45 protein-coding genes (2 of these 45 running past the window's edge) are annotated in these 57,671 nt (G+C 39.5%); 24 read left to right on the top strand and 21 right to left on the bottom strand.

Annotation, left to right across the window (positions count from 1 at the left end):
• From VOI17_RS13200 to pbpC, 8 genes are all read left to right on the top strand, one after another.
• On the top strand, window positions 1-3,362 hold the 3' portion of the coding sequence (locus VOI17_RS13200) for a pyruvate carboxylase (RefSeq protein WP_323757690.1). It extends 85 nt beyond the left edge of the window; 3,362 of the gene's 3,447 nt are visible here — the last part of the coding sequence; its start codon lies off the left edge, out of view; it ends in the stop codon at window positions 3,360-3,362.
• Window positions 3,363-3,548: 186 nt separating this feature from the next.
• Window positions 3,549-5,057 (top strand): GT4 family glycosyltransferase PelF, encoded by a 1,509-nt coding sequence (gene pelF / locus VOI17_RS13195; RefSeq protein WP_323757689.1) that lies wholly within the window; start codon window positions 3,549-3,551, stop codon window positions 5,055-5,057.
• Complete coding sequence (locus tag VOI17_RS13190) at window positions 5,017-6,687, top strand: hypothetical protein (protein WP_323757688.1); 1,671 nt, start codon at window positions 5,017-5,019, stop codon at window positions 6,685-6,687. Before pelF ends, VOI17_RS13190 begins: the two co-directional genes overlap by 41 nt.
• On the top strand, window positions 6,674-7,480 hold the full coding sequence (locus VOI17_RS13185) for an endo alpha-1,4 polygalactosaminidase (RefSeq protein ID WP_323757687.1): 807 nt from the start codon (window positions 6,674-6,676) through the stop codon (window positions 7,478-7,480). The genes VOI17_RS13190 and VOI17_RS13185 overlap by 14 nt, the downstream gene beginning before the upstream one ends.
• Before the next feature lie 86 nt (window positions 7,481-7,566).
• Complete coding sequence (locus VOI17_RS13180; RefSeq protein ID WP_323757686.1) at window positions 7,567-9,465, top strand: hypothetical protein; 1,899 nt, start codon at window positions 7,567-7,569, stop codon at window positions 9,463-9,465.
• Window positions 9,466-9,520: 55 nt separating this feature from the next.
• Window positions 9,521-13,369 (top strand): DUF2194 domain-containing protein, encoded by a 3,849-nt coding sequence (locus tag VOI17_RS13175; RefSeq protein ID WP_323757685.1) that lies wholly within the window; start codon window positions 9,521-9,523, stop codon window positions 13,367-13,369.
• Between the two features lie 346 nt (window positions 13,370-13,715).
• Window positions 13,716-19,271 (top strand): alpha-2-macroglobulin family protein, encoded by a 5,556-nt coding sequence (locus VOI17_RS13170; protein WP_323757684.1) that lies wholly within the window; start codon window positions 13,716-13,718, stop codon window positions 19,269-19,271.
• Window positions 19,272-19,325: 54 nt separating this feature from the next.
• Complete coding sequence (pbpC, locus tag VOI17_RS13165; RefSeq protein ID WP_323757683.1) at window positions 19,326-21,752, top strand: penicillin-binding protein 1C; 2,427 nt, start codon at window positions 19,326-19,328, stop codon at window positions 21,750-21,752.
• A 36-nt stretch (window positions 21,753-21,788) separates the two neighbouring features.
• Here the strand turns inward: pbpC and VOI17_RS13160 are convergent, their stop codons facing one another.
• The 6 genes from VOI17_RS13160 to VOI17_RS13135 form a co-directional block, all read right to left on the bottom strand.
• On the bottom strand, window positions 21,789-22,772 hold the full coding sequence (locus VOI17_RS13160; RefSeq protein ID WP_323757682.1) for a bifunctional methionine sulfoxide reductase B/A protein: 984 nt from the start codon (window positions 22,770-22,772) through the stop codon (window positions 21,789-21,791).
• Window positions 22,773-22,847: 75 nt separating this feature from the next.
• Window positions 22,848-24,002, bottom strand: a complete 1,155-nt coding sequence (locus VOI17_RS13155) for a glycosyltransferase family protein (RefSeq protein WP_323757681.1) — start codon at window positions 24,000-24,002, stop codon at window positions 22,848-22,850.
• On the bottom strand, window positions 24,003-24,848 hold the full coding sequence (locus VOI17_RS13150) for a UDP-2,3-diacylglucosamine diphosphatase (protein ID WP_323757680.1): 846 nt from the start codon (window positions 24,846-24,848) through the stop codon (window positions 24,003-24,005).
• Between the two features lie 126 nt (window positions 24,849-24,974).
• A complete protein-coding gene (locus VOI17_RS13145) occupies window positions 24,975-25,217 on the bottom strand; it encodes an acyl carrier protein (RefSeq protein ID WP_323757679.1) in 243 nt (80 codons plus the stop codon).
• 51 nt (window positions 25,218-25,268) lie between these two features.
• A complete protein-coding gene (locus VOI17_RS13140; RefSeq protein WP_323757678.1) occupies window positions 25,269-26,618 on the bottom strand; it encodes a sensor histidine kinase in 1,350 nt (449 codons plus the stop codon).
• A complete protein-coding gene (locus VOI17_RS13135) occupies window positions 26,608-27,984 on the bottom strand; it encodes a sigma-54-dependent transcriptional regulator (protein WP_068414566.1) in 1,377 nt (458 codons plus the stop codon). Before VOI17_RS13135 ends, VOI17_RS13140 begins: the two co-directional genes overlap by 11 nt.
• Before the next feature lie 589 nt (window positions 27,985-28,573).
• On the opposite strand from VOI17_RS13135, the gene VOI17_RS13130 reads away from it, so the two are divergent.
• From VOI17_RS13130 to VOI17_RS13120, 3 genes are all read left to right on the top strand, one after another.
• Window positions 28,574-29,827: an efflux RND transporter periplasmic adaptor subunit gene (locus tag VOI17_RS13130; protein WP_323757677.1), complete on the top strand. Its 1,254-nt coding sequence runs from the start codon at window positions 28,574-28,576 to the stop codon at window positions 29,825-29,827.
• A 38-nt stretch (window positions 29,828-29,865) separates the two neighbouring features.
• On the top strand, window positions 29,866-30,579 hold the full coding sequence (locus tag VOI17_RS13125; RefSeq protein ID WP_323757676.1) for an ABC transporter ATP-binding protein: 714 nt from the start codon (window positions 29,866-29,868) through the stop codon (window positions 30,577-30,579).
• 114 nt (window positions 30,580-30,693) lie between these two features.
• Window positions 30,694-32,031 carry a TolC family protein gene (locus VOI17_RS13120; protein ID WP_323757675.1) on the top strand — a complete coding sequence of 446 codons (1,338 nt, stop codon included), beginning with the start codon at window positions 30,694-30,696 and terminating at the stop codon, window positions 32,029-32,031.
• Here the strand turns inward: VOI17_RS13120 and VOI17_RS13115 are convergent.
• From VOI17_RS13115 to rsfS, 4 genes are all read right to left on the bottom strand, one after another.
• Window positions 32,028-32,831, bottom strand: a complete 804-nt coding sequence (locus VOI17_RS13115) for a hypothetical protein (RefSeq protein WP_323757674.1) — start codon at window positions 32,829-32,831, stop codon at window positions 32,028-32,030. The genes VOI17_RS13120 and VOI17_RS13115 overlap by 4 nt on opposite strands.
• Window positions 32,821-33,582 (bottom strand): UDP-2,3-diacylglucosamine diphosphatase, encoded by a 762-nt coding sequence (locus tag VOI17_RS13110; protein ID WP_323757673.1) that lies wholly within the window; start codon window positions 33,580-33,582, stop codon window positions 32,821-32,823. The genes VOI17_RS13115 and VOI17_RS13110 overlap by 11 nt, the downstream gene beginning before the upstream one ends.
• Window positions 33,583-33,679: 97 nt before the next feature.
• A complete protein-coding gene (gene ftsH, locus VOI17_RS13105; protein WP_323757672.1) occupies window positions 33,680-35,755 on the bottom strand; it encodes an ATP-dependent zinc metalloprotease FtsH in 2,076 nt (691 codons plus the stop codon).
• 70 nt (window positions 35,756-35,825) lie between these two features.
• Window positions 35,826-36,173 carry a ribosome silencing factor gene (gene rsfS / locus VOI17_RS13100; RefSeq protein WP_323757671.1) on the bottom strand — a complete coding sequence of 116 codons (348 nt, stop codon included), beginning with the start codon at window positions 36,171-36,173 and terminating at the stop codon, window positions 35,826-35,828.
• A gap of 55 nt (window positions 36,174-36,228) precedes the next feature.
• Here rsfS and VOI17_RS13095 point away from each other — a divergent pair, with 55 nt between their 5' ends.
• From VOI17_RS13095 to VOI17_RS13085, 3 genes are all read left to right on the top strand, one after another.
• A complete protein-coding gene (locus VOI17_RS13095; RefSeq protein WP_323757670.1) occupies window positions 36,229-36,990 on the top strand; it encodes a biotin--[acetyl-CoA-carboxylase] ligase in 762 nt (253 codons plus the stop codon).
• Window positions 36,991-37,054: 64 nt separating this feature from the next.
• Window positions 37,055-38,362 carry an adenosylhomocysteinase gene (gene ahcY, locus VOI17_RS13090; RefSeq protein ID WP_323757669.1) on the top strand — a complete coding sequence of 436 codons (1,308 nt, stop codon included), beginning with the start codon at window positions 37,055-37,057 and terminating at the stop codon, window positions 38,360-38,362.
• A gap of 96 nt (window positions 38,363-38,458) precedes the next feature.
• Window positions 38,459-39,238, top strand: coding sequence for an FkbM family methyltransferase (locus VOI17_RS13085; protein WP_323757668.1), 780 nt, complete (start codon window positions 38,459-38,461; stop codon window positions 39,236-39,238).
• A 14-nt stretch (window positions 39,239-39,252) separates the two neighbouring features.
• On the opposite strand, the gene VOI17_RS13080 is transcribed toward VOI17_RS13085, so the two are convergent.
• Window positions 39,253-40,920 carry a glycosyltransferase family 39 protein gene (locus tag VOI17_RS13080; protein ID WP_323757667.1) on the bottom strand — a complete coding sequence of 556 codons (1,668 nt, stop codon included), beginning with the start codon at window positions 40,918-40,920 and terminating at the stop codon, window positions 39,253-39,255.
• Complete coding sequence (locus tag VOI17_RS13075) at window positions 40,913-41,692, bottom strand: glycosyltransferase family 2 protein (protein ID WP_323757666.1); 780 nt, start codon at window positions 41,690-41,692, stop codon at window positions 40,913-40,915. Before VOI17_RS13075 ends, VOI17_RS13080 begins: the two co-directional genes overlap by 8 nt.
• Before the next feature lie 125 nt (window positions 41,693-41,817).
• Between VOI17_RS13075 and VOI17_RS13070 the strand changes: the two genes are divergently transcribed.
• Both VOI17_RS13070 and VOI17_RS13065 read left to right on the top strand, forming a co-directional pair.
• On the top strand, window positions 41,818-42,657 hold the full coding sequence (locus VOI17_RS13070; protein WP_323757665.1) for an FkbM family methyltransferase: 840 nt from the start codon (window positions 41,818-41,820) through the stop codon (window positions 42,655-42,657).
• Between the two features lies 1 nt (window position 42,658).
• The gene (locus VOI17_RS13065; RefSeq protein WP_323757664.1) at window positions 42,659-43,222 is read left to right on the top strand and encodes a DUF3109 family protein; all 564 of its coding nucleotides are present in this window, start codon (window positions 42,659-42,661) and stop codon (window positions 43,220-43,222) included.
• Window positions 43,223-43,287: 65 nt separating this feature from the next.
• Here VOI17_RS13065 and accC read toward each other — a convergent pair whose 3' ends face one another.
• The 7 genes from accC to pdxA form a co-directional block, all read right to left on the bottom strand.
• Complete coding sequence (accC, locus tag VOI17_RS13060) at window positions 43,288-44,631, bottom strand: acetyl-CoA carboxylase biotin carboxylase subunit (protein ID WP_323757663.1); 1,344 nt, start codon at window positions 44,629-44,631, stop codon at window positions 43,288-43,290.
• A 63-nt stretch (window positions 44,632-44,694) separates the two neighbouring features.
• Complete coding sequence (gene accB, locus VOI17_RS13055) at window positions 44,695-45,159, bottom strand: acetyl-CoA carboxylase biotin carboxyl carrier protein (protein WP_323757662.1); 465 nt, start codon at window positions 45,157-45,159, stop codon at window positions 44,695-44,697.
• A 31-nt stretch (window positions 45,160-45,190) separates the two neighbouring features.
• Complete coding sequence (efp, locus tag VOI17_RS13050) at window positions 45,191-45,754, bottom strand: elongation factor P (protein ID WP_323757661.1); 564 nt, start codon at window positions 45,752-45,754, stop codon at window positions 45,191-45,193.
• 52 nt (window positions 45,755-45,806) lie between these two features.
• Complete coding sequence (locus VOI17_RS13045; protein WP_323757660.1) at window positions 45,807-46,805, bottom strand: beta-ketoacyl-ACP synthase III; 999 nt, start codon at window positions 46,803-46,805, stop codon at window positions 45,807-45,809.
• 186 nt (window positions 46,806-46,991) lie between these two features.
• Window positions 46,992-47,183, bottom strand: a complete 192-nt coding sequence (gene rpmF, locus VOI17_RS13040) for a 50S ribosomal protein L32 (RefSeq protein WP_084362819.1) — start codon at window positions 47,181-47,183, stop codon at window positions 46,992-46,994.
• A 31-nt stretch (window positions 47,184-47,214) separates the two neighbouring features.
• Window positions 47,215-47,754, bottom strand: coding sequence for a DUF177 domain-containing protein (locus VOI17_RS13035; RefSeq protein WP_323757659.1), 540 nt, complete (start codon window positions 47,752-47,754; stop codon window positions 47,215-47,217).
• 161 nt (window positions 47,755-47,915) lie between these two features.
• Complete coding sequence (gene pdxA, locus VOI17_RS13030; protein WP_323757658.1) at window positions 47,916-48,938, bottom strand: 4-hydroxythreonine-4-phosphate dehydrogenase PdxA; 1,023 nt, start codon at window positions 48,936-48,938, stop codon at window positions 47,916-47,918.
• A 146-nt stretch (window positions 48,939-49,084) separates the two neighbouring features.
• Between pdxA and rsmA the strand changes: the two genes are divergently transcribed.
• From rsmA to VOI17_RS13005, 5 genes are all read left to right on the top strand, one after another.
• The gene (gene rsmA / locus VOI17_RS13025; protein ID WP_323757657.1) at window positions 49,085-49,864 is read left to right on the top strand and encodes a 16S rRNA (adenine(1518)-N(6)/adenine(1519)-N(6))-dimethyltransferase RsmA; all 780 of its coding nucleotides are present in this window, start codon (window positions 49,085-49,087) and stop codon (window positions 49,862-49,864) included.
• On the top strand, window positions 49,852-51,210 hold the full coding sequence (mgtE, locus tag VOI17_RS13020) for a magnesium transporter (RefSeq protein WP_323757656.1): 1,359 nt from the start codon (window positions 49,852-49,854) through the stop codon (window positions 51,208-51,210). Before rsmA ends, mgtE begins: the two co-directional genes overlap by 13 nt.
• Window positions 51,211-51,214: 4 nt before the next feature.
• On the top strand, window positions 51,215-52,174 hold the full coding sequence (locus tag VOI17_RS13015) for an NAD(P)-dependent oxidoreductase (RefSeq protein WP_323757655.1): 960 nt from the start codon (window positions 51,215-51,217) through the stop codon (window positions 52,172-52,174).
• A gap of 239 nt (window positions 52,175-52,413) precedes the next feature.
• A complete protein-coding gene (gene greA, locus VOI17_RS13010) occupies window positions 52,414-52,890 on the top strand; it encodes a transcription elongation factor GreA (RefSeq protein WP_323757654.1) in 477 nt (158 codons plus the stop codon).
• Window positions 52,891-52,892: 2 nt separating this feature from the next.
• Entirely contained in the window at window positions 52,893-53,291 is a 399-nt protein-coding gene (locus VOI17_RS13005) for an HIT family protein (protein WP_323757653.1), read from the top strand.
• Here the strand turns inward: VOI17_RS13005 and VOI17_RS13000 are convergent.
• Window positions 53,288-54,355, bottom strand: coding sequence for a PAS domain-containing sensor histidine kinase (locus VOI17_RS13000; RefSeq protein ID WP_323757652.1), 1,068 nt, complete (start codon window positions 54,353-54,355; stop codon window positions 53,288-53,290). The two genes, VOI17_RS13005 and VOI17_RS13000, sit on opposite strands and share 4 nt — an antisense overlap.
• A 142-nt stretch (window positions 54,356-54,497) precedes the next feature.
• Window positions 54,498-55,061 (bottom strand): crossover junction endodeoxyribonuclease RuvC, encoded by a 564-nt coding sequence (gene ruvC / locus VOI17_RS12995; protein WP_323757651.1) that lies wholly within the window; start codon window positions 55,059-55,061, stop codon window positions 54,498-54,500.
• A gap of 80 nt (window positions 55,062-55,141) precedes the next feature.
• Here ruvC and VOI17_RS12990 point away from each other — a divergent pair, with 80 nt between their 5' ends.
• The 3 genes in view from VOI17_RS12990 to VOI17_RS12980 are tightly spaced (at most 9 nt apart) and all read left to right on the top strand, a layout consistent with a single transcriptional unit that may run on beyond the window.
• On the top strand, window positions 55,142-56,248 hold the full coding sequence (locus VOI17_RS12990) for a glycosyltransferase (RefSeq protein ID WP_323757650.1): 1,107 nt from the start codon (window positions 55,142-55,144) through the stop codon (window positions 56,246-56,248).
• Window positions 56,249-56,257: 9 nt separating this feature from the next.
• Window positions 56,258-56,512 carry a transporter gene (locus tag VOI17_RS12985; RefSeq protein WP_323757649.1) on the top strand — a complete coding sequence of 85 codons (255 nt, stop codon included), beginning with the start codon at window positions 56,258-56,260 and terminating at the stop codon, window positions 56,510-56,512.
• 4 nt (window positions 56,513-56,516) lie between these two features.
• Window positions 56,517-57,671: the 5' portion of a PP2C family protein-serine/threonine phosphatase gene (locus tag VOI17_RS12980; protein ID WP_323757648.1), read on the top strand. Its footprint extends 66 nt past the window's final position; only the first 1,155 of its 1,221 coding nucleotides appear in the window; it begins with the start codon at window positions 56,517-56,519; its stop codon lies beyond the right edge, outside the window.

Here is a 57,671-nt window from a genome sequence, read left to right as displayed (position 1 = left end):
AGCTGAAGATCAGAACAGTAGCCATGTATACTTATGAGGATCGCTATTCCTTACATAGGTACAAGGCAGATGAAGCATATCAAATTGGTGAGAATGAAGAGCCTCTAAAGCCATACCTTGATATTCAAGAAATTATTACGCTGGCTAAAAATGAAGGGGTAGATGCGATTCATCCGGGTTATGGTTTTCTTTCAGAGAACGTCCATTTTGTAAGGGCTTGTAAAGAAGCTGGAATCATTTTTATTGGACCTGAGCCTGAGGTGATGGAAAGGCTTGGCGATAAGGTTCAGGCTAAAATAGTAGCTAGAAAAGCCCAAGTACCTTTAATTGAAGACAGTCACGAATCGCTCAATTCATTTGATATCGTCCTAAGGGAAGCTCAAAGAATTGGCTTTCCTGTAATGGTGAAAGCCGCAGCAGGTGGCGGAGGTCGTGGAATGCGTGTGGTGCGTGAAGAAGCCCAATTAGAAAAAGCATTTAACGAAGCAAAAAGTGAAGCCTCAAAAGCTTTTGGTGATGACACCATGTTCCTTGAAAAATTCATCGATAATCCTAAGCACATTGAAGTGCAGATTATGGGTGATAATTACGGCCATTTGGTGCATTTGTATGAACGAGATTGCTCGGTACAACGTAGGTATCAGAAAGTAGTAGAAGTAGCACCTTCCATTAATTTGAGCCAAGCCACTCGCGACAAACTTTATGATTATGCCCTAAGAATTACCAAAGAGGTAAATTATAACAACGTGGGTACGGTTGAATTTTTGGTGGATGCTGATGAGAGTATATTCTTTATTGAAGTCAACCCAAGGGTTCAAGTAGAGCATACCATTACAGAAGAAATTACGGGGATCGACATTGTTCGTTCTCAAATAGAAATAGCGCAAGGGTATCCGCTTTCCGACCCACGAATTTTCATCAAAGATCAATCCGATATACAATGTAATGGCTTTGCCATTCAATGTAGAATTACTACGGAAGATCCCGAAAATGGCTTTAAACCAGATTATGGAACCATTATAGCGTACCGAAGTGCAGGTGGTTTCGGAATCAGGCTCGATGCAGGTAACTGCTATGCTGGAGTAACCATATCGCCATTCTTCGATTCTATGTTGGTGAAGATCTCAGCAAAAGGAAGAACATTGAAGGGGGCTTCACAAAGACTACAAAGGGCACTTTCAGAATTTCGAATAAGAGGCGTTAAAACCAATAAGGGTTTTCTAGAAAACGTACTAAAACACCCAACTTTTTATAATGGCGAGGCAACGGTAAAATTCATAGAATCTCATCCAGAGCTTTTCGAAATGCCGCGGTTTATGAACCGCGCAACACGTCTGCTAAATTATTTGGGAGAAGTAGCGGTAAATGGAAATCCCAACATAAAACGGATCGATCCTTATGTTCATTTTAGAGAACCAAAAGCACCTACAAGCGACAGACTTGCTCCCCACCCAAGAGGAACGAAACAGATATTGACAGAAAGCGGTCCAGATGGCTTGGTGAAATGGATCAAGGGACAAAAGCAGATTTTGTTCACTGATACTACTTTTCGAGATGCGCATCAATCACTTTTGGCCACCCGAATGCGGACTTTGGATATTCTAAAAGTGACTGATGGTTTTGCTAAAAATCATCCTGAGATTTTCTCATTAGAAATGTGGGGGGGAGCTACTTTCGATGTTTCCATGCGGTTTTTACATGAAAATCCTTGGGACAGATTGAAGCTTATTCGCGAAGCAGCACCCAATATTCTAACTCAAATGTTGTTGAGGGGTTCCAATGGGGTGGGTTATACTGCGTATCCCGATAATCTGATTGAACGTTTTGTGGAAAAAACTGCTGAAAACGGCATGGATGTTTTCAGGATTTTTGATTCGCTGAACTGGATTGAGAATATGAAGGTTAGCATTAGAACCGTTCGTGAAAGAACTAGTTCTGTTGCCGAGGCTTGTATTTGCTATACCGGAGATGTGCTGGATGCCAACTCAAAATATAACCTTCAATACTATCTAGATATGGCCAAGGCTTTGGAAGATGAAGGGGCACATATACTTTGTATAAAAGACATGGCAGGTTTATTAAAGCCTGGAGCTGCCACTGCATTGATAACGGCTTTGAAAGAAGCTGTAGATATGCCAATTCATTTGCATACCCATGACACTTCTTCAATGCAAGCCACCACCTATTTTCAAGCCATTGAAGCTGGGGTGGATATTGTTGATGTGGCAGTGGCATCTATGTCTGGTCTTACCTCACAGCCTAACTTTAACTCATTGGTGGCGTGTTTGGAAGGACATGAACGAGATCCTAAAATTAATCTTGCTAAGCTCAACGAATACTCTAACTATTGGGAAGATGTTCGTGAGTATTACTATCCATTCGAGAGTGGTTTAAAAGCGGGCACTGCTGAAGTGTATGATCACGAAATTCCAGGGGGGCAGTATTCTAATTTGCGTCCGCAAGCAACAGCCTTAGGTTTGGAGCATAAGTTTGAAGAAGTAAAAAAGAATTATGCTGTGGTTAACGAGCTGTTTGGTGACATCGTAAAAGTAACACCATCATCCAAAGTGGTGGGGGATATGGCCATTTATATGACTTCGAATAACCTCACGGTCGAAGATGTCATGACCCGTGGCGAATCTCTTTCTTTCCCAGAGTCTGTGGTAAGCTTGTTTAAGGGAGATTTAGGGCAAACGCCTGGAGGTTTTCCTCAGGCATTGTCGAAGATTATTCTTAAAGGAAAAACAGCCTATACTGATCGACCGAATGCGCACTTAGAGCCAGTGGATTTTGAAAAGGACTTTAAACAGTTTCAAACCGATTTTGATCAATACTGCGATGAATTGGACTTCCTGTCTTACAAACTTTACCCTAAAGTATTCAGAGACTTCTATGAGCACTGGCTGACTTATGGAGAAGTACGTCATCTTCCAACAAAAGCTTTCTTTTATGGGTTAAAAGAGAATGAAGAAGTCTTTGTCCAAATAGGAAAGGGCAAGCACATTATTGTGAAAATGTTGCATAAGTCTGAAGCTGATGAAGACGCCATAAGGAAAGTGTATTTTGACCTGAACGGGCAGACTAGAGTCATTGAGGTCAAAGACCTAAATGTGAAAGTGACTAAAGTTGCCCACCGTAAGGCGGTAGCAGAGAATGAAATTGGGTCGCCATTACAAGGGCGATTGGCCGAAATCAAAGTAAAGGAAGGACAAGAGGTAAAGGTCAACGCTGGATTGTTCGTGATTGAGGCAATGAAAATGGAAACTACCGTTTCTGTTCCCAAGGCAGGTAAAGTGAAGAGAATTCACCTACAGCTTGGAACAATGCTAGACCAAGAAGACTTGGTGATAGAAATGGAGTAGCTAGGTCAAGATGGCCGATTAAATAGTTTTATACCAAAATATGTACTTTTATAATAGGGTTGGGGAAATAGCTTTAAGTTATTCCGTCAGTTTATTATGTTATTTTTGCAACAAAATATTTATTCAACCTGTTCATCTCTTTTTTGGAAAAGTGGATTTACAGGGAATGAAATCTTTCAAACCTATATGCCCATTAAGAAGAAGGAAAAAATCAATGTACTGTTAATTTCAGAAGGTACCTATCCGTTTTACGGTGGTGGGATTTCTACTTGGAGTCACATGCTCTGTGACAGGGTTTCGAATGTGGATTTCACTCTTTATTCTATCAATGCAGGATTTGAAAAAGAACCCATTTTTGAGTTGAGTGAAAATGTAAAAAAGATAATTCAAGTTCCCCTTTGGGCACCAGACGAACCTCAGGATTATTTGAGTTTTAGTAAGGAATATTATAAGGTAGTGAGTAAAAAGGAGAATACTTCTCCTCAAGCTATTGAAGAGCACTTTGTCACGGTTTTTAGAAAATTTCTTGACCTGCTATACAGCGGTTCTGAGGATATGGAAGCCTTGGATTTCGTATTCAGAAGTATGTGGGAATACTTTAAGGACTACGATTACAAAGAGACCCTAAAAAGTGAAGAGGTTTGGAGTGTTTTTCAGGAAGCGGCTATTCAAGAGGCTGATAATAACGGCATAGATGCTACCCTCTTTGATTTGACTGTTGGTTTACGTTGGTTATATAGATTCTTGATCCCTTTTTCTATTCCAATCGAAAAAGTAGATGTCTCACATATTACGCTTTCAGGCTTTCCATTAATTCCAGCCCTAGTTTCAAAATACAGATATGGTACTCCACTGATTATTACCGAACATGGTGTTTATGTAAGAGAGCGCTTGTTGTACATCAATCGTTCTGACTACTCTTATTTTATAAAAGTTTTTTTAATAAAGCTAACAGAATGTATTACTCGACTTTCCTATTACAAGGCGGATAAAATACTCTCTGTAAATAAGTTCAATATCACTTGGGAATTGATGTATGGGGCTGATAGAGAGAAAATTGAGATCACCTACAATGGTGTGGACCATGAGAGGTTTGTGCCTAGAGAAAAACCAGAGCATTTGAGAGGTATTCCCACAGTAGTAGCTGTTGCCAGGATATTTGAGCTTAAGGATGTACTTACCATGATTCGTTCTTGCGCTGTGGTAATGAAAACGATACCAGATGTTCAATATTTGGTTTATGGGGATAAGAATGCCGTGCCAGAGTATACTGAAGAATGTGAGGCATTGATCGAAGAATTGAGTTTGGAAAACAACTTCTTTTTAAAGGGGTTTCACAGTCAGCCGCATCTGATTTTTAGTGAAGGAGATATTTCAATTCTTACTTCCATTTCTGAAGGCTTTCCATTTACGGTGCTTGAGTCAATGAGTTGTGGTATTCCAGTTGTAGCTACTGACGTTGGAGGAGTTAGCGAAGCAATTGATGAAGCATCGGGTTTTGTATGTAAACCGAGGGACCCTGAGGCCATTGGATCCAAGGTGATTGAATTGTTGACCAATGACGAATTGAGAGATGAAATGGGGAGAAATGCCCGTCAACGTGTGATAGATAATTTTACGCTAGACATTTTCATTGAGTCTTATGAGAATATCTATGAATCAGTTTACACAAAGAACTCAAAAAAGAAAGGTTAGACTTGATGGCAGTGATTTGATGAAGGAGTTTGAAAATAAAATAGAGCAATTAGGCTTGGACGTTTACGATAAGGTGGGAAAGCCTGTGAATGTAAATGTGGTCAGGGCTATGCTCGAATCTATGGGCATAAGAGCCATTGATGTAGAATTAGACTATGGTGTGACTAATTTACAGGAATTGGCAAAAATGGTTTATGCCCAAATTACCAACTCAGATTTTCTGGCCATTCACCCAAGTACACTCAAAGTTAACGAGCAGTTTAAAAGTGAGATTACTTCAGCATCGGATTACCTTCGAATCAAAACAAAATATTTCTTTTACTACTACCCTTTAGGGCTTTTTCATGGTCTTCCTGTTTTTATGCAAATCCTGACCATTATTCTTTTTGGATATTCTTTATGGACTTACGTAGGCTTCAATCAATTACAATCAACCGCTGTGGTGCTTGGGGTTATTTTTGGACTAGTGGGTACTGGGGGATTTGTACAGGTTCTTGGCCGGCAGATATCGCATTACTGGTTCAATAATGATTTTGTAATGGCCAGAAAAAGTACCATCAAGGTCATTAAGGATGGATTATTGTTTATGTCGGTACTTAGTGTGCTGTTGCTAGTGGTTAACTTCTTTGCTAATATTTACCCCTATCGCTTTCTCTATATTGTATACATCTATTCCTTCTCCATTGGTGTTCTACTATTGATTTCAGCTGTGTTCCACCCGTTAAAACAAAGATGGATGATAACAATAGCATTTTCAGTTGCTACTGGAATAGCCCTTTGCTTGAAACTCTTTACTAACCTTGGTACCTATTTCACCCACTGGATAGGCATTTGGGTAGCCATTATATTATTGGTAACTTATTTGAATTATTTCTTCAACAAGAAGGTGAAAGCTACAAAAAACGTGACCAGGGCCACCTCCAAAACAGTGGTGATGATTTACCGTAATTACCGCTATTTTTTTTATGGCCTGCTTTTCTTCGTGTTTATTTTTATCGATCGAATTTTAGCATGGTCTACCTCTGCCGATGGATTGTTGCCATATGCGGTGTATTATGAAAAGAATTATGAGGTTGGCATGGATATCGCAATTCTAATTTTCTTTCTATTGGTCGGAGTATTAGAATTTAGTATAGCCTCTTTTAGTACATTGAGTGATTTGTTACAAAAACAGATTCCTTACAACCAGCCTGAACTATTTAACCGTAAGTCATTGGCAACATATTGGCAGCATGTACAAATACTTTTAATCACAGGTGTAGTAATGGTTACATTGCTCTATACGGTGATATGGGTATGGTTTGGGTATGAAAAGGCATTTGATCAGGCTTTGAGTGCTATAAGCATTAGAGTAAGTGTTTTGGGTGGTTTGGGCTACATTCTGTTGGCCTGGGGTATGCTGAACTCACTTTATCTATTTACACTAAATAAGCCTACTAAACCTTTAAAGGCAATTATGATTGCTAGCGTTGTGAATTTAGTAGTTGGACTCTTTATGAGCAGACTTGTTTCTTATGAGTATAGTGTGGTAGGAATGCTGATTGGTTCAACAGTCTTCATGCTTTTGACCTTAAAGTCGGTTACTGAGTTTTTTAAAAATCTAGACTACTATTATTATGCGGCTTATTAAAACGATACTACTGACTATGGCTTTGTTCTCATTCTCGGGGCTATTCGCTCAAAAGGTTCAGCCTAGTACTGTCCTTATTTGCTATGGAAAAGTTAATCCTGATCAAATAAAAGGGTATAAGTATGTGATTTTAGAGTCCGAACACTATACCGCCTTCGATGTAAAACTGATCAAAGAAAACAATGAGAGCGTAATAGGATATATAAGCTTGGGCGAAGTTAGCGGTAGCCGTTTTTATTATGATGCATTAAAGGGAAATACACTTGGTAAGAATGAAATCTGGGGCAGCTATTACTTAAACCTTAGAGATGAGACTACACAGAATGTATTGATCAGCTTTGTTGATAAAATGGTAAAAAAAGGGTTTGATGGCTTGTTTTTGGATACCGTAGACACTTTTGCGGAATGGGGTCCTTATCCCAATATGGGCCCCGACTTGGTTAATTTATTGAGGTTGATCAAAGATAAATATCCAAAAATACACCTAATGCAGAATGCTGGGCTTTCCCTAATCTCAAAATCGGCCAAGTACATTGATTCAATAGCGATCGAATCAGTTGCCACTAATTATTCATTCGATAATTCGGAATACCGCATGCACAGATGGCATGAGTTCTATAAAAGGGTAGAAGAGTTACAAGAGATTAGAAAGAAATATCAATTACCTATAATACTTATAGAATATGCAGATAGTGAGAAACTTTATAAGAAAGTAAAGCAACAAATAGCCCCATTAAAGTGGGATTATTTTATAGGTACCATTGGTTTACAAAGCATACCAAAATTTAAATAGGAATATAGGAGATGAACATTCCATATACCGACTCCATATTTACGGGCCTCATTAGGTTGTTCCTTTGGATTCTTTTCCTGTATATAATGAAGCGTCTTTTTTTTAAAGGGAAAGGTTCTAAGAATCAAATCAACTCCATGGCTGGAATGTGGTCTTTCTTTGCCAGTGTCGTTGTCGTAGGAGTTTTCCTTCTGGTTCAAATCAATGGCTATGATCTAATGACTTGCCTTTTTATTATAGTTATCTTTTTTGGGGTTAAGCTAGTTGGAATTCAGAATGTGCTTTCCAATTCAGCTCTATTTAGGCGCCAAAGGAAAATGATTCTGTTGAATGTTTTAGAGAAAGCAGAGGACAAAGAGCCATTGATTGATATTGTTGAAGACAAGCCTACAAAGAGGCTGTCTATTAACTTCCCTTTTGTAATAATGGCCCTCACTGGTTTTGTTGCGATGGCGGTGAGGTTTTACTTGCTCAAGTATGACAACTATCAACTCTCTGAATCATGGTTTAATGAACTCACTATACTTAAGGGAGTTTCACAACAAAATTGGTTGAGTAACGATACGGGAGTAGTTGGGCAATATGCCCTAATGACTTTCTATGAAAAAATGACGGGCATCAGTCCCGAAATTACTCTTGAATCATTCGGAATTCTTCAGGCTTTTATTTTAAGCTTCATTATTTTCTGGTTTATGAATACTATAACGGGGTCTAAGATTACCGTTCCATTAATGACCACTTTGAGCTTCGCTTTTTTCTTTAACCTTGTACCAATTAATCTTTCCCAAATCACCCATGGGAAAGAAACGTTAATGGCACTTACGTTGGTCTTGCCTGCCATGGTTTATATCCTTAAACCTTGGTTGCTTTATGGTAAATCTCCCAAAAACTATCGTTATAAAATCTTTGTGATTTTCACAGCCATTGCGTTGATCGATGTCTATTCCCTTATTGTCCTAATTCCTCCATTTTTTTTGGTGGCTCCTTTTTTTATTAGTAAGAAACGCATGCGTTTTTACTGGCTTGCACTCAAGGCATACCTGTTGGCAACAGGTATTGTGTTGGGGGGTTATGCCTTTTATTTATATCAGGAAGGTGCTGATTTTCTTCAGTTTATTATATCTAATCTCTTGTCGGTAACTTCTTCTACCTATACAAGTAATATGATGCTTCCATATGACGATCTAATGAGGGTTGTCCAGATTATTTCCTTGGTTGCTGTTTTGGTAATGTTTCTAATGATGAAAAGCAAGAATGACAAATGGGCAAGCTTAATTGCTTTTATCGCCTATGTGAACGTTCTAATTCTTATCAGTTTTCAGAATTACAGGTATTTTGATCATGATCTGTTAAATGAAATATTACCAGTATTTATATCTATCGTTTTGGGGATCGCTTTTTATTTGATCATGTATTTATTTGTGACCCAGGTGAAAAAGGTGTTTATGCCAGAGGGCTTTGCTGTTATACTGATTTTTGTGATTTTTGCCTCAGCGGCTTTCTTTGGTCAAAAGAATCTTTTCAGTAAGGAAGAACCTACTTCTAGGTTATCAAAAAATATAATTGCGGCCTATCAAGAAATTTCATCCGGCTTTTTACCCTATTCTTATGCGGTAGTAAATAGCAATACACTCCGACCGCTCAGTACCGATTCGCATAATTTTCTGACTTATCGTGATTTTCTTGGTGAATATGCTGTTCGTGATTCTGTCTATTTTGCTAATAAGGAGGATAAAGAATTTTTGAGGGCGAATACCCAGTATATCGTTCCAAACAGTCTCCTCGTTTTTATTTATGATATAACAAATGAAGACGATTTTATTCAATTTGCTGTGTATTTGGATTTGACCGATGAAGTAACTGAGCGGATGAATAAACTAAGAGGAAAAGGAAGAACCATTAGAGTGTTTTTTCAGAAAGGAGACCTTACCGTTTACGAAATTGTAAACAATCCGGGCGAGGCAAGAATTAACGAATTACTATAGTTTGAATTACGGAAGTAGCAGATATGGCCTAAAGGTATTATTGATCATAATGTTCATGATCACTCTTGTTGGGTGTGGTGACTTTAAAGATAAAGAAAGTAAGAAAGAGTTGGAGGAATCACCAACTGAATTTAATCCCATCATCGAGCCTTTAGTGGTATTTATCCATTTGGCAGGAAGTGAGCTTAGCGACTCTTACTCAGGCCATATTGGAAAAGTTATGGACTATACAAAAATACCCTTTAAGGAGGTGAGTTTAAGGAGCTTTAATAATGCCCCTACTTTCAAATCTACTCCTAAAGTGATTTTGATTGATGGTACAGGGACGGGGCAGTTAAATGAGAAGGCAATTGATTACTTGGTTGGATTTGTTGGACAAGGTGGCACACTTATTTTCACGAGCGCCAATGAAGATCAGAGAATGGGATACTTATCAGGTTTGAAACAAGATGCTACTTTTGCCTATGATTTGGAAGCTAAGGGTTTTGATTTTGTTAAGAATGTGCTTCCAGGCTTGGGTAGTGTTAAATTATACATCAATAGGAACCATACTTCATTAGCCAAGGAAAATTTTAAACCTAATGTAAATGTATTGGCCACGGCAATTAGCGATAGAGGTTTACCTATTATTATGGAAAATATGGTTGGCAATGGCAAGGTTATAAACTTTAATACAACCATCAAACTAGAAAGATCAGATAGGGGGTTGTTGTTTGCTGCGATTTTGAGTGGATTAGAAGGGGTGCCTTATCCAATTGTGAACACGAGTACTATTTTTATTGATGACTTCCCTACTCCTACTTATGGCATTAAGTCAGAGCCCATTAAGTCAGAATTCGATCTTACTCAGGCAGAATATGTCACAAATGTTTGGTGGCCGGATATGATCAAAGTGTCAAAAAGGTTCGGTATAGCGTACTCAGCTTATCCCACTTTTAATTTCAACGAAATAAAAAGCCCACCTTTTCTTTTCAATGAGTGGGATGCACAAAAAACAATACGTAATGGTAAGCAATTGAGTGCTTCAGTATGGATGAGCAAAGAAGTTCTTAAGAATGAATTTGAACTTGGAATTCATGGGTATAATCATGAATCTCTTATGAAAGAGATTTGGGACAATCCAGAAAACATAGATGCAGCATTTAAGGCTACAAGAAAAAAATGGACGGTAGACCGTTTTGGTAAATACCCCAAAAGTTATGTGGCACCGTCTAATTATATTGATAGCATGGGCTTAGTACACCTAAAAAGAGTTATGCCTGAGATAGAGTTCATGAGTACAACCTATGGAGGAGAGCTAATAGAAGGAGGAGGAAGAGATTTTGATCCAGATCCCTTTGAGCCTGGCCTTTTTGATTACCCAAGAATAACTAGTGGATATGTATTTACCGATAGAGAGGAGTATTTCCATCAGTCGCTTTACTTGTATACTGGTATTTGGACTCATTTTATTCACCCAGATGATGTGTTTCAGCTGCCAACTGAGAATAATAATTCAGCAGGTGAATTTGATTATAGGAATCGGGATGGTCTAAACTGGTATAAAGCTAAAGGGGATAAACAGGGGATGCTCTCTTATTGGACAGACTATTTGCAAAAAGTGAAGACGATACATCCTACCACAAGATTTCTTACCGCTACAGAAGGAGGAACAATTACTAGAAACTGGAGAAATTCTGATTATGAATATGGCAAAAGTGGGGATTTTTATTCCGTAAGAAAAAGTAGTGCCAACAACTGGAATGACAAAGAATTCTACTGGTTTGTTTTTGCCAAAGAGGAAAATGCAGATGCTATGGAAAATGCTTTTTCAAATGTGGTAGATACCTATACCAAGACGGCTCTCTTTGGAGGAACTTTGTTCACCCTTAAAACCCCAAAACCTGAACTATTATTTGAAGATATAAAATGGAAACAAGATCCCTTGTTTGATCTATCAGAGGTGAAGGCGATGGTAACGGAAGACTACCAGAACTATGTACTAGAAAGGGCAGCCATAGCCAGTGGTTATTTGGCTGAAGATAATGAACAAGGAATCTTAGAAGAGGAGGTTTTAGCCCAAATGACAACAGCTGAGGACTCGGTGGCTTGGTTTGTGGCTAATGACCAATTGGGTTTAGCAACGAACATATTGCGAAAAGAACTAATGAGGGGAGATGTACAAGATACCAGTATTTTCAATAAGTATGTTTTGTACAAGGGTTATCAAGATCGGTCTATGGATGTTTGGACTTTTATGGAAGAGATCTACCAAGACCGATCGGAATCTTTGGCCTTGGGTTATTTAAGTTTGTATTTAAAGAAAGAGGCATTTCCGAATGAAGAACTTACAGAGAGATGGCTGTATAGAAGAATCTTTTTTAATATTCATGATGAGGCCGCTATTAAGGATTACTTCACCTTCTTTTACTCAACAGAGTATAATCCACAAATCAAGGAGGTGCTGGCTCATTTAAATGACAAAAATCCAACGCCTGAGAATTACGCTCGATATATTCAGTACATTATAGATTTTGAACCTGTGCTACTTACGGGTGAGCTATTGGGCAAGAACCCGGAAGAGCTTCCTTTGCTTTGGCCAAAAGCAACCACAATTGCCTACACATATTCAGATGAAAGCAGGATTCAAGAAGCATTGTTATGGTCTGATTATTCAGATGAAATCCCAATGATTACAGTGTTACAATGGTGGATTGAACTGGAGGCCTTCAATAAAATGGAAAGTGTTTATCATGAATACATTGTAGAGCACCCAGAAGATCAAGCGGTAAAGGCTTTTGTGAGTTCAGCTTGGTATGACATTGGTGAATATGAAAGGTCAGCTTTAGTGGCCAATCAATTACCAGAGGGCAATGAAAAGAAGATTGAAATTGAAAAACGCTTTAATCCAGATGTGATTTACTTCGATGCAGATATTCAGAAATTCCTGATCGATAGAACACCTGAGCTTTTTAGTGCTGAAACACTTCATACCCTAAAGAAAGAATTGCGCTATAATGAAAATAACTCCATTGAGGTGAACACTGCTTATATGGAGGATAACTTCAGCCAGTCGGTGTGGGAAAGTGATGCTACTTTTAATTTAAGGACAGAACAAGGAAGACAGCATAGTTTCTCCATTACGCATTCGAGTGTATCGGATTTAGTGCTGACAGATATTGATCCACAGAATTTAGCGCATGAACTTTACGGGTTACGATACCGCTTTCAAACCGCAAACATCCCGACAAAGCCATTCTTCAGTTTCAGTGCTGGTTTACAACAGGATAATTTCAATAAAATGTTTGTGGGTTTTGGAGCAAGTATTTCTAAATCCAAGGAGAACGTATTTAAGTCGTTGAGCTTAGACTTTGCGCCAGTCAAAACAGGCGTAGGTATTTCAAAAGAGGTGTATAAGTCTGAAATGATTGGCTATTACGAGCGCGGTTCAACCAAGTTTTGGCAGTCGAGCTTTGTGTTTCTGGGTAGCCACTATACCAACGGGGGGCTGGAAGCGGCATTGACTTCTCGTTTGTATGCCAATTTAAAAAGAGAAGAAAAATCAAGGTTCTCACCTTTTGCTGAATTGTTTGTGTCTGCCGCCAATAGAAATCAGGAAAATGGGAATCCATATTGGATTATCGACAGTAGACTATACGGTGGCGGTGGCTTTGCTTGGACTTATGGAAAGAATGAACGAAAACTGAAGGCTAGGATTGAGTCAGGCTATTTCTTCGATAGTTATGTTGATGGATTTTTACGAGTTACTGGTAACCTGTCATTCCCAATTAAAGAGTACACCTTTGTTACTGGCCAATTCGAGCTATTTAATCAGTCACTTTATTATTCAAATAGCCTCCAGATCGGCTTCAAGCATTTCTTGGATCGGAAAAGAAAATACACTTATAAGCAAAGGCCTTATTAACCGCATACTGAACACTCCCTTAGTGAATAGGAGTAGATAGCATTTTTCATTATTGGGTTGCTTTAGACCCTGTGGTTTTAAAACTCCTTTCTCACTAAGAATGGAATGATGAAAGAAAAACGGGCTTTGATCAATGTTAGATCAAAGCCTATTTTGACTTGTTAAGTGAGGTAAGCGGCATAAACCCCAATAGCTAAACATAAAAACGAATTGCCCCGAAAATTTATTTGTGCTAATTTTTCTTCGGCACGCAATAAAAACAGCTTTCTTAGTTATCTATTTGGAGCGGTAATTTTTATATTGAACCATCAGCGTTCCGATCTCTTACTGTCTTAATTAAATTGAAATGTCAATATCCAAAACTTCTCTTTTGGCTGCCTTGCTGTGCCTACTCTTCATCATTTCCTGTAGTGATAAGAAAACCCCAATAGATCAGCTAAATAAGCAAGCCGATCAGGTCTTTTCGGCTTATGTTTCATCCTATACCTCTGGAAAAGTATCTACTCGTTCGACCATTATGGTTCGATTGGTAGAACCAGTGACTGATGCTCACCTGAACACTGATCCAACGGCACTTTTTCAATTCACGCCAGGCATTTCTGGCAAGGCCCGCTGGGTGGGGAATAATGTGGTGGAATTTCAACCTTCGTCTCCGCTCAAATCAGGCACTTTGTACAACGGAACGCTAAAGTTGAGCAACTTGAAAGAAGTTGAAGAGGAACTCAAGAATTTCAATTTTGGGTTTGAGACAATTAGTCAAAATTTTGATTTGGATATAGATCAGATCGCATCAGATGCTGAAGACGCCATGCGAAAGCAAGTCATCGAGGGTCAATTCAATACGGCTGATTTTGCTGATTCAGCGGCCGTGGTGAAAGCGGTGTCGTTCAAACAGCCGGGCAGTAACCTTTCTGTGCAATGGGAAATTGACAAAGTAAACGGAACGGCTCACAAATTTAAAGTACAGGGAATTGAGAGAAAGGAGAATGCTTCGGGCGTTGAAGTAGCAGTTGATGGCAGCAGTTTAGGGGTTGACCGTGACGCACGAACAGTGGTTCCAGTGGCCATCTTGGGAGACTTCAATGTATTGGATGTTAAAGTGGTGAAAACAGGTGATCCTTATGTTTTGGTGAGTTTCTCTGATCCACTGAAAGAAAATCAAGACCTCACCGGCTTAATTACGGTAGAAGGCCAAAATGACCTTCGCTATTCGATTGATGGCAATAACGTAAAGGTATTTGTGACATCTGATATTTCTGGCGTCAAGGCGGTAAAGGCATATCCTGGAGTTCGTAATCTTCTAGACTTTAAAATGAAGGAGCTGTATCAGAACCTTGTCAATTTTGAGCAATTGAAACCTTTATTGAAGCTCAACGCAAAAGGCACCATTCTACCCAGCACCGATGGCCTCATTCTTCCTTTTGAAGCGGTCAACCTTAATGCAGTTGATGTAACCGTTATCAAAATATTCGAACGCAATGTGCTGCAATTTCTTCAGGTAAATGAACTTAGCGGGGATGAGCAATTGCGTAGGGTTGGGCGACCAATTTTACAGAAACGTATTCCCCTAAATGAATCGGGAGTTTTTGACTTGGGGAAGTGGAATCGCTTCACGTTAGACCTAAATGAACTCATTCAAACCGAACCAGGAGCAATTTACCAAGTGCGAATCAACTTCAAACGAGCATATTCTACTTTTGGCTGTGCTGCACCAACGACTGAAACTCCAGCGTTAACCAGGCAAATTCCAGAGGACAATTGGGATGCTTATTCTGGTGATGATGGTGGGAGTTACGATAGTTATTATGACTATAACTACGGAAGAAATTACAATTGGCAGGACCGTGATGACCCATGCACAGACTCCTATTATGTGGGCACTAATAGAATAGTGAGCAAAAATATTCTAGCATCGGATTTAGGTATGATCGCTAAAATGGGCAACAACAGAAAGCTTACAGCTTTTGTAACCGACCTTAAAACTACCAAGCCAATTTCAGGTGTTTCAGTAGATGTTTATGACTTTCAGGAAGAAAAAATAACTACTGTAACCACCGATGGTCAAGGCAAAATAGAAACCGACTTATTGAGAAAGCCATTTCTGTTGGTCGCCAACCGAGGCGCAGAGCGTGGATATTTAAAACTTTCCGATGGGCTCTCACTTTCCATGAGCAATTTCAATACAGGTGGCGCACGAGTAGAACGAGGCTTAAAAGGCTTTATGTATGGCGAAAGAGGCGTTTGGCGTCCGGGGGATGATATTTATTTGAACTTCATTTTAGAAGATAAAGAAGACAACCTGCCAAATGACCACCCTGTGGTTTTTGAATTGATTGACCCATCTGGAAATACCAAGCAGCGGATTGTGAGGACGCAGTCTGTGGATGGTTTTTACGATTTCAAAACTCAAACTGCCTACACCGACCCAACTGGGAATTGGACAGCAAAAGTGAGTTTAGGTGGAGCAGAGTTCACTAAACGCGTAAAGGTGGAAACAGTCAAGCCAAACCGCCTCAAGATTGACTTAGATTTTGGAGTAGACAGGCTTACCGCAGCCACCTCGTTCGTATCGGGTGATTTGAATGTGAAATGGCTTACTGGTGCTGCTGCCAGAAACTTGAAGGCAGAATTTGACCTCTATTTGAATCCGGTGACAACTACATTTAAAGATTTCCCTAACTATTCATTTGACGATGAGGCGAAGAACTTTAACCAACAGCCTACTCAGGTTTTCTCTGGAGAAGTAGACGCTTCTGGGCACTCAAAAGTGAATTTAAAAATTGGGGCAGAACTCAATTCTCCGGGGGCTGTAATGGCTACTTTTAAAGGAAAGGTGTATGAGCCAGGAGGCGATTTCAGTATCGATCAATTCAGTATTCCTTTCTATCCCTATACTTCTTTTGTGGGCGTGAAAAAACCCGATGGTGACAGAAGAGGCCAGCTGGTGACAGGCAAGTCGCATCAGTTGAGTGTGGTTACTGTGGATTCCAAAGGAAATAGCATCGACAGGAAAGGTTTAACTTTTGAAGTGTACAAACTAGGCTGGCGCTGGTGGTGGGACGGTGGTCAAAATGACCTGGCCAATTACATTGGTGCCAACTACAACAAACCAGTAACTACCAAAACGGTGAGTACCACGGGAGGAAAAACTACCGTGGATGTGAATATTGGTGACCGTGAATGGGGGCGCTATTACATCCGTGTAACCGATCCTGTTTCTAAACACTCCACCGGAACAATTGCCTACTTCGATTGGCCGGGCTGGGCAGACGACAATAACCGTCCGGGAGGTGCATCACTTTTGGCATTTTCTACCAACAAGGAAGATTATAATATTGGCGAAAAAGTGAAAATTAACATTCCATCAAACTCAGAAGGTAGGGCATTGGTGAGTGTAGAGAATGGCAGCAAAGTAGTGGCTTCCTATTGGGTGGAAACCGGTAAAGGAGAAACGGCATTTGAATTTGCTACTACCGAAGAAATGGTGCCAAATGCTTATGTGAATACCACGCTTTTACAACCTCATGCACAAACCAGAAATGATTTACCGATCAGGCTTTATGGGGTAGTTCCGATCAATGTAAGCAACCCAAAAACCAAACTGAATCCTGAAATTTCATTGCCAAATGTACTCGAACCAGAATCGGATGTAACGGTGAAGGTGAGTGAAAAAGATGGTCGTGCAATGACCTATACCATTGCAGTGGTAGACGAAGGATTACTTGATATCACGCGTTTTGGTACACCAGATCCATGGTCGAATTTCTATGCACGTCAGGCTTTGGGGGTGAAAACATGGGATTTATTCGATGATGTAACAAATGCCTACAATGGAGAATTGACTCGTTTATTGGCACTCGGTGGTGATGGCACGAACGCTAAACCGGAAAGCGCCAAGGCCAATCGATTTAAGCCAGTGGTCAAACACTTGGGGCCTTTTAGGTTGGAGGCTGGAAAAACTGCTTCGCATACTTTTAAAATGCCGAATTATGTAGGCTCCGTGCGTACCATGGTGGTAGCTGGAAAAGATGGTGCTTACGGAAAAGCAGAGAAAGCAACGCCAGTGCGAAAGCCATTGATGGTGTTGGGTACCCTGCCAAGAGTAATTGGCCCAGGCGAAAAAGTGAAATTGCCAGTCAGCGTTTTTGCCATGGAACCTACGGTGAAAGAGGTGAAGGTTTCTGTTAAGGGAAACGCACTGCTGAAAACCATTGGAGCCGCACAACAATCGTTGACTTTTGATCAAATTGGAGATCAGATCATAGATTTTGAGCTAGAGGTAAGCGAAACTTTAGGCATAGGTACGGTTGAAATTGTAGCTACTTCAGGTAATGAAACCGCTACTTATAAGGTAGAAATTGATGTGCGCAGTCCGAACCCACCCGCTACCGATGTAATTGCCAAGGCGCTTCAGGCTGGCGAAAGCTGGAATCAATCTTTCGATCAAATGGGAATGGCAGGCACGAATAAGGTGCAACTTGAGCTTTCAGTGATTCCTCCGATCAACCTTGGAAAACGCTTGAATTACTTAATTGGCTATCCGCATGGTTGTATCGAACAAACCACTTCCGCAGTTTTTCCTCAACTCTTTCTGGGAGACATTATGGAATTGACGGCTGATAGAAAATCTGATATTGAAAGAAATATCAAAGCAGCCATTGATGGAATGTCGAAGTTTCAGACAGCCGAGGGAGGATTCTCTTATTGGACAGGCCAAAGTGATGACAACGATTGGGGTACAAATTACGCTGGTCATTTCTTGATGGAAGCCAAAGATAAAGGCTATAATATTCCTTCCAACCTACTTAGAAACTGGAAGAAATACCAAAGTAGAAAAGCCAAGAATTGGATGCGCTATGGTCGATACAATGATGATTTAATGCATGCCTATCGACTATATACCTTGGCTTTAGCCCAAAGCCCTGAGTTAGGTGCTATGAACCGCTTAAGAGAAGATAATAACCTTTCTTTAGAAGCAAAATGGAGACTAGCAGCAGCTTATGCGGTAGCGGGAAAAGTCAATGTGGCAAAGGAATTAATTGCTTCAGAGCCTATGGTGTCTAAACCTAAATCGAACTACTATTATTATGGGTCTCAAACACGAGACAATGCCATGATATTAGAGACTTTGGGTTTGCTTAAAATGCAAAACGAAGGCATGACTTTATTGAGAACTGTAGCCGATGATTTAAGTGCCGACCGTTGGATGAGTACACAAACAACGGCCTATTCTCTGCTTTCAGTCATCAAGTTTTCAGGGGTAGATCAAACCTCAAAAGGCTTGGAGGCTTCTTATGTTTTGAATTCAGGTGCGAACCAAAGTATAGAGACGGCCAAGCCAGTGAAGCTCATTGATGTGCCAGTAGATGGAGCAAAAGCTGGAGCGGTGAAAGTAGAAAACAAAGGGCAGGGAGTGCTCTTTGCTAGGGTGATTAAAACGGGACAACCGTTGGCTGGAAATGAGACTGCTGCATCAAGCGGCCTGACCGTAAAAGTGACTTACGTAGACCGGAATGGACAAAGCGTGGATCCAAGTAGCTTAAGTCAAGGCACTGATTTCTTTGCTGAGGTTTCTGTCTTCAATCCAGGAACCAGAGGCGTTTATGAGAACCTTGCCTTGAGTCAGGTATTCCCTTCAGGTTGGGAGATTTTGAATGAACGACTGAATGAAATTCCGGGTGCTGCCACTTCGCAGAACTATACTTATCAAGATATTCGAGACGATAGAGTTTACACCTATTTCGACTTAAGGCCGAACGAACGGAAGCTGTTTAAAGTAGCTTTGAATGCCACTTATGCGGGTCGTTTTTACTTGCCGGCCGTTGGAGTGCAGGCCATGTACGACAACACCATCAATGCTCGATTCCCGGGTCAATGGGTAGAAGTGAAGCGCGTAAATTAGAAAGAAAAGTAGCCCTGTCAGGTTTCAAAAACCTGACAGGGCTTACCTCACCGAATGAAAAAGCAGATCAAGAAATATCGTTATCCAATCGTGGTGCTTTTGGCACTATTGTCGGCTGCGTATTATGTCTGTTTGCCCGAAACTCTCTTTAACGATCCATACGCTACCGTACTGAATGCTGAAAATGGAGAAATGCTTTCTGCCCGAATTGCAAGAGATGGGCAATGGCGCTTTCCAGAAGTAGATTCCATTTCCGAAAAATACGAGAAAGCCTTACTTACTTTCGAAGATCAATATTTCTATCGCCATCCTGGGGTAAATCCTTTGGCCATGGGCAGGGCGATAGTTCAGAATTTAAAAGCTGGATCGGTGGTGAGTGGAGGCAGTACCCTATCCATGCAGGTGATTCGGATGTACCGTAGGGGGAAGTCACGCAACGTATATGAGAAGTTGGTGGAGATGGTTTTGGCTACGCGACTTGAACTTCGGTATTCCAAAAAAAGCATTCTGAAATTGTATGCTTCGCACGCCCCGTTTGGAGGGAATACAGTGGGCATTGAAGCGGCTTCATGGCGTTACTTTGGCAGAAGGGCCAATGATTTAAGCTGGGCCGAAGCCGCATTGCTGGCGGTACTTCCCAATCAACCTTCACTTCTTTATCCGGGCAGAAATACGGCTCCCTTAAAAGCCAAACGTGATCGCCTTTTGGATAAAATGTATGGGGAAGGTTTTTTTGACGCAACAAGCCTTGAACTTGCTAGGGAGGAACCAATTCCTTCTAAACCCAATGATGTTCCAATTGAGGCGCTGCATTTGTTGGACAAAGGCATAAAAGATGGAAAGGAAGGTCAAAAGTTGCAAACTACGCTAGATGCGCATTTGCAGAGACGCGTAGATCGAGTGGTGAAAAACCATAATGCGCTATTGAGACTTGATGGAATTGAAAACGCTTCGGCCATTGTCTTGGATGTTCGCAGCAATACAGTGAAGGCCTATATAGGAAATGTGTACGAAGAAGGAACATCGTCAAACGGGCAGCAAGTAGATGTAATTCAAGCACCAAGGAGCACAGGGAGTTTGCTCAAACCCATTCTGTATGCTTCCTTATTGGATGAAGGATTGATGCTGCCAAAGACACTTTTGCCAGATGTGCCAGTCTATTTCAAGAACTTCGCACCAAAGAATTTTACTCGTGAATACGATGGTGCAGTCCATGCTGATTTGGCCTTGTCTAGGTCGCTTAATATTCCTGCGGTTCACATGCTCCAAGACTATGGCTACCCTCGTTTCCATGAAAAACTGAAAGGTTTAGGGATGACTACGCTAACTCAGCCCGCTAGCTATTACGGTTTGTCAATGATTCTAGGTGGTTCTGAAGGTACACTTTGGGACTTGACGAACATTTATGCGGGAATGGCCCGTACGCTCACGCAGTTTAATGGGCGGGCTCCAGATAATCGCTATGAGAAGAGTGATTTTGACTTTGCGAATTATGATGGTGCAAATTCAAAAGTTCAAGGTTCATTGTTGAGTGAAAAAGATGTTTCTAAAAAACAGCCAACTGAAAATATTGAACTGAAGAACAATAAACAGTTGAGTGCTTCTTCTATTTGGTTTACGTTTAAAGCCATGCTGGAAGTCTATCGTCCAGGCGATGATGCACAATGGAAACTATATTCTAGTTCCAAGAAAATAGCATGGAAAACGGGAACAAGCTTTGGTTATCGAGACGGTTGGGCAATTGGCGTGACTCCTGAATATGTAGTTGGGGTTTGGGTAGGGAATGCCGATGGCGAGGGGCGTCCAGGCCTCACGGGCATTCAAGCCGCTGCGCCAATCCTCTTCGATATTTTTGATGTGCTTCCAGAAACGACTTGGTTCAATCCGCCCATGGCCGAAATGGTTTATGCACCAGTAGACCGCCAAAGTGGTTATTTGGCTTCCCCTTATTCCATTCAAGTGGATACCGTTTTAATTCCAAAAGCTGGGTTAAATACGTTGGCAAGCCCTTTTCATCAAAGGGTACACCTTGATGAAAGTAGAAACTACCGTGTAAACTCAGATTGTGAGCCAGTGGTGGATATGATCAGTACCAACTGGTTTGTGCTTCCTCCGAAACAAGCACTGTATTATAAAAAACGAAACCCAACTTATAAAGAACTTCCTCCTTTGCGGAGTGATTGCTTTGGCGAGAGTTTAGACATGGAGGTGATGGACATGGTATATCCAGAACCTGATGCGCAGGTGTATATTCCAATAAACCTAGAAGGCGAAAGGGAACAAGTAGTCTTTGAAGTGGCTCATCGAAAAACTAACAGCGAATTGCACTGGCATTTGGACGATGTTTATTTAGGAACAACTAGAGGTACTCACGTTTTAGGGCTTACACCGCCAGCCGGAGCACATACTATTACCGTGGTTGACGAGGAGGGACATCGACTTTCGCGGAATTTTAAAGTATTGGAAAAGGTAGGAGAGTGAAAAAAGGCTCCACTTTAACGAGTGGAGCCTCAGTAATTATACTTCTTCTTTCAGCCTGTCCTTGAACATGCTTCTTAATTTTTGAACTTTAGGGTCGATGATTGCCCTACAGTAAGGCTGCTCCCTATTTTCATTGTAATAGTTCTGATGATCTCCTTCGGCTGGATAATAGGCCGCAAGCGGACTTATTTCTGTTACCACAGGGTCGTCAAAGTAATCCTTCATTTCTGCCTTTATGGCTTCTGCTGTCTGTTTTTCTTCTTCGTCCTGATGAAAAATCACCGACCTGTATTGTGTTCCTTGATCATAACCTTGTCGGTTTAAAGTAGTAGGGTCATGGGTAGAAAAGAAGATGCGCAGTAAGTCAGCATAAGTTAGAATCTCTGGATTGTAAGTAATTTTAATCACTTCCGCATGGCCAGTTCTTCCCGTTCCAATTTCTCTATAAGTAGGGTTTTTAATGGCTCCGCCTGAATAGCCCGATTCTACCTTTTCTACTCCCTTTATGCGTTGAAAAACAGCTTCGGTACACCAAAAACAACCGCCACCTAAAATGGCTGTGGCCACGGTTTTGTCTTCTTCAATCAATTTCATTGAAGCCGAATTAATGCAGTAGCGCAATCCGCTTGGTTCAGGGCCATCAGGAAAAACATGACCTTGATGCGCATCACAAGTATTGCACATTACTTCTACCCGCACCATACCATAAGCGGTGTCTTTTACGTATTTGATGGCGTTTGCTTGTACAGGCTGCGTAAAACTTGGCCAGCCAGAACCAGATTCAAATTTTAATCTGGAATCGAATAGGGGAGTACCGCAGCAAACGCAACCATATAGTCCTGGTTCGTGGCGTTCGCAGAATTCACCGGTTCCAGCCCTTTCGGTGCCTTTTAATCTGGCAATTTGAAATTGTGATGGTGTTAAAATGGTTTTCCATTCTTCCTCTGTTTTTTCCACCCTTCTGTCGGGTGCTGGGCTGCCATTATTGGCAAATTTGATTACGTCAATCCAAGTAAGCATATATTCCTTTCTGATTTCGGGGGTAGAACACAAATGTCTACTGCGAGGTTTCAATATACTTCATAAGTTCTGCTTTTATGAATTACTCAATATTGAAAAGAATTGAGATAGCCTTGGTGTTTCGTTGAGTTTTAATCTCTTTGTTGGAGATACAACAGGTTCTTCAAGTGCTTCAAGAATAATGGTCTTATTCAAAACCATCCATTGTTTAAATTCTTTCGCTTCTGTTTCGTGTGTAGAAAGGTATTTTAAGAATGGATCCAACACAAACTGGTGGTTGGTAATTCCTGCTCCAGCCTTTACGGCATCCAATGCGTTGCAGGCTTGCTCATATTGTTTTTCAACCGGAACCATCATTACTGGCTTACCCAAATACATGGCCTCGCAAATAGATTCAAAACCTGCCGTAGAAACATAGCCCAAACAGTCTTTCATGTAGTTCAAAAATTTCTGGTCATTGATGTGATGGAAAGTGATGTTCTTCCAAGGTGTCCATCCATCCTCTTGCTCTAAATTATCCCAAAAACAGTGCAATCGAATTTTTTTGTTTTGCTTGTGCCATTCCATTAAGTCATAGGCATAGCCGGGGTTTACTACGTAAGCCAATATGTAATCTCCTTTACTCGGAACTAGGTTGAAAATTTCCTCTCTGAGTAGTGGAGGAGCGATGGTGAGCTTTCCTGAATCAGACTTAATGTCACGGAAAGACAATGCAATTTTCTTATGGGCATTCAATGATGTTAACTTGTTTGTAAGTAGAAAGCATCGTTTTTGAAGTGGAGCGCCTTTGGCAAAAGGGAACGAACTGTCTTCCGCCAAGTATTGGTGCGCAATACAGATTCTTTTCACTTTGGGCTTATAGATTCCAAAGTACATGCCTGCCAGTATATCATAGAAATTAATGATTACATCGGGTTGTTCATTTTTTACTATCCTGTTGATCTTCCTGAGTTGACCAATGAACTGTGGAATATTTAAGCCATTAACAACTCCTGTTTTCCATAAGTTAATGGACTTCTTTCCTTTATCGTAGAAGAAATTCGGGCTAATCACTGTATGGACTTCTGTATTGGGTTTTTGCTTAAAATAGGCAGGTACTTCACGTCTTTTATTGGTGCCTATGATCATAGAAGTCACTTCATGACCTGCTTCTGTCAGTATTTGCGATAAGGCCAATGCTTGTGTCATATGGCCTCGACCTTCACCTTGTATTATAAAGAGTGCTCTCATTTAACCAATTTCAGTTTTTGGACTTAGCTCTACTGGCCCGAATAGGCCAGTTATTTCAATGGGCTTACTTTTTAAGGCCTTCAATTCTTTCTGTTTATTTTCTGCTTTTTGTGTTTCAGAATAATAAACCAGACTCCATTCTCCATTGAAATCTTCGATGAGGGCGGTGAGGGATTCTACCCAATCGCCAGAGTTGAGGTAGGTAATGCCATCAATTTCCTTTATCGCGGGTTGGTGAATGTGGCCGCAGATAATACCATCACATTCTCGGTATTTGGCCATGGCCGAAAGCTGCTCTTCGTAATCATCAATGTATTTAATGGCTTGCTTTACTTTGCCTTTTACTGCCTGTGAAAGAGAGAAGTAGGGAAGACCTTTTTTCAGTCTACGATAATTGTATTGTCGGTTTAACCATAAGAGAAAGGTGTAACCCACATCGCCAAGTTTGGCGATCCATTTGAATTGGCGCGTAATGGAATCGAAGATATCACCATGAACAATTAGGAATTTTTTGCCGAAGGACTCATACACCATTTCTCTTTTAATGGTCAAGTTGCCCATGGTGAAGGGGAGGATTTGATCCAAGAAGTCATCATGGTTACCACGCAGGTAGGTTACTTTAGTACCTTCGTGTTCAATCATTTTTAAAATACGGGTAAAAAAGCGGGTGTGCTTTCTCTTCCATTGACCTGACTTTTTGAGTTGCCAGCCGTCAATAATATCTCCGTTGAGTATCAAGTTTTCACAGTGATACTGTTTTAGGAATCTGACGAGTTCTTTAGACTTTGAGCCTTTGGTGCCTAGATGAACATCAGAAATAACAATGGTTTTGCAGTTATTCTTCACGGTTAAAGGGGTATGACCCAATTAACAAATTGAGTTTGACTCCATCGTCACCGTGGTTTTACTTAATTAATATTTAAAGGAGGGATGATAAGATTTTTGGTAATCCAGGCTTAATCTAGTTATAGATTAATTCTGATTTACCTTTTTGGTAATGTAGTCTACAGCCTGTCCTACGGTTTGTAATTGTTCGGCATCGCTATCTGGAATTCTAATTTCAAAAGTCTGCTCAAATTCCATTACAATTTCAGCATAGTCCAAAGAGTCTATTCCTAGGTCTTTGATGAAGTTGGCGTCAATTGTAGCCTCAGTGGATGCAATGCCTATTTTGTCAACTAGAATTTTTGTGATTTTATCTTGAATCTCACTCATTGGTTGGTCTCTAAAGGAATATTTTCGGAAGATAGTCGATTTAGCTAAAATTTAAAACCTAAGGGTGAATTCAGTGCCCTCATTCATTACAGATTTTACTGTAATACCACCTCCGTGTTTTCTCATAATTTGTTTTGATAAACTTAAGCCAATTCCTGACCCTTGCTTTTTAGTGGTGAAGAAAGGAATGAAAATCTTACTCAATGCTTCCTCGTCAATACCGCAGCCGTTATCTCTTATAACAATGGTAGGTCGATTGTATTCATTCACAAAAGCACGAACGACAATGTGTTTTTCTTCAGTAGTTTCTTCTAAGGCATGCACCGCATTCTGAAGGATATTAATCAATACTTGATCAATCAACTCTTTGTCGATGCTGATGGCTAGGTTGATAGGCTCAATGCTAAAACTGATTTTGATGTTTTTCGCAGCCAACTCATGATTAAACAGTACTTGTATGTGTTCTAGAACTTTGGCTACACTTTCGGTAGCCACTTTTGGCTGAGGGATTTTGGTTAAGTTCCTGAAATCAGAAACAAACCGAATCAGGCCTTGACTTCTTCTTTCGATGGTTTGAACTGCCAAATAGATGTCTTCCAACTCTTCTTTTTCTATTGGAACATCATCTTCAATATTATCTACCAAATTATCCTTTACTGTTGCAGCCAAAGAGGAGAGTGGAGTTACAGAGTTCATGATTTCATGGGTCAACACACGGATTAGGTTTTGCCAAGCATCCATTTCTTTCTCCTCTAGCTCAGATTGAATGTTTTGTACCGAAACCAGTTTAAACTCCTCACCCCTTAATACCAGTTCAATCACATAAATGGAGAGCTGGATATGTGTTCCATCTTGCGTAAATTCAATAAGGTCACTTCCACCGGTTTTAAGTTTAACCAAAGATTCAACAAGCTTGGGACTCACCTTGCTCAGTTCAAAAATATTCTGAATGGCTTCTACGCCAATCAACTTCTTTGCAGAGCTATTAATAATCTGAATGTCTCCCTTTTTATTGAAAGTGATCAGTCCAATTCCTACATGTTGGACTATCGTTCTAAAATAGTGGTAGTTGGCTTCTTTGTCTGCCCTGATTTCTCTGAACTTCTTAATTACACTATTGAATTCTTGATATAGCCGATCAACCGAGGCAGAATGTCCCTCAGTAGGGTAAGTAGCCGTAAAGTCATCGTATTTTATAGAATTGAGAAAGCCTGAAATCTCGCGATTTGTTTTTTCAACTGCGCGAATAAGCAAATAGACCTGAACTACAATTGCTAGGCTAACAAAGAATATGTTGACTTGATTTTGTGACCCATAGATTAAATTGGCCAGTAGCAAAGCACTGGCCGTAAGGAGGATCACTCGAGCAACAATGGCAAATCGTAAATTCTTAAAGCCCATGTTTTTCTAATCTGCGATAAAGCGAAGCTCTTGTCAATCCAAGCTCTTTGGCTGCTTTAGAAATGTTACCTGAATGCTTATTCACCGCTTTAAGAATTACGTTTTTTTCTACTTCATCAAGGTTGAAGTTTTCTGCTGCGTCATTTACAGAGTCCTGCTTCTGAACTAAAAAGAAGAAGTCGTCTGGCATTAAAGTATTGCCTTCGCCCATGATTATGGCCCTTTCAATCGCGTGTTGAAGTTCACGGATGTTACCGGGCCATGAATACTTCTGGAGCTTCTTCATAGTAGAGGAAGCTACCTTCTTTCTATCCTTTCGATATTTATCGCAATAGACTTTAACAAAGTGCTCAGTAAGAAGAATAATGTCATCCTGCCTTTCACGAAGTGGAGGTAAATGCACTTCTACAGTATTAATTCTATAGAGCAAATCCTGTCGGAAGGTGTTTTCATGCACCATTTCATAAAGCGGCATGTTTGTAGCGCAAATCAAACGGATGTCGATTGGCATCGATTTATTGGAACCAATCTTTGTTACTTCTCTGCGCTGAATTGCGGTAAGGAGTTTTGATTGAAGAGGAAGACTCAGGTTTCCGATTTCATCCAAGAATAAGGAACCGCCATTGGCTACTTCAAAACGGCCCACTCTGTCTTCTTTGGCATCCGTGAACGCTCCTTTTTTATGCCCGAAAAGCTCACTTTCAAAAAGGGTTTCGGTAATGGCTCCCATGTCAACGCCCACAAATACATTGTCTTTTCGCAATGACCGTTGATGAAGTGCTCTGGCGACAAGTTCTTTACCTGTTCCATTTTCACCCAAGATCAAGACATTGGCATCCGTGCCAGCAACTTTGTCAATGATGGAAAAGACATTCTTCATGGAAGGACTGTCTCCAATAATATCTTTGAAAGGCTTACTTATTTCATCTTCAAGCTGTTTTTTGGCACTCTTAAGTTTATCCACTTCGGCATAAGAACGTTTTAATTTAACTGCTGTTGAGAGTGTTGCAATTAGCTTTTCGTTCTGCCAAGGTTTAAGTACAAAGTCGGTAGCACCTTCTTTTAAGGCCTTAACGGCCATTTCAACATCGCCAAAGGCAGTGATTAATACCACAACTGCGGAAGGATCTGCATCTAATATTTGTTCTAACCAATAATAGCCCTCTTTACCACTAGTAATGTCTTTGCTGAAATTCATATCCAGCAGGATAACATCATAAGTGCCATTGTTCATCAAGAAAGGAATCTTCTTAGGGTTCTTTTCTATAATAACTTCTTTGGCATGTTTTTTAAGTAGGAGTTTGGCCGCAATGAGTACATCCTCATCGTCATCTATGATTAATATTTTACCGAGTTCGTTATCCACTAGTGTCTAATTTAAAGTACTTAATCTTACTTACTGCCTATAATAGTGCCAACTAACATTGTGGCATCTCAGGCAACTATCTGGGTTGATGTGTGTCCGCTATCGTTCTGAAAATGTACTGAATTCGGACAGTATAAAGCTAGTGACATTTTGTCTTTTTGGCTAAGGAATTTAGCTAAACCATTTCACAGGGAGATTTATATGTCCGTCATCTGATGTTTCTGTTACCGCTTAAACTAAAATTATGTAGCAACACAAATTATTGGTGCATTCGCTTTGTGAAATTGATTTATGTATCATATATTGCACACGTTGTTTTGAATTAATTTAAACGTTAATTCAGATATTTTGAGTTTTTGACCTTTGGGCTCGATTCTGACCAAATCGAGCCTTTTTTTATGCCCAATCCTCTGGGTTGAATATTTTTAAAACTGTTCGATTCCGATCAAGCCCTGTTCTAATATTGTACACCTTTCAGCATATTGGTATTTGTTAATTTGTGTTAAATCATTGTAATTCAGTGGCTTGAGTTTGTGGCATCTTTGTTGGTAAAAGCTGGCCGGATAAGAAAACATCACTCAAAATGGCAATGGACAGAAAGATTAAAAAGAAGGTATGGACAGCGAAAAGAATTTTTACAATACTAGGTATCACTGGGGTTGTCGCCCTAATTGCCTATGTGTTCTTTTTTGCTGATAAATCCTCCAAACTCAACGTTGAGTTAGACAAAATTAATGTAGCTGCAGTAACGGAAGGCGCATTTCAAGAATTTATTCCTGTTGAGGGTACGGTCAACCCCAAAACAACTATTTATGTAGGTGCGCTTGTTGGCGGAAATGTGGAGGAAAAATTTTTAGATGGTGGTGTAGAGGTTGAAAAGGGTGACACCATTTTGAAATTAGAAAACAACAACCTCCAAATGCAATATGTTCAAGAACAGACACAAACCAACCGTCTAAGAAACGATATAGAAAACACGAATCTTAGTCTTCAGCAAAGACTGTTTCAGTCAAAATCGGCAATAATTAATTTGGATTTTGATATCGATCAAGCAAAAGATGCCTATACAAGGAATAAGCAACTTTGGGAGGATAAAGTTATTTCTGAACAAGAGTATTTGAATTCCAAAAGGATGTACGACAGGCTTATGGCTCGAAGGGTAAATGAGATTGAATCAGCTAAATTTGATTCTATAACTGCTGTAAATACTATTGCTCAGAACCAAGAGAGGCTTGGTACCTCCAATGTGAGTTTGAAGATGGTTGAGAATAACCTTAATAACTTGTGGGTGACGGCAAGAATCACGGGGTTGCTTTCAACAGTAAACCCAGAGGTTGGTCAGACGGTAAGTCCTGGACAAAATATTGCTCAAATCGATGATTTGGATGGATTTAAAATCGTAGCGCGTGTAGATCAACATTATTTAGACCGAGTGTATTTGGGGCTGAGAGGTAACTTTGATTTTGGGGGCTCAAACTATGGTTTAGTAATTCGTAAAATTTTCCCTGAAATTAACAGTGGCCAATTCAATGTAGAAATGATGTTTGAGGGCGAAGCACCCGAGAATATAAGAAGAGGGCAGACAGTGCCTATTAAACTTCAGTTGAGTGAGGAGCGTCAAGCAATTATGATCCCTCGAGGTGCCTTCTTCCAAACTACCGGAGGTAACTGGATCTTCGTAGTAGATGCATCAGGAGAATTTGCAGAGAGAAGAAAAATCAGTATTGGTAACCAAAATACAAGACAATATGAGGTGCTTGAAGGGCTTAAGCCAGGAGAGCAAGTAATCACCTCATCTTATGATGGTTATGAAGACAAAGACAAGCTAATAATCAAAAAATAGTATAAATTAATTCACAACAACCTTTAACTTTTATTAAAATGGAAAACAGTAAGAATCTTATTACCACTAAAGGTCTTAAAAAGTTCTATTACACTGATGAGGTAGAAACTACAGCATTGGGTAATGTAAACCTTGAAATTAAAGAAGGCGAATTTGTAGCCGTAATGGGCCCTTCTGGTTGTGGTAAGTCCACACTTTTGAATATCATTGGTCTTTTAGATAACCCTTCTGAAGGAGAGTTTTACTTCTATGACGAGGAGGTTTCAAACTACTCAGAAAGACAAAGAGCAGAATTGAGAAAAAGAAATATTGGTTTCGTTTTCCAGAGCTTTAATCTTATTGATGAGTTGACAGTATTTGAAAATGTAGAACTTCCTTTGATCTACTTAAAGTACCCTGCGGCAGATCGTAAGAAGCGTGTTGAAGAAGTACTTGAGCAAATGCAGATTATGCACAGAAAGGATCACTTTCCTCAGCAATTATCAGGCGGTCAGCAACAAAGGGTAGCAGTAGCCAGAGCGGTTGTCGCTAAGCCAAATTTAATACTTGCGGATGAGCCTACTGGTAACTTGGACTCTACTAACGGTCAAGAAGTAATGACACTTTTGACCAACCTCAACGAGAGCGGAACTACCGTAATTATGGTAACTCACTCTGCAACAGATGCGGAATACTCACACAGAGTAATCAATCTATTTGATGGTCAGATTGTTTCTGAGAACATCAATTCGAAAGAAAACTCTCTGGTTTAAAAATATAACTCAAAGTGTCTGAAAGGGCTCTGGATTTTTCCAGAGCCTAATTAAAAACATGCTTTAAGGCAGCATGATTGGTCAATAATGTCTTGTGGATAGAAAACTCGAACGATGAAAAAATTACTTTACTCCCTTTTCTTCACTGTGTTTTTGGTTACTTCTCTAAGCGCTCAGCGAGTACTTACCTTAGATGAATGTATTCAAATAGCACTTGATAACAACTTGGATATTAAAAGAGCTAAAAATGAAGCGATTAGCGCTAGGGCTGGGTACACGCAGAGCAAATTCAATTTTTTACCTGACCTGAGTGCTGGAGCAAGTCATCGATGGAGTGAAGGGCTGTCTTTTGACCAAACTTCGGGAACAAGAGTTAATACAACCACGTTGGGCGGAGGCGCATCAATTGGTGCTTCGGTCACAATTTTTGGAGGCTTTAGTAAAAACTTAGAATTGAGTAGGAGTAAACTCTTGTTAGAGGCTAATGAGCAAACAATAGAGAGTAATATTCAAACGATTGAAGGGAGTGTAGTAGGAGCTTTCCTTCAGGTTGTTTCTACTCAGGAAAACCTTAAGATTGCGGATCAGACCTTTGGTTTATTAAAGGAACAGCTCGATAGAGAGGAAAAAAGAGAGAAGGCAGGGGTAGGTGATATGGAGCGCGTTTACAATTTTCGTTCTCAAGTAGCACAGCAAAACTTAAGGATTGTTGAGTTGAATAATCAACTTAAATCCAGTGAGTTGGTCTTGGTACAACTACTTCTTTTGGATCCCACTGAGGATTTTCGTTTTCAAGGTATCTCTGCCGAAGATGCCGATTTAGAAGCTCAAATCACAGATTTTGAGGAGGTTTCAGGGAAATCTTTAGCATATTCACCAGCAATTAAAGCTTCAGAGCTGAACTTAGAAGCTACCAAGAAATCATTCAAAATGGCTCAATACGCGTGGATGCCAAGGCTTAGTGCTTCTGCTAGTTATAGTTCTGGCTGGACTTCCAACTTGAGAAATCAAGATGGTAGCGTTGTGGACGTATCTACTCAAATGGAAAACAACGTCAATAAGGGGGCGGGATTAAATTTAAGTATACCCATATTTAGTAATTTCCAAAATCGTACGAGAGTGCAGCAAACCAAGATTCAGGTTTTGAATTCAGAAATTGGATTACAGCAAGTAAAGAATAACCTTACCAATCAGGTGCAAAGAGCATATTTAGATTTGGTGAATGCCAAAACTTCGTTTGTCGCTGCTAAAGAAAGCTTGGTGAATTTGGAAATGGCATTTGAATTTGCGAAAAGCCGTTACGAAAATGGTACGATTGATTTTGTTACTTATTTAACGAGCTTGAATGGAAAGAATACTGGGGAGCTACAACTGGTTCAAGCCAAATACAGTATCTTATTCCGCCAGTTAATTCTAGATATCTATACTGGCGAAATGAGTAACCAGAACTAATTCAACTCAAAGATATCGAGTGTAGACTTTGTAAAAAGGAACACTCGTTTGTTTTCCATTAAAGCAAAAGTGTAAGAGGGGTCAGGTAATCTGACCTCTTTTTTTTGTTTTGTGTAGATATCAAAATATAGAATATTTCCATTTTGAATACTTATTAAGGTAGAACCCTTAAAGCTGAAGAAATTGAGGTTGAAGAGAGGAAGTGTTTCTAGATAATTACCAATGTTATCGAAGACAAGAATCCCATTTTTATTGTCGCTGATGAATAACAAGTTTTGGTATTCTCTGATGTAGGTGAAGTTATTGATCTCATTTTTCAGAATTAGACTCAGGTTGGTTTCTGAAATAACTTCATTATTGTTAATGTCTATCTTTTTTAAGCTGAGTTCTTGGGCATCTAATACCCAAATATTATTATCTGCAGCAATCGTTGAAAGGCTGGCATTGCTAACGACTTGTTGATTGTTAAATGAGTATCGCTCAGATTCACTGAGGAACCGATTGAAAAACGAGTACTCTTGAAAGTCCTTATAGAAGGCAAATACCCTAAGCCCTTGCCATGCTTCTATGATTTGGGGAGAAGACCTCTTTGTGGGAGAGTAGTGTGATTGAAGCTCTCCATTTGAGTCATACTTGTCTATTGATCCGTTGAGAGAGGATACATAAAGGTTCCCCTGTCGATCAATAGAAACTTGGTGTGCGGGATTGTTGAGTGTGATAGATTCTAATTTCTTCCAGTCTTGTGTATAACCAAGGCTATGGAAAATGATTAATGTGAATAAGGTCAGTCTAAGCCTCAAAAGTCTTAAAGTTGAAATTTTGGCCATCAAACTCTCCATATGTATAGTTGTTGATCCATTCCCCCAAGTTAACATATCTACTGTTTTCTCCCACCTTCAAATCAAGCGGTAAATGTCTATGTCCGAATAGGTATAAGTCGCGATGTTTTTGGCCTTCCTTCTTTTTGGCGTATGCCCAAAGCCATTCATCTTCTCCTAAAAACTCTTGCTCTTTTTCGTGTCCCTGTGCTCGGCTTTTTCTAGACCAGTAATTGGCCAATCCAATTCCAAAGTTGGGATGAAGTCTGTGAAAGCACCATTGAAAGAAGGGGCTCGTAAATATCTTCTTCAACGATTTATAACCTTTATCATGTGGGCCAAGACCATCGCCATGCCCAACAAGCATTGAGTAGTTGTTGATGGTGACTTCAAGTGGGTCTTTAATGACTTTGGCGTTCAGTTCTTGCTCTAAATAGCCAAACATCCATAAATCATGATTGCCTGTGAAAATCACAAGCTCAATGCCTCTATCACTCAGTTCAGCCAATTTGCCCAAGAAACGGGTAAAGCCTTTTGGAACAGCGGAATTATACTCAAACCAAAAATCGAAGAGGTCGCCTACCAGGAATACTACTTGAGCATCTTTTGAAATAGAATCTAGCCACCTCACAATTTTTCGTTCTCTTTCTAGACTCTTTTCAAAGGACGGGACGCCTAAGTGAAAGTCGGATGCGAAATAAGCTTTTTTGCCTGCGGCTAAGTTAATGTTCATGGCTACGTTAGTGCAACTTCAAAATTGCAAAGTATTCACAAATAAAAAAATCAGGCACTATTGGCCTGATTTCAATTTCAATTATTTCTTTAAAAGACTAATTCTTGTCTTCAGTGCTTGGTGCGTCATCGCTCTTAGTTGAATCTGCTTCAATTTCAGTGCTTACCTTCTCAGTATCTGGCGCTAATTTTTCTTTTTCCTGACCATTAGGAGAAGTGTAGGCAGCGTAAGTAGTTTGCTTCTCAAAAGGTCTTTTACCAATTAATCCTTCTAAATCAGATTGGAATATGATTTCCTTCTCAAGTAATTTTTGAGCAATAATTTCAAGCTTGTCTTTTTTCTCTGTTAATAATTTTATTGCACGTTGGTAAGCTTCGTCAATAATTTTCTTAACCTCTTCGTCAATTGTCTTGGCGGTAGCGTCAGAGTATGGCTTGCTATAGTTGTATTCCGATTGCTTTGAATCATAGTATGAAACATGACCAATTTTGTCATTCATTCCATACACTGTTACAATGCTGTAGGCCACTTTGGTTACGCGCTCTAAATCGCTCAGTGCTCCTGTTGAGATTTTGTTGAAAATAATTTCTTCCGCAGCTCTACCACTTAATGTCATACACATTTCGTCCATCAACTGTTCAGTTTGATATAAGAACTGCTCTTTTGGTAGGTATTGGGCATAACCCAATGCGGCTACTCCTCTTGGTACAATACTTACTTTCACCAATGGATCGGCATGTTCCAAGAACCAGCCTGCCACGGCATGACCAGCTTCGTGGTAAGCCACAATTTTCTTTTCTTCTGGAGAGATAAGCTTGTTTTTCTTTTCTAAACCTCCAATCACACGGTCAATCGCATGCTGGAAATCATCCATATCAACAGCCTTTTTATCTCTTCGTGCCGCAATCAAAGCTGCTTCGTTACAAACATTGGCAATTTCTGCTCCTGCAAAGCCTGGAGTTTGGGCTGCTAGCTTCTTAGCATCAATGTCTTTGTCCATTTTGATTGGTGCGAGATGCACTTTGAAAATGGCTTCACGGCCCACTAAATCTGGCTTATCTATGCTTATCTGTCTATCGAAACGACCTGGTCTTAAAAGCGCCTGATCGAGTACATCTGGTCTGTTAGTGGCGGCTAAAATAATTACGCCTGAATCTGTTGCGAAACCATCCATCTCAACCAAAAGTGAGTTCAATGTATTCTCTCTCTCGTCATTAGATCCTGGCATTTGACCTTTACCTCTAGAGCGACCAATGGCATCAATTTCATCGATGAAAACAATACAAGGTGCTTTTTCTTTGGCTTGTTTGAAAAGGTCTCTTACTCTTGCTGCTCCAACCCCAACGAACATTTCAACAAAATCTGAACCTGAAAGTGAGAAGAAAGGTACTGCTGCTTCACCAGCGACAGCTTTTGCCAATAAGGTTTTACCAGTTCCTGGAGGGCCTACTAGCAATGCTCCCTTAGGTATTTTACCACCTAACTTCGTAAATTTAGAGGGGTTACGAAGGAATTCTACAATTTCTTGTACTTCTTCTTTTGCCTCATCTAAACCTGCGACATTGTCAAAAGTGATTTTTACTTTGTTATCGGCATCGAACAAGGCAGCTTTTGATTTACCAATATTGAAAATTTGGCCACCTGGACCAGAATTCCCGGTCATTCTTCTCATCATTAACCAGAAGAACAATACTATTATGATAAGAAAACCGTAAGAGCCTAGAAGTTCAAAGAACGTAGTCTTTTCGTCAAATTGAACCCTAACAACCTCCTCTTCTGGGATTTTTTCTTTTTCAACAAAAGTTATGTAGTCGTCTTTAAAATCTTCAGCTGATAGAATATTCTGAATGATATAGTGAGGGCCTTGACTTCCAAAACTGAAGAAATCTTGATTTTCTAACTCCGTTTTATATTTGGCGTTTTGAAGTGCCTCATTCTTTAAAGTAACCTCAACCGTTTTCTGATTGGTTATAACTACAATGCTTTGAACATCTTTACTCTTCACCATGTCCTCAAAGCGTTTCATAGTAATGATAACGCCTGTACTTTGGTTACTGAAAATGGAAATGGAAAATACCACAATAATCAAGGAAATAAATATCCATACTTGATTGTTTGGCTTTTTGCCTCCTGCTTTTGGAATGATGTTCTTCTTTCTTGGACTATCTGGCATTTCTATTTTTTATAAAATTAAAATCTTTCTTTAAACGAGGAGTAACCGATAAAGTTAAAACAACTTTTGATTATCCGATTGAGGTCACTTTTGCGTCTCCCCAAAGGTCTTCAAGTGCGTAAAAATCTCTTTTCTCACGCTTGAAAATATGTACAACATTGCTTACATAATCGAGAAGAATCCATTCTCTATTGGTAAACCCCTCTTTTCGCCATGGACGTTCGCCCTGAGACTCTTTAACCTCTTTTTCAACAGATTCGGCTATGGCTTGTATTTGGGTATCAGAGTTGCCTGAGCAAATAATGAAAAAATCGCTGATAGAACCTTTTACATCACGTAAGTCAAGGACTTTAATGTCCTCTGCTTTACGCTCTTCCATTCCCTTTATAATAATCTGGCTCAGTTCTTCTGAAGTCATTCAGTTTTTTGTGTCTAAATTGTTATTTATTTGCAGTCAAAACTACGAAAATCTGTTGTACAAAATCCTTGCTAAAACTTTATTTCTAGGGAAAGAAGTGATTTACATGCCAAGTTGTCATTCAACGAATGATATTGCCTTGCAAATGCTTAAGAAACCTGACACTCGAGAAGGGATGGTGGTGATTACTGATCACCAAACCCAAGGCAGAGGGCAAAGAGGAAACAACTGGAAATCTGACTCGGGATCTAACCTAACACTGAGTATAATTCTGAAACCTAGTTTTCTTCAGGCTTCTGATCAATTCTATTTGAATATCATCACTTCATTGGCCGTGAGAAGGATGATAGAAGAGTGTTGTGTGACTGAGCTAGATTTAAAAGTAAAGTGGCCTAATGATGTACTTCTGAATGAGAAGAAGATTGCTGGGATATTGATAGAAAACACTTTGCAAAGTAGTTCTATTCAATGGTCAGTGGTGGGGATGGGTATAAATATCAATCAACAAGGTATTGGCTTAGAAAAGGCAACCTCACTTTTTGAAGTTACTAAATCAATGAATTCCTTGGCGGAGCTTTTTGAAATGCTAATTGAATCGCTTGAGTACTATTATTTGAAACTGAAATCTGGAAAGAAGGAAGAGCTTAAAGAAGCTTATTTACAGCATCTTTTTGGTTTTCAAGAATTTAGGAAATATAGAGCAGAGTATATTTTCAATGGTAAGATCTTAGATGTTGCAGACACAGGTAGGCTGGTAATGGAAACGGCTAAGGGAGTACAGTCCTTTGATTTTAAGGAGGTTGAATTTTTGTATTGAATGGCTCTAGTTTTGAAATTTATAAAGCCATGTAGTATCTTTGCAGCGCAAATAAAAAATCGATATGTTAGAAACGGGATTAGAGTACAAAGTAAAAGATATTTCCTTAGGTGATTGGGGGAGAAAAGAAATTGGATTGGCCGAGGCTGAAATGCCAGGTTTAATGTCCTTGAGAGAAGAATTTGGTGCTTCTCAGCCACTAAAAGGTGCAAGAATTGCTGGCTGTCTTCACATGACCATTCAAACTGCTGTTTTGATTGAAACTTTAACAGCACTTGGTGCTGAAGTAAGTTGGTCTTCTTGTAATATTTTCTCTACACAAGATCATGCTGCTGCTGCTATCGCAAAGTCAGGTGTTCCTGTTTTTGCTTGGAAAGGCATGAACGATGAAGAGTTTGACTGGTGTATCGAACAAACTTTGTTTGCATTTGAAGGTGGAAAACCTTTGAACATGATCCTTGACGATGGTGGTGATTTGACCAACATGGTATTGGATAAATACCCTGAACTGGTAAACGATATAAAAGGATTGTCTGAAGAAACTACTACGGGAGTTCACAGACTTTACGAAAGAATGAAAAAAGGCACATTACCGATGCCAGCTATTAACGTAAACGATTCTGTTACCAAATCTAAATTTGATAACAAATACGGATGTAAAGAATCATTAGTAGATGCGATCAGACGTGCTACTGATGTAATGCTTGCGGGTAAAGTTGCTGTTGTTGCTGGTTATGGTGATGTAGGAAAAGGTTCTGCAGCTTCATTGAGCGGAGCTGGTGTTCGTGTAATTGTTACTGAAATTGATCCGATTTGTGCGCTTCAGGCGGCTATGGATGGTTATGAAGTGATAAAAATGGCGGATGCTATTCCAAGAGCTCAAATCATTGTAACTGCTACAGGTAACTATAATATCATTCAAGGCAAGCATTTTGAAGCCATGAAGGATAAAACCATTCTATGTAATATCGGTCACTTCGATAATGAAATCGATATGGCATGGTTGAATAAAACTCACGGAGCCAACAAAATCGAGATTAAGCCACAAGTTGATTTATACAATATCAATGGAAATGATGTTATTGTTTTGGCTGAAGGACGTTTAGTAAACTTGGGTTGTGCCACAGGTCACCCATCGTTTGTAATGTCTAATTCTTTTACGAACCAAACTTTGGCTCAGTTAGAACTTTGGACAAATTCAAGTGCGTACGAAAATGCAGTTTACACATTGCCTAAGCATTTGGATGAAAAAGTAGCAAGACTACACTTGGCTAAAATCGGTGTTGAACTTGAAACGCTTTCTACAGAACAAGCTGAATATATTGGTGTAACTGTTGAAGGACCTTATAAGTCTGAACAATACAGATACTAAGTAAAATTTATATAGAATAAAAAAAGCTAGTTTCGTACTGGCTTTTTTTGTTTTTGGACGGGTCAGGTGATTTTTTACTCTTTAAAAAGTAGTTCAATGGGTAAGGTTGGAAGTAAAGTAAGGAGGTATAGATCTCTCATCGGTAATTTTAAGAACTGGAGAGAGTTTCTAGTTTTCAAATCGTCCAAAATGCCTGCATTTAACTTTGAGATGAGAAATGGCTTTCACATTAACGTTAAGCGTCAAATGCTTCCTCCATTTAAAGAGAGCTTTTTCGATAACATTTACTTTGATGGATTCCCTCAAGAGAAGAAGCTCACAGCCTCCCCTTTGGTAATTGATATTGGAGCAAATGTGGGCTTTTTTAGCCTTAATATTTTCTCCAAGTATCCGCAAGCCAAAGTCATAGCATTTGAACCAATGCCTTTTAATTATGCTCAGTTATTAGCTTATCAACAAGAATATAAAGACGTAAATTGGCTCATTGAGAATAAAGCAATTGCCGATCATTCGAATGGTTTAACCTTATATACGAGTACTGTTGATGGGTTTTCAACAATGGCTGGTGTTTTTAAAGAGGATAGTAAGGCCAACGAAATAAATGTTGTAACTACTACGCTAGCCGATGTATTGAAACTGAATGATATTGATAAAGTAGACTTGTTGAAACTTGATTGTGAAGGTTCCGAGTACTCTATTTTATACCATATGGATGATATGGACTTAGCTAAAATTTCAATGATGAGTATTGAAACCCATTATGGAAATGACTTCTCTGAAAACCATAGCGCATTGGTTAAGTTTTTGAAATTAAAAGGGTGGAATTTAAAGGAGGTGAGTAAAAAAGAGACAGGTTACATATGGGCCTGGAGCTGAAACACTCTCACGTATCACTCTCGATAGATCAACTTGAAAATAGCAAAGTCAGAATAATCACCTTTTTCAGCTTTTAGGCTTGCCTTTATGAATTTAGCGAACTGAGACTCGCTGGCAAAATCATAGATATAACCTTCCCATAGCACTTCTGCTTCTTCGAATTCATTCATATGCTCTTTCCTTATTAAGGCTAAAGTAGGTTCAGCATAATCAATGATGTTCTCAAGGGTGTCTTGCCTTATTACCTTCCGTTCAGCATAAAACGGCATGTTATGAATGAGTGTTCCGTCAATTTGCAGTGGAGTTTCTTTACTAATACTCTGACTTGATTTGATTATAGCTCCTATTTTTTTGTAGGGTCTAAATGCCTCAATAGGCTTTAAATAGGCGCCAAACAAAATGTATACACCAATTATGGCGTAGAATGGTATTGCTATCATCTGAGTCCCTATTCTTTTGTCTTCCCTGCTATTTCGTAATAGGTAAAATGTAATTATCGTGAATAATAGCGGCACGATATACCAAAGTATTGGTAGCGAGAACAAATAAACTATAGCAAAGGATGCGCCCAAAACCAACAAACCAGGAAGGAGAAAGGAGTAAAGTCTTATGAAATTGAATGGCTTTTTGAGCTGAGGCTTATTAATTAAAAAGGCAGTTAAAATTAGAGCCATTGGTGGATGGGCCTGAATAAAATAGGTGGGGATTTTACCTTTAGCCGCGGTGAAAATAATGAACATGACTATCAACCATGAAAAGGCGAATCCAATTTCTTTTCGAATACTTTTAAAGTTGAAAATGTAATAAACCAGTGCAACAAAAAATGCTAAGGAATAAGGTAGGATACTCCATGAGATTACTTCAAGGTAGAAAAAGGGGCGCATGCTTTTTTCGTTTCGGGTGAAAGCCCTCTCGAAGGTTTCGTGTTGAAAAATCACCCAAAAGTCTTGGCCATAAGTGAAGTACATATAGATCACCCAGCTTAAGCCTATCACCAAGACAATAGGGATACCAATGTGAAGTTTAATTTGAAGTAACTTTTTAAACCAGATCTTTAAATTGAATTGACTATCTAGGAGGAGGTAAAAACCTACAATGCCCCCAATCACTATAATGTATGGATAGCCTTTCGTGAGGACAGCAAGGCCTAACGCCACATACGCTAAGTAGTAATACTTATTTTTATTTTCAGTATAGGCCCTAAGGAACCAATACATGGTCAGTGTGAAGAAAAATGTGAGAGGTACTTCTGGTGAAGCATACTGTTTAACTGCAATTAGCTGTACGCTGACAGCCATTATACACATTGCGTAAAGCCCTGCCTTTGGGCCATATAGTTTTTTACCCAAAAGATAGGTGAGCCAAATGGAACCTAGAGCCATAAGTATCATGGGTAGTCTAATCCCGAATTCGTTTAGCCCAAAAATGGATGAACTTAAAGCAATAGCCCAATAGGTAAGAGGGGGCTTATTATACCGTGCTCGGTAGTTATATTGAATGTCAATAAAATCACCGCTTTCAAACATTTCTCTAACTGATTCAGCATAAAAGCTTTCATTTGGAGTCCAAATGTCATTTACATGAAAGTTGTAGAAATAGAATGCAGTAATAATGCAAAATAAAAACCTGAGTTGACTCCTATGGTCTGAATTAAATAGTATTAGCTCTTTTAATTTATTCATCAATTTTATTCCCCAAGTTGAGTTGTTTTAAATAGGTATACTTTAGGAACGTAGTGTGTCCATTTATTGCGCATATAATAAAACCATAGAATCCATCTTTAAAGCCTGATTTCAAGAAATAATCTCGAAAAAATCTGAAGCTTGAGCTGAAAATAATTTTGGAGTATGAAGAAGGCTTGCCTTGATCCCTCATTGCCTTGGCCGCTATTTTAGCATAGCTATTTGACCTGGTAATGTGTTCCTCCAGCGTATAGTAAGAGTAGTGGAGTATATCCCCTGATAGGTGACTGACTTTTATTCCATCATTTAACTCTACTGAGTCATGTGGATTTGTTCCTCCCCAATGGCCAGAGTTTTTGTTCCATAGCCTCACTTTTCTATCAGGATACCAACCACAATGCTTAATCCATTTCCCACAATAATTTGTAAATCTGTTGAACTCAAGTGCTTCTCCGTTCCAAACGGGAAGAGATTTTTTAATTGATTTCTGAAGTTCTGTACTCAATGCCTCGTCAGCATCTAACGATAATACTAGGTCATTGTTAGCTTGAGATAAAGCGTAATTTTTTTGTTGAATGTGGCCCTCAAATGGGTGTTCTATGAACCTTACATTGAATGACTCACAAATGGATTTTGTTTTGTCTGTTGAGAAAGAGTCAACTACAATAATTTCATCACATATTTCATTCAGTGATTTAAGACACCTAGCAATATTCTTTTCTTCGTTGAAAGTGATAATTACACCACTGATTTTTGGGCTACTATTTTTCATTAACGTCACAAAAATAAGGAATTGACATTGGATTACTTTTGTATTGGGGAATTGACAGGCCTAAATTCTCACATCTTTCCTATTATATTTGTCTAAATTCAAATTAAAGCACTAACCAACCTCAAATGCTCGATTTTTTTAAGAAGCGTAAGGCAAAAAAAGCTATTAAATCCACCTTCAAGGAGTATGGCCATAAAATAAAACAATTCGATATTGATGAATATGGTCGTGTCGAGTATGCTCAATGGCTGCACCCTTTTGAAGGACCGAAGTCGGTAACTAAATCTCAGGTTAACTTTTATAAGGAGTTCGCAGGAGAAGGACAGATGATTATAGATATTGGAGCGCACACTGGAGATACTACCGTTCCAATGGCTTTGGCTGTAGGTAAAAAAGGAATTGTTCTTGGTTTGGAACCAAATCCATATGTGTATAAGATATTAGAGGAGAATGCTAAATTGAATCAAGAAATCACCAATATTGTTCCATTACCCTTTGCCGCTACAATAGAGGATGGAGAGTTTGTGTTTAATTATTCTGATGCATCCTTCTGTAACGGAGGGTTTCTCTCTCAAATAAAAAGCAGAAGACACAAACATAATTACGAACTCAAAGTACAAGGAAGAGATTTTCAGAAATTTCTGAATGAAAATTATGCTGATCGACTATCTCAACTGTCTTTGTTAAAAGTGGATGCCGAGGGTTACGACAAGGATATTCTCAATGGCTTAAGTGAACTGATATCAACCTATAGACCAAATATTATGGCCGAGTGCTATAAAAGGTTAACCATGGAAGAAAGAGAAGACTTGTATGACGCTATGGCAAAACATAATTATACAGTTTACTTGAACGATACTCATTATTTGTCCGATGGCTTTGTTGACACAGCAAAAAGAGTCAAGCTAACTAAGGATACAATGAATATAAAAAAGCACTTTGAAATAATAGCCATTCCAAATTAATATGATTTTAGTAGAGAACGCAGTAATCAGTGACGACATAAAAGAGCAGCTTTTTGTTTGTGACCTTGACGCCTGTAAGGGTGCGTGTTGTGTAGAAGGGGACTTAGGTGCTCCACTGGAAGATCATGAGTTAAAAGAATTGGAAGATGCTTTTGAAGCGGTAAAACCTTACCTAAGCGAGGAAGGTTTGAAAGCGATAGAAAAAGAAGGGCCATACATCATAGATTTTGAGGGGGATTATTCTACTACAACCATTGGCAATAAAGAATGTGCATTTTCTATTTATGATGAAAAGGGTATTCTAAAATGTGGAATAGAACAGGCTTATCGAGATGGTAAAACTACTTTTAAAAAACCGATTTCATGTGAGCTTTATCCGATTCGAATAACAAAATACGATCACTATGAGGCGCTCAATTATGACCGTTGGTCGATTTGTTCAGCCGCTTGTGTTTTAGGTGAAAAATTAGGAGTACCTGTTTATAAATTCCTTAAAGACGCTCTTATAAGAAAATATGGTGAGGCTTGGTACCAAGAACTGTGTAATGAAATTGAGGGGAAATAAGCCTATAAAAAAGGTCACTTCTGAGAACAAAAGTGACCTTTGATAATAATCTCATAATACTGTTCCTACATTCCTTTAAAATCGAAGTTCTCTAAGAAGCTTGTAGTGAACTGACCCGACTTGAATTTAGGATCATCCATTAGTTTGATATGGAATGGAATAGTGGTTTTAATACCTTCAATTACATATTCTTCCAAAGCCCTCTTCATTCTAACCAGTACTTCTTCACGTGTCTGGGCAGTAACAATTAACTTGGCAATCATGGAATCATAGTTGGGGGGAATAGTGTAGCCAGCATAAATGTGACTATCAATTCTTACGCCATGCCCACCAGGGGTATGCAGGTTTGTGATTTTGCCTGGGCTTGGCCTGAAACCATGAGCAGGATCTTCTGCATTAATTCTACACTCCATAGCGTAGAGCTTAGGGAAATAGTTTTTCCCGGATATTTTTTCTCCAGCAGCAACCTTGATTTGCTCTTTAATTAAATCAAAATCAGTTACTTCTTCTGTAATCGGATGCTCTACCTGAATACGCGTATTCATTTCCATAAAGTAGAAATCACCATGTTTATCCAGTAAGAACTCCACCGTTCCAGCGCCTTCGTAGCCAATAGATTCAGCAGCTTTTACAGCAGCGGCTCCCATTCTTTCTCTTAGTTCTTGATTAACCGCAGGAGAAGGGGTTTCTTCCACTAGCTTCTGGTGCCTTCTTTGGATCGAGCAATCTCTCTCTGAAAGATGGCAAGCACGTCCGCTACTATCGCCTACAATTTGTATTTCAACGTGGCGGGGCTCTTCTACAAATTTCTCTAGGTATAGACCATCGTTACCAAAGGCTGCGGCTGATTCCATTCTGGCATCGTCCCAAGCTTTTTGGAATTGAGAATCATTTTTTACAATCCTCATACCTCTACCACCACCACCTGCTGTAGCTTTTAGGATAACAGGGTACTTAACCTTGTTGGCTATTTTAATTCCTTCCTCAACAGATTTAACCAAACCGTCAGAACCAGGAATGGTCGGTACGCCTGCCTTTTTCATGGTATCTTTGGCCGTGGCCTTGTCTCCCATTTTGTCAATCATATCGGGGCTAGCACCAATAAACTTGATGCCGTATTCCTGACAAACCCTTGAAAATTCAGCATTTTCTGAAAGAAAGCCATAACCGGGGTGAATAGCATCTGCATTTGTAATTTCAGCTGCAGAGATAATATGTGGTATTTTTAAGTAAGACTGATTGGAAGGAGCGGGGCCAATATTCACCGCCTCATCAGCAAACCTAACATGTAGACTGTCTTTATCAGCCGCAGAGTAAACCGCTACGGTTTTGATGCCCATTTCCTTACATGTTCTTATAATACGAAGGGCAATCTCGCCTCTGTTGGCAATTAATATCTTTTTAAACACTACAATAGATATTTTAGGTTGAGAAATAATTGGGGGCTTTTGACGACCCCATTAACCAATTTTTTAAGCAGGATCTACCAAGAATAATGGTTGATCGTACTCTACAGGTGAAGCATTTTCAACCAATACTTTTACAATGGTTCCTGAAATTTCAGATTCAATTTCATTGAAAAGCTTCATCGCTTCAACAATGCAAACCCTGTCTCCAACTGAGACTGAATCTCCAACATTCACAAAAGAAGGGTCTTCTGGTTTTGGTGAACGATAGAAAGTACCAATCATTGGTGATTTGATCTGAATGTACTTGCTAGATTCATCATTAGCAGGCGCAGGTGCTGGCGCTTCTTGTGGTGCAGGTGATGCGGCTAAGGGGGCTGCTGCTGGCTGAGGCATTGCTGGTGTAGTGATTATTCTACCTTCCGTGTCTCTTTTAACTTTGATTTTGAACTCTTCAGTTTCAATATTGACTTCAGCCAAACCTGATTTGGCAATAAAGTCGATCATGTTCTTGATTTCTTTCGCATTCATAACAATTCGATTATTTCGTTGGGATAGTGAGCTATTTTACACGCTCACCGTATGAATTTGTTCTAGTGTCTACTTTAATTTTGTCGTCTTGATTGATGAATAAAGGGACTTGAATTTCAGCGCCAGTTTCCAGCGTTGCTGCCTTTGTAGCGTTTGTAGCCGTATCGCCTTTAATACCAGGTTCGGTGTAAGTTACAACAAGTTCTACATATGCTGGTAACTCAACACTCAGTACCGATTCTGTTTCCGCATGAAACAAAACGTCTACCTCTTGTCCATCTTTCATCAGTTGCGGTGCATTGATTAACTCTTTAGGCACTGCTACTTGTTCAAAAGTTTCTGAATTCATCAGGTTATAACCGTAGTCATCGATGAAGAGAAACTGATGAGGTCTTTTTTCAATTCTTGCTGTTACCACTTTAACACCAGAGGTAAACGTATTGTCTAATACCTTTCCTGTTCTAATGCTTTTTAGTTTTGTTCTTACGAATGCAGGTCCTTTTCCAGGCTTAACGTGCTGGAATTCGGTGATTGCGTAAAGGTCGTGATTGTATTCAATTACAAGACCGTTTTTAAAATCTGCTGTACTTGCCATGCGTTTATTTCAAACTAATTTACAAATATACCATTCTGATCCTTCGAGATTTTTATGATGGGTCGTATGCCCATTTTAAATAAATAGCGCCCCAGGTAAATCCGCCACCAAATGCAGCCAAAATAAGATTATCCCCTTTTTTTAATTGGCTCTCATAGTCCCAAAGACAAAGAGGGATGGTCCCGCTGGTCGTGTTGCCATATTTATGAATGTTCAACATCACCTTGTCTTCACCAATTTCCATACGTCTTGCGGTGGCGTCAATAATTCTTTTGTTGGCCTGATGAGGAACCAGCCATTTAACGTCATCGCCCTCTAAGTTGTTCTTGGCCATGATTTCGGCAGAAACATCAGCCATATTGGTGACGGCAAATTTGAAAACGGCCGATCCTTCTTGGTAAACATAATGCTCACGGTTGTCGATGGTCTCGTGTGAAGCTGGCTTGCGGCTTCCTCCAGCTTTCATGTGTAAATGCTGTGCTCCCGATCCGTCAGATTTAAGAATGGAATCCATGACACCAACATTTTCTTCCGTAGGCTCTAATAGAATAGCTCCACCACCATCACCAAAAATAATACAGGTGGTTCTTTCATTATAATCTATAATCGAAGACATCTTGTCGGCACCAACCACGACTACTTTTTTGTACTTGCCAGTTTCAATAAACTGACTGCCTGTAACTACGGCATAGATAAACCCTGAACAAGCAGCTTGTAGGTCGTAACTGAAAGCGTTTTTTGCCCCAACCGCATCCGCAATAATATTTGCAGTTGCAGGAAACATCATATCTGGGGTGGTTGTTGCGCAAATCAGAAGATCAATTTCAGAAGGGTCGGTATTGGTTTTTTCGAGCAAGCCTTTTACAGCCTGAATTCCCAATACGGATGTGCCTTGACCTTCTCCTTTTAAAATTCTTCTTTCCTTAATGCCAGTGCGGGAAGTTATCCATTCGTCAGTGGTGTCAACTATTGTTTCTAACTCCTTATTCGTAAGAACGTAGTCTGGCACCCAGCCATTGACTCCTGAGATTTTAGCTCTGATTTTAGTCATCCAATATTTTTAGAATGGAAAAACACCATTCATATTTCTAAATAGTGTGCCAATATAAGGGTTCAAGCTTCAGATTCAAATAATAGATTGAATGAAACCTTAGGATGGGCAAATGAAGTGTCTATAAATAAATATTGCTCCTGAATGTTGATTCAGGAGCAAATATTCAAAAGCCAAAAGTTGAACTTAGGCTAAAACTTCTTTTTCTATTACTACTTTACCTTTGAAGTAAAGTTTTCCCTCATGCCAGAAAGCTCTGTGAGGTAAGTGCATTTCTCCCGTAGTAGGGCAAATAGCCAAAGCTTTGCCATGTAATTTCTTGTGAGTTCTACGTTTGTCTCTTCTGGTTTTCGAGATTTTCCTTTTAGGATGCGCCATTTTTCTACAGTTTTATAGCTTTCGCTATTCTTTATTTTTTCAATTTCTTCAAAGAAGCCCAACGTGGGTCTATTGATTCTTCATTTTCCTGATCTTCATTCTCCTCATCATCTTCCGAAGAATATATCATGAGCACTTCTTCTTCACTGTTATCGTCTTCTTCTTGAAAACGTGGGTGAAGCTTTTTCATGGGGATTTCAAGTCCTATAAATTCAAACATTATGGAGGCTACGTTCAATTGTTGGGTGTCGCGTGGTATTACCATTACTTCATCCGACAATTCTTCATGCTCGTTTCCGAGTTTATAGATGAACGGTCTTTCCAAGTCAATCGGAAAATCAAATAAATCTAGACTTCTGTCACACTCGAGCTCTATAGAACCCTTGATGCGAAAGACGGTCTGGATCATTGTTTCAGACTTGTTCAATGAAATGTTAGCCGTCAGTTTCCCTTTGCTAATCATATCATTGTCAAATAATTCAAAGAACTCATCATCCAACAGAAACTCAAAATCATGCAGCCCAGTGCTGAGCTTAAAGATCTGTATTTCGTATTTTCTGATTGGTTTCAAATATCTCCCCTCAAAATCAGGACTGCAAAGGTATGAAAATTCATTTGAATCATAAAACAGTGTTTACTTATTTCATGAATAAATATCGAACAAAAATTAGTCACTAACTCATGCCTTATAAATGAGCCCTTTGAAATGGGGCTTAATTACTCAGAATGAGCTTATTCCCTTCTGTTTCGAATAATGTCGATGGCCATATAAAGTGCGGCCCTCATGCTACTCGGGTCGGCTTCGTTTTTACCCGCAATGCCAAATGCAGTCCCGTGGTCAGGCGATGTGCGGACAATTGGAAGGCCGGCAGTGAAGTTAACACCGTCTTCAAAGGCTATTGTTTTGAATGGAATTAAGCCTTGGTCGTGGTACATGGCCAGTATACCATCAAATTGTGAGTTCGTGTTATTACCAAAGAAACCATCGGCAGGGTAGGGCCCAAACACCAAGTGCCCCTTTTCTTTAAACTCGTTGATGACAGGTATAATCAATTCTTTTTCTTCAGTACCTAAAAGCCCATCTTCTCCGGCATGTGGATTGAGCCCCAGAATGGCCACCTTAGGCTTAGTAATACCAAAGTCTTGTTTCAGTGACTTTAACATTAAATCGATTTTACTAGTTAGTCTTTCCGCAGTTAATTCTTCTTTAATTTTCATTAGAGGAATATGGCCAGTGGTCACTCCTATTCTTAAGCGATCGTTGCAGAGGAACATCAGGCTATCTTTTGCACCAAAAGTTGAAGTAAAAAACTCGGTATGACCTGGGAAGTTGAAATCGCTACTTTGAATATTGTGTTTGCTAATAGGAGCGGTTACCACGCCATCGATAACTCCATTCTGTAAATCTTCCACAGCTCGTTGTAAAGCTGCAAGGGCATACTTGCCACCGGTGGCGTTTTCTTCGCCTGGCTTTATTTCAAAATCTTCTTCCCAACAATTGATAACGTTGGCTTTTTTTTCGTGAAGTCTGTCGCCAGTATTAAATTGAAAAAAGGAAAAATTATCTAAGCCTAGAATTTTCTTATAGTGCGAAAAGGCCTTTCCGTGTCCGTATAAAATGATGGTCACGTAATCGTAAAGCTTTTGCTCAGAAATTGTTTTGATAATTACTTCAGGACCAATGCCGTTAATGTCACCAATGGTAATGCCAATTACTGGTTTGTATGTTGTTTCGTCTTCCGATTGTAGATTCATGATCAAAGAATTTCCTGCTTTTGTAATCTTTAAAGAAAAGTTGAAGTAGGTTTGAATGTGAGAAGAACAATGAAGCCCTGCCCTGAGTAGTCTTCAACAGAATTCTCATTTTGCGCAAATTAATGTTTTTTCTATAAGTTACTCCCATGTCATCAGTCAGACCTAAGAAACATCTCGGCCAGCATTTCCTAAAAGATTTAAATATTGCCAAAAGTATTGCCGATGGACTCACTGGGCATGGCGGGTATGATAAGATACTAGAAATAGGGCCAGGAACAGGTGTCCTCACTCAATTTCTTCTACAGAACGAGATAGAAACTTCTGTAATAGAAATTGACAGAGAATCCGTTGCTTATTTAAAACAGCATTACCCTCAATTGAAAGATAGGATTATTGAAGGCGACTTTCTGAAACTGAATATGGAAGAGCGTTTTCCAGGGAAATTTGGGGTAGTGGGTAACTTCCCTTATAATATTTCATCTCAAATATTTTTTAAAGTACTGGACTTAAAACAGCAAGTGCCAGAAGTGGTTTGTATGCTTCAAAAAGAAGTGGCAGACCGCCTTATTTCTCCTCCAGGAAATAAAACCTATGGGATTTTAAGCGTGTTCTTGCAGGCTTATTATGATTTGGAGTATTTATTCACTGTACCCCCTAATGTTTTCAACCCTCCTCCCAAGGTGAATAGTGCTGTAATCCGCCTTAAAAGGAATGAAAGAGTAGCTTTAGACTGTGATGAAGTGCTTTTTAGAAGGGTGGTGAAAGCAGGCTTTCAAATGAGAAGGAAAACATTGCGCAACGCGCTAAAACCAATAAATTTGCCAGAGGAACTTAGTGGTGAAAAGGTACTTGATCAAAGGGCCGAAACACTTTCTGTTGACCAGTATGTGGAACTGACGAATCTTATAGCATCGTGTCGGGAGTAGAAATTAACTTTGAACTATCTAAAGAATACCTCAGTGCGCTAGAAATAGCTATTGAGGAAAAAAATAGCGCCTTCATCAGTAATACGATGGAAGGGGTGAACTCTGCTGATATTTCTGCACTTCTAGATGAGTTGAGTGCCGATATGGCCAAATATGTCATAGACATATTGGACAATGAAGTCGGAGCCGAAATTATTGAAGACCTCGAGGAAGACACTCGAACCAAATTCTTAGAAAACTTTACCCCCAAGGAAGTAGCAGATTACATTACAGAAATGGATTCTGATGATGCGGTGGATATCATTAATGAGCTTCCGGCAAAAACACGCGAAGAAGTAATCTCCGAAATTATCGATCCCGATACTGCTGCACATATCCATGAACTAATGCGGTATGTAGAGGATTGTGCAGGAGGGTTAATGGCGAAGGAAATGATTGTCGCCAATATGAATTGGAACATTGTTCAGACCATTGAAGAAATTAGAAGACAGCGTGAAAATGTAGATCGCATTTACTCTGTTTATGTAGTTGATGATAAGCATAAGTTGTTGGGTAAGGTTTCGGTAAAAGATATTTTGCTAGCGAATGATAATACCCATATTAGTGAGATATTTGATGAGGATGTTATATCGGTTGAAACCTACATGGATGAAGAGGAAGTAGCAGATATTATGCGAAAATATGACCTCGATGTAGTGCCTGTAGTAAACCTGCAAGGCAAACTGGTAGGTAGAATTACAATAGATGATATTGTAGATGTAATTACTGATCAAGCCGAAGAAGACCGACAATTGATGTCTGGTATCTCTTCAGATGTTGAGGAAGACGATACGATTTGGGTGATTCTAAAAGCCCGATTGCCATGGTTAATCATTGGTTTGGTAGGTGGTATTGTCGGGGCTTTTGTAATTCGAGGTTTTGAAGAGGAAATCCAAACCATTACAGGCTTGGCATTATTTATTCCTCTCATCATGGCGACAGGCGGAAACGTGGGAGTTCAGTCTTCAACGCTCGTAGTGCAGAGCTTGGCCAATAAGTCAGTTTTTACAGATAGTTTAGGGAAGCGGTTGTTGAAGATGGTGGCCATCGCCATGTTTACAGGTTTAGTTTTGGGTTCCATCAGCTTCTTTTTTGTCTATCTATATGGAGAGGTTAAACTCGGTTTAGTAGTCGCCATTGCGCTGCAAGCCGTTGTGCTATTGGCCTCTTTTACTGGGACAGCAACGCCATTGATATTAGATAAACTCGGGATTAATCCTGCCCTGGCTTCTGGCCCATTTATTACTACCGCCAACGATATGTTGGGAATTACCGTGTACTTACTTATTGCAAATTCATTACTCTAAGCTCATGCAGAAAAAGTTTTTGATCGTTGACGACATGCATCAAAGTATCTGTGGATTGCTTTCGAAAATTGGAATAGATGCCAATTATCAACCCAACATTTCACGAGAGGAACTGCTCAGTATAATCGGTGATTATGAAGGCTTGCTGATTCGTTCTAAAACCGATGTAGATCAAGAGCTTATTGACGCGGCCACTAAATTGGAAGTGATTGGCCGAGCAGGGGCAGGCTTGGATAAAATTGATGTTCAATATGTTGAATCCAAAGGGATTGAAATTTTAAATGCACCAGAAGGAAATCGTGATGCCTTGGCTGAACACGCCATGGGCTTGCTGCTTTCTATGTTGAATAATATTATAAAGGCAGATACCGAAGTTAGAAACTGGATTTGGGACAGAGAGGGCAACCGAGGAGACGAACTCAGTGACAAAACCATTGGTATTGTTGGTTATGGCTACATGGGCCAGGCTTTTGTGCAAAGGCTTAGGGCTTTTGATTGCCGCGTGCTGGTATACGACAAGTACAAAAAGGGTTTTGGAACCAAAAACGTAGAAGAAGTAAGCTTGGCTAAGCTGTATGATAAAGCCGATATTCTTAGCCTTCATGTCCCTTTGAATGAAGAAACACTCGCTTGGGTGAATAAAGATTTTATTCAAAATTTCAGAAAAGATATCTACCTGTTGAATACTGCCCGAGGTGAGATTTTACCCACTAAAGATCTTTTGGAATTGTTAGACTCTGGGAAGGTAAAAGGTGCAGCGCTGGACGTGTTAGACAAGGAAAAATTTGATAAATTGACTGAGGAAGAACGTGATCAGTTTACAGATTTATTTTCAAGAAAGAATATAGTTTTTTCTCCACATGTAGGCGGCTGGACTTTCTCTTCTTACAAAAGAATTAATGAAGTGTTGGTAGGTAAAATCGCCTCGCATTATCACATAATGTCAGAAGCAGATAGGAGCTGACTTAGGTGTGGTTGCTTGCTTTTTTTAGGTACTCTAAAACTGAGAAATATACCTCAAATCGAATTTTAAGCCCTTTTCAATTACCGGAGTAAAGTCACTGTTAGTAGGAGACTATAGATATTTTGCTTAAATTTGAAGCATACATCGCCTTTATGGGCGATTTTTGTATTTAAAGCAACGGTTTCTGTTAGGAGCCGTTCTTTGTTTTTTATAGCATAACAAAATAAACAATTAAAATTATGGCTGGAATTTCATATTACACGGAAGAAGGCTTGCAGAAATTGAAGGATGAGCTTCATCACCTTAAAACCAAAGGTAGAGCGGACATGTCGAAGCAGATTGGCGAGGCGCGAGATAAAGGTGATTTGAGTGAAAATGCTGAATATGATGCTGCAAAAGACGCACAGGGACTCATGGAAATGAGGATTTCTGAGCTGGAAGTAGTTGTGGGTGACGCGAGAATCATGAGAGATGAAAACGTAGACCTTTCAAAGGTGTCAATCCTTTCAACAGCGAAAATCAAGAACGTTAAAAACGGCATGGTAGTAAAATACACTTTAGTATCCGAAAAAGAAGCGGACCTGAAGGCTGGAAAAATATCTTATGAATCACCAATAGGCAAGGGACTCTTGAATAAGAAAATTGGTGAGATTGCTGAAGTAACGGCTCCTGCCGGCACTATGCAATTCGAAATATTAGACATTACATTAGAGTAATTATGCCAAGTATCTTCACTCGAATCATTAATAGAGAAATTCCCGGCCACGTTGTGGCAGAAGACGATAATAACATTGCCTTTTTGGATGTTAATCCATTGAAAATAGGCCATGTATTATGCGTTCCTAAAGAGGAGGTGAATTATATTTTTGATATGGGTGAAGATGCTTACATAAACCTGCACACTTTTACCAAAAAAGTGGCCAAAGCGGTGGAAGCTGCGGTGCCTTGTAAGAGAATAGGCGTGGCCGTTATTGGCCTTGAAGTGCCTCACGTACATATTCATATAATTCCCCTTCAGAATATTTCTGATATTGATTTTAGTAAACCCAAACTAAGCTTAAGTCAAGAAGAATTGGCAGAAACGGCTGAGAAGATTAAGGCTAAATATTTAGCCTAGCCCCTAAAAGAGAGTGTAAACTCTGTTCCTTCATTAATTTTACTTTCCACAGAAATATGACCGCCTAGGTTGGTCATGTGGGTGTGAACAAGGTAGAGGCCTATGCCTTTGCTTTCTGGGCGAGTGTTGAAGGTTTGGCTCAAACCAAAAACTCTATCTTTCACAGCATCTTTATCAAAACCAATTCCATTGTCGGTAAAAATGAGTCGTTTAACATCATTTACCATTTTAGACTGTATAGATATAATGGGCAGGGTGTTGGGTTTAGCGTATTTAATTGAATTGGTTATTAAATTAAGGAAAATACTTTCTAGATATTCTTTGTTGAAATTAATGGTTTGAAACGATGAGAAATTGATTTGAAAAACTACACCTGAATTTTCTATCAATGCCCCTATTGATTTCTGCACACTTTTCAACACTTCTGCTAAAGACACATCTTCGATTTTAACTGAAACCTTGGCATTCTCACTTAGCGCGTCTAAGTGCTTGTTCATTTTCACTTCAAGTTTTTCAGCAGTTGTTTTTAAAAGCTCAATTAGGTGTAATGTTTCTGGGCTCTTAATTTCAGAAGTGTCCAAAAGGTGTAGAATGGCAAATAAGTTATTCACAGGCCCCCTTAAGTCATGAGAAGTAGTGAAGGATAGGTCTTTCAACCTCTTATTCATTATTGAAAGGCTAGCCAATAGCGCATTTCGCTCTTCTTCTAGCTTCTTTTTATGCGTTATGTCCTTCGCAATAGCATAAACTAAAGATTCATCTTCCAAGGGCATGGAGGTCCAGGCCAACCATACTATTTCACCGTTCTTTTTTATATAGCGATTTTCATAATTGAGCAGTGGATTTCCCTTTTTAATGTTCTCTCGGTATTGAGAGGTGATGTTTTGATCTGAAGGATGAATAAAATCATCAATAGGACGAGACAATAACTCTTCTTCCGTATAACCCAAAAGTTTTGAAACCGCTGGATTGATCCTTTTGAAGAACCCGTCAAACCCAGCAATGCAAAGTAAGTCTGGAGAAAACTTGAAGAAATAGTCTGAGTTCAGTCTGAGTTTATTCATATAGGATTTGTCCTTTCAGTAAATGCCCTAAAAACACGGGTAAATTATACATTAACACATGCTGTGCTGGTGTATGCTAAATGAGTAAGTATATGTATTGTAATTGAATGATGATATGAAATAATAAAGGAATTAGCTAGTCTTATTTTACTCTTCCGGGGTTGTCGGAGATAAAAGACTTCCAGCTTTTGTTGCCGCTTTGTTGGCTTCCGCCTTGGAAATGATGGCAAAGCGCCACTGCCAAAGCATCGGTAGCATCGAGTAGTTTGGGTAGGGTTTCAATTTTCAATAAAGTTTTCAGCATGGCCGCCACTTGTTCTTTAGAGGCATTTCCATTACCTGTAACCGACTGCTTCACTTTTTTAGGAGCATATTCAGTAATAGGAATTTCCCTTGCCAAAGCAGCCGACATCGCTACGCCTTGTGCTCTTCCTAGTTTAAGCATGGATTGAACATTCTTTCCAAAGAAGGGAGCTTCCAAGGCCATTTCATCAGGCTGAAACTCTTCAATAACGGAAGTAACCCTTTCGAAAATCTTCTTCAATTTTAACTCATGACCAGCGTATTTGCTGAGGTGAATAACACCGAATTGAAGTAGCGTGATTTTTTTGCCCGAAATCAAAATCAGCCCATAACCCATGATGCTGGTGCCGGGGTCGATACCTAGAATAATTTTTTCTTTAATGGGGAGTTTTGATAAAGGCATAGACGCAAGATAAATAAACCTTCCATTTCTGTAATTCAAAACAAGGTTTTAAATCCAAGTGCTTTCCACGTAATTCGCATATGGTTTTGATTGCCGTTGGCATTGTAGGCAGTTATCTGCTTCTTCTGTTTTTCCCTATTGCCGTTTGGCGGAAGATGCCGTTTACGTCTTCTGAAAAACATGAAGGAAAGGTGTCGGTAATTATTCCCTTTAGAAATGAAGAATTAAACTTGAGACGGTTGGCTGAGTCATTGGAAGCTCAAACGTACTCATCCTTCGAAGTACTTTTCGTCAACGATCATTCAACGGATGATTCTTTGAATGTTTTAAAGTGTCTTGTTGATAAGGGAATAACCTTATCCTTGAATATTATTTCTTTAGAAGAAACCCAAGGAAAGAAAGCTGCTCTTGCGGCAGGTATTGCACAGGCTACGGGTGAAATTATTGTCACTACCGATGCAGATTGTTGGTGTAATGAAAACTGGCTGAAAGCAATGACTTCAGGCTTTCATAATCCCCAGACACAAATGATTACTGGCCCTGTGGTGCTTGAAGGAATGAGTTTCTTTCAGAAATTGCAACGGATAGAATTTGGAGCAGTGCTGGCTTCCTCCGCAGCATTAATAGGTTTAAGTAAACCCACCATGGCCAATGGGGCGAATTTGGCGTACAGGAAATCGGTATTTAATGAAGTAAATGGTTTTTCAGGGATAGAACAAACGCCTTCTGGAGATGATGAATTGCTGATGATGAAAATTGTGAAAAAGTACCCAAAGAGTGTGGTCTTTGCAAAGAGTGCTGAAGCCGTAGTTCATACTTTAGCGCATGTTAATTGGACTAATTTTGTGCAACAGCGAAAGCGATGGGCCAGTAAATGGAAAGTAGGAATGCGGAGGTCTACAATACTTTCCGCATTGTTTGTTTATATGGTGCAGTTGGCTTTTGTTGGCTTGGTATTGTTGTTTTTCTTAGGAGAATTACCCCTTAGTTCCGTGGCAGGACTTTGGTTGATAAAGATTATTTTAGAGTTTCTCTTGATTAGAAATTACTTTGATGATTTAAAACAGCCTTACTCATTTTTCCACTTCGTTTTGTTACAAACCTTTTATCCTTTTTATGTGCTTTATGTTGGTTTGGCATCTAACTTTGGTCGTTTCCAATGGAAGGATAGAAGTTTCAAAATCTAGTACAATATTATGAACGACATGGAGTTTGATGTTTTGGATGCGCTTTACTTTGTTCAGCCTTTTGATGCCATTTTAGAAGAAACAGAATTGGCAGCGGGCGAGCTTAGAAAAGTGCTCTCAGAGTTGTTGAACAAGGGTTGGGTGAAATGCTATGGCAATCGCCAAGCAGAAATGCCAATTGAACCAAAAGATTTGGGAAATGATCCCGCGTCTTATTTTTATTTGGCCACAAAAGAAGGCTTATTAGCTCACAACGGTCGTTAGCACTATGCAGGATACACTTCAACGTAAGTTTTATAGAAAGGAAATGGAGGTAAATGCACTCTTGGAGATTACTCAAGCAGTGAACAACAACCTTCCTGAAGACGATCTATACAAAATTTACGAATTCACGCTCAGGGGCAATCTACAATTGTCTAAAATGGTATTGTATGTGAAGGACGAGGATTGGGACTGTAAAGTGCAGTTTGGTACTAAGGAGGATTTTACCCAAATCCCTCTTGACGCTGGCTGCCTTGATTTAACGGAGATTGTAGAAGTCAATGAAGTCGATTTGTCCATTTCCTGCTTCAGTGAGTTTGACATAATAATCCCTGTTACGCATAAAGAGAAACTTCTGGCATTTGTATTCATTAAAACTTCAGAAGAAGAAAATCGGGACGACACAACATTTATTCAAGCCTTGAGTAATGTAATTCTAGTGGCCATTGAGAATAAGCGATTGGCCAGAAAGCAGCTGGAACAACAAGCAACTCAGCGTGAGATGGAAATTGCTAGAAATGTTCAGAATTACCTTTTTCCAGATGTTTTGCCCAATTCTGAAAAACTAGAAATCAAGGCCTTCTATCAGCCTTGCAAAACCGTGGGCGGAGATTATTACGATTACATTCCTATTCCCAACGAAAATCAGTTTCTTGTTTGCATAGCCGATGTTTCTGGAAAGGGAATGCCAGCGGCCATATTAATGTCGAATTTTCAGGCAGTGTTAAGAACTTTGAGCCGAAATGCGGAAAGCCCTGAACAAGTAATTCATGAGCTGAATCACCAAACTTGGCACAATGCCAAAGGCGAAAACTTCATCACTTTCTTTTTAGCGGTTTACGACTTTGATAAAAAGAACCTTCGCTATTTTAATTGCGGGCACAATCATCCTGTTTTGATTACAAAAGATAAGATAATGATTTTGAGCGAAGGAAGTACAGTACTCGGTGCATTTGACCCTCTTCCTTTTTTAGATAAAGGTGAAATTGAGAATCTTGACGAATTTTCGCTGTTCATGTTTACTGATGGCCTCACCGAAACCTTTAACAGTGCGGGCGAGGAGTTTGGTGATGAAAGGCTCAGGAAGTTTCTGATGGATCACAAAAATAAGGACCTTCAAACCACCCATAATGATTTAATGAAAGAATTGGAAGGTTTCAAA

It is taken from the genome of Roseivirga sp. (assembly GCF_034669765.1).
GTDB lineage: Bacteria > Bacteroidota > Bacteroidia > Cytophagales > Cyclobacteriaceae > Roseivirga.
This window is presented reverse-complemented; position numbering and strand designations above follow the sequence as displayed.

Excerpts from the sequence above, each read along its gene's own strand:
- VOI17_RS13155 (WP_323757681.1), bottom strand. The coding sequence starts at position 24,002 with ATGAGAGCACTCTTTATAATACAAGGTGAAGGTCGAGGCCATATGACA.
- rpmF (WP_084362819.1), bottom strand. The coding sequence starts at position 47,183 with ATGGCGCATCCTAAAAGGAAAATCTCGAAAACCAGAAGAGACAAACGT.
- VOI17_RS13085 (WP_323757668.1), top strand. The coding sequence starts at position 38,459 with ATGGGTAAGGTTGGAAGTAAAGTAAGGAGGTATAGATCTCTCATCGGT.
- VOI17_RS13140 (WP_323757678.1), bottom strand. The coding sequence starts at position 26,618 with ATGGGCTTTAAGAATTTACGATTTGCCATTGTTGCTCGAGTGATCCTC.
- VOI17_RS13080 (WP_323757667.1), bottom strand. The coding sequence starts at position 40,920 with ATGAATAAATTAAAAGAGCTAATACTATTTAATTCAGACCATAGGAGT.
- VOI17_RS13075 (WP_323757666.1), bottom strand. The coding sequence starts at position 41,692 with ATGAAAAATAGTAGCCCAAAAATCAGTGGTGTAATTATCACTTTCAAC.
- VOI17_RS13145 (WP_323757679.1), bottom strand. The coding sequence starts at position 25,217 with ATGAGTGAGATTCAAGATAAAATCACAAAAATTCTAGTTGACAAAATA.
- greA (WP_323757654.1), top strand. The coding sequence starts at position 52,414 with ATGGCTGGAATTTCATATTACACGGAAGAAGGCTTGCAGAAATTGAAG.
- rsfS (WP_323757671.1), bottom strand. The coding sequence starts at position 36,173 with ATGACTTCAGAAGAACTGAGCCAGATTATTATAAAGGGAATGGAAGAG.
- VOI17_RS13185 (WP_323757687.1), top strand. The coding sequence starts at position 6,674 with ATGCGGCTTATTAAAACGATACTACTGACTATGGCTTTGTTCTCATTC.
- VOI17_RS13125 (WP_323757676.1), top strand. The coding sequence starts at position 29,866 with ATGGAAAACAGTAAGAATCTTATTACCACTAAAGGTCTTAAAAAGTTC.
- VOI17_RS13160 (WP_323757682.1), bottom strand. The coding sequence starts at position 22,772 with ATGCTTACTTGGATTGACGTAATCAAATTTGCCAATAATGGCAGCCCA.
- efp (WP_323757661.1), bottom strand. The coding sequence starts at position 45,754 with ATGGCAAGTACAGCAGATTTTAAAAACGGTCTTGTAATTGAATACAAT.
- VOI17_RS13015 (WP_323757655.1), top strand. The coding sequence starts at position 51,215 with ATGCAGAAAAAGTTTTTGATCGTTGACGACATGCATCAAAGTATCTGT.
- VOI17_RS13110 (WP_323757673.1), bottom strand. The coding sequence starts at position 33,582 with ATGAACATTAACTTAGCCGCAGGCAAAAAAGCTTATTTCGCATCCGAC.
- VOI17_RS13065 (WP_323757664.1), top strand. The coding sequence starts at position 42,659 with ATGATTTTAGTAGAGAACGCAGTAATCAGTGACGACATAAAAGAGCAG.
- VOI17_RS13070 (WP_323757665.1), top strand. The coding sequence starts at position 41,818 with ATGCTCGATTTTTTTAAGAAGCGTAAGGCAAAAAAAGCTATTAAATCC.
- VOI17_RS13130 (WP_323757677.1), top strand. The coding sequence starts at position 28,574 with ATGGACAGAAAGATTAAAAAGAAGGTATGGACAGCGAAAAGAATTTTT.
- VOI17_RS13120 (WP_323757675.1), top strand. The coding sequence starts at position 30,694 with ATGAAAAAATTACTTTACTCCCTTTTCTTCACTGTGTTTTTGGTTACT.
- VOI17_RS12985 (WP_323757649.1), top strand. The coding sequence starts at position 56,258 with ATGAACGACATGGAGTTTGATGTTTTGGATGCGCTTTACTTTGTTCAG.
- rsmA (WP_323757657.1), top strand. The coding sequence starts at position 49,085 with ATGTCATCAGTCAGACCTAAGAAACATCTCGGCCAGCATTTCCTAAAA.
- pbpC (WP_323757683.1), top strand. The coding sequence starts at position 19,326 with ATGAAAAAGCAGATCAAGAAATATCGTTATCCAATCGTGGTGCTTTTG.
- VOI17_RS13005 (WP_323757653.1), top strand. The coding sequence starts at position 52,893 with ATGCCAAGTATCTTCACTCGAATCATTAATAGAGAAATTCCCGGCCAC.
- VOI17_RS12990 (WP_323757650.1), top strand. The coding sequence starts at position 55,142 with ATGGTTTTGATTGCCGTTGGCATTGTAGGCAGTTATCTGCTTCTTCTG.
- VOI17_RS13045 (WP_323757660.1), bottom strand. The coding sequence starts at position 46,805 with ATGACTAAAATCAGAGCTAAAATCTCAGGAGTCAATGGCTGGGTGCCA.
- ruvC (WP_323757651.1), bottom strand. The coding sequence starts at position 55,061 with ATGCCTTTATCAAAACTCCCCATTAAAGAAAAAATTATTCTAGGTATC.
- ahcY (WP_323757669.1), top strand. The coding sequence starts at position 37,055 with ATGTTAGAAACGGGATTAGAGTACAAAGTAAAAGATATTTCCTTAGGT.
- VOI17_RS13000 (WP_323757652.1), bottom strand. The coding sequence starts at position 54,355 with ATGAATAAACTCAGACTGAACTCAGACTATTTCTTCAAGTTTTCTCCA.
- VOI17_RS13180 (WP_323757686.1), top strand. The coding sequence starts at position 7,567 with ATGAAGCGTCTTTTTTTTAAAGGGAAAGGTTCTAAGAATCAAATCAAC.
- ftsH (WP_323757672.1), bottom strand. The coding sequence starts at position 35,755 with ATGCCAGATAGTCCAAGAAAGAAGAACATCATTCCAAAAGCAGGAGGC.
- VOI17_RS13190 (WP_323757688.1), top strand. The coding sequence starts at position 5,017 with ATGAATCAGTTTACACAAAGAACTCAAAAAAGAAAGGTTAGACTTGAT.
- accB (WP_323757662.1), bottom strand. The coding sequence starts at position 45,159 with ATGAATGCGAAAGAAATCAAGAACATGATCGACTTTATTGCCAAATCA.
- pelF (WP_323757689.1), top strand. The coding sequence starts at position 3,549 with ATGCCCATTAAGAAGAAGGAAAAAATCAATGTACTGTTAATTTCAGAA.
- pdxA (WP_323757658.1), bottom strand. The coding sequence starts at position 48,938 with ATGAATCTACAATCGGAAGACGAAACAACATACAAACCAGTAATTGGC.
- VOI17_RS13175 (WP_323757685.1), top strand. The coding sequence starts at position 9,521 with ATGATCACTCTTGTTGGGTGTGGTGACTTTAAAGATAAAGAAAGTAAG.
- VOI17_RS13170 (WP_323757684.1), top strand. The coding sequence starts at position 13,716 with ATGTCAATATCCAAAACTTCTCTTTTGGCTGCCTTGCTGTGCCTACTC.